The organism is Marivita sp. (assembly GCF_051859345.1).
In the GTDB taxonomy this organism is placed as follows: domain Bacteria; phylum Pseudomonadota; class Alphaproteobacteria; order Rhodobacterales; family Rhodobacteraceae; genus Marivita.
Map to the genome: position 1 here is coordinate 1 of NZ_JBHYFV010000035.1, position 43,521 is coordinate 43,521.

General features: G+C 60.2%; 42 protein-coding genes. 16 read left to right on the top strand and 26 right to left on the bottom strand.

Going from position 1 to position 43,521, the window contains the following annotated elements; translation table 11 throughout:
- From ACTIEN_RS17575 to ACTIEN_RS17595, 5 genes are all read right to left on the bottom strand, one after another.
- On the bottom strand, window positions 1-619 hold a 619-nt coding region (locus ACTIEN_RS17575; RefSeq protein ID WP_439524454.1), incomplete at its 3' end, for an ABC transporter ATP-binding protein.
- Window positions 609-1,604 (bottom strand): ABC transporter substrate-binding protein, encoded by a 996-nt coding sequence (locus ACTIEN_RS17580; RefSeq protein ID WP_439524455.1) that lies wholly within the window; start codon window positions 1,602-1,604, stop codon window positions 609-611. The genes ACTIEN_RS17575 and ACTIEN_RS17580, both read right to left, overlap by 11 nt.
- A gap of 102 nt (window positions 1,605-1,706) precedes the next feature.
- Window positions 1,707-2,615 (bottom strand): lysylphosphatidylglycerol synthase transmembrane domain-containing protein, encoded by a 909-nt coding sequence (locus ACTIEN_RS17585; protein WP_439524456.1) that lies wholly within the window; start codon window positions 2,613-2,615, stop codon window positions 1,707-1,709.
- A gap of 41 nt (window positions 2,616-2,656) precedes the next feature.
- Entirely contained in the window at window positions 2,657-4,294 is a 1,638-nt protein-coding gene (locus ACTIEN_RS17590; RefSeq protein WP_439524457.1) for a sulfatase-like hydrolase/transferase, read from the bottom strand.
- On the bottom strand, window positions 4,291-5,046 hold the full coding sequence (locus tag ACTIEN_RS17595; protein ID WP_439524458.1) for a CDP-alcohol phosphatidyltransferase family protein: 756 nt from the start codon (window positions 5,044-5,046) through the stop codon (window positions 4,291-4,293). Before ACTIEN_RS17595 ends, ACTIEN_RS17590 begins: the two co-directional genes overlap by 4 nt.
- Before the next feature lie 97 nt (window positions 5,047-5,143).
- Between ACTIEN_RS17595 and ACTIEN_RS17600 the strand changes: the two genes are divergently transcribed.
- The 3 genes from ACTIEN_RS17600 (at window position 5,144) to ACTIEN_RS17610 (ending at window position 8,886) form a co-directional block, all read left to right on the top strand.
- Entirely contained in the window at window positions 5,144-5,701 is a 558-nt protein-coding gene (locus ACTIEN_RS17600; RefSeq protein WP_439524459.1) for a cytochrome b, read from the top strand.
- Window positions 5,702-5,842: 141 nt separating this feature from the next.
- The gene (gene mdoH, locus ACTIEN_RS17605; RefSeq protein WP_439524460.1) at window positions 5,843-7,381 is read left to right on the top strand and encodes a glucans biosynthesis glucosyltransferase MdoH; all 1,539 of its coding nucleotides are present in this window, start codon (window positions 5,843-5,845) and stop codon (window positions 7,379-7,381) included.
- The gene (locus ACTIEN_RS17610; RefSeq protein ID WP_439524461.1) at window positions 7,378-8,886 is read left to right on the top strand and encodes a glucan biosynthesis protein G; all 1,509 of its coding nucleotides are present in this window, start codon (window positions 7,378-7,380) and stop codon (window positions 8,884-8,886) included. The genes mdoH and ACTIEN_RS17610 overlap by 4 nt, the downstream gene beginning before the upstream one ends.
- On the opposite strand, the gene ACTIEN_RS17615 is transcribed toward ACTIEN_RS17610, so the two are convergent.
- A complete protein-coding gene (locus ACTIEN_RS17615) occupies window positions 8,883-9,632 on the bottom strand; it encodes an endonuclease/exonuclease/phosphatase family protein (RefSeq protein WP_439524462.1) in 750 nt (249 codons plus the stop codon). The genes ACTIEN_RS17610 and ACTIEN_RS17615 overlap by 4 nt on opposite strands.
- Before the next feature lie 275 nt (window positions 9,633-9,907).
- Between ACTIEN_RS17615 and ACTIEN_RS17620 the strand changes: the two genes are divergently transcribed.
- Complete coding sequence (locus ACTIEN_RS17620; RefSeq protein WP_439524463.1) at window positions 9,908-10,579, top strand: FkbM family methyltransferase; 672 nt, start codon at window positions 9,908-9,910, stop codon at window positions 10,577-10,579.
- Between the two features lie 29 nt (window positions 10,580-10,608).
- Here ACTIEN_RS17620 and ACTIEN_RS17625 read toward each other — a convergent pair whose 3' ends face one another.
- The 11 genes from ACTIEN_RS17625 to ACTIEN_RS17675 all read right to left on the bottom strand — a co-directional run bounded on the left by ACTIEN_RS17625 (window position 10,609) and on the right by ACTIEN_RS17675 (window position 21,470).
- On the bottom strand, window positions 10,609-10,941 hold the full coding sequence (locus ACTIEN_RS17625) for a chaperone modulator CbpM (protein ID WP_439524464.1): 333 nt from the start codon (window positions 10,939-10,941) through the stop codon (window positions 10,609-10,611).
- Window positions 10,938-11,885 carry a DnaJ C-terminal domain-containing protein gene (locus ACTIEN_RS17630; protein ID WP_439524465.1) on the bottom strand — a complete coding sequence of 316 codons (948 nt, stop codon included), beginning with the start codon at window positions 11,883-11,885 and terminating at the stop codon, window positions 10,938-10,940. The genes ACTIEN_RS17625 and ACTIEN_RS17630 overlap by 4 nt, the downstream gene beginning before the upstream one ends.
- 177 nt (window positions 11,886-12,062) lie before the next feature.
- Window positions 12,063-13,220 carry an N-acetylglucosamine-6-phosphate deacetylase gene (gene nagA, locus ACTIEN_RS17635; protein ID WP_439524466.1) on the bottom strand — a complete coding sequence of 386 codons (1,158 nt, stop codon included), beginning with the start codon at window positions 13,218-13,220 and terminating at the stop codon, window positions 12,063-12,065.
- Entirely contained in the window at window positions 13,217-14,248 is a 1,032-nt protein-coding gene (locus ACTIEN_RS17640) for an SIS domain-containing protein (RefSeq protein ID WP_439524467.1), read from the bottom strand. The genes nagA and ACTIEN_RS17640 overlap by 4 nt, the downstream gene beginning before the upstream one ends.
- A gap of 292 nt (window positions 14,249-14,540) precedes the next feature.
- On the bottom strand, window positions 14,541-15,257 hold the full coding sequence (locus ACTIEN_RS17645; protein WP_439524468.1) for a ThuA domain-containing protein: 717 nt from the start codon (window positions 15,255-15,257) through the stop codon (window positions 14,541-14,543).
- The gene (locus ACTIEN_RS17650; protein ID WP_439524469.1) at window positions 15,254-16,123 is read right to left on the bottom strand and encodes an NAD(P)-dependent oxidoreductase; all 870 of its coding nucleotides are present in this window, start codon (window positions 16,121-16,123) and stop codon (window positions 15,254-15,256) included. Before ACTIEN_RS17650 ends, ACTIEN_RS17645 begins: the two co-directional genes overlap by 4 nt.
- A gap of 1 nt (window position 16,124) precedes the next feature.
- Window positions 16,125-17,636: a sugar ABC transporter ATP-binding protein gene (locus ACTIEN_RS17655; protein ID WP_439524470.1), complete on the bottom strand. Its 1,512-nt coding sequence runs from the start codon at window positions 17,634-17,636 to the stop codon at window positions 16,125-16,127.
- Window positions 17,633-18,625 carry an ABC transporter permease gene (locus ACTIEN_RS17660; protein WP_439524471.1) on the bottom strand — a complete coding sequence of 331 codons (993 nt, stop codon included), beginning with the start codon at window positions 18,623-18,625 and terminating at the stop codon, window positions 17,633-17,635. The genes ACTIEN_RS17655 and ACTIEN_RS17660 overlap by 4 nt, the downstream gene beginning before the upstream one ends.
- Before the next feature lie 11 nt (window positions 18,626-18,636).
- Entirely contained in the window at window positions 18,637-19,611 is a 975-nt protein-coding gene (locus ACTIEN_RS17665; protein WP_439524472.1) for an ABC transporter permease, read from the bottom strand.
- 33 nt (window positions 19,612-19,644) lie between these two features.
- A complete protein-coding gene (locus ACTIEN_RS17670; RefSeq protein ID WP_439524473.1) occupies window positions 19,645-20,442 on the bottom strand; it encodes an SDR family oxidoreductase in 798 nt (265 codons plus the stop codon).
- 77 nt (window positions 20,443-20,519) lie between these two features.
- On the bottom strand, window positions 20,520-21,470 hold the full coding sequence (locus tag ACTIEN_RS17675) for a sugar ABC transporter substrate-binding protein (protein ID WP_439524474.1): 951 nt from the start codon (window positions 21,468-21,470) through the stop codon (window positions 20,520-20,522).
- 208 nt (window positions 21,471-21,678) lie between these two features.
- Here ACTIEN_RS17675 and ACTIEN_RS17680 point away from each other — a divergent pair, with 208 nt between their 5' ends.
- The 8 genes from ACTIEN_RS17680 (at window position 21,679) to ACTIEN_RS17715 (ending at window position 31,394) form a co-directional block, all read left to right on the top strand.
- A complete protein-coding gene (locus ACTIEN_RS17680) occupies window positions 21,679-23,505 on the top strand; it encodes an extracellular solute-binding protein (protein ID WP_439524475.1) in 1,827 nt (608 codons plus the stop codon).
- A gap of 10 nt (window positions 23,506-23,515) precedes the next feature.
- Window positions 23,516-24,325, top strand: a complete 810-nt coding sequence (locus ACTIEN_RS17685; RefSeq protein WP_439524476.1) for an SDR family NAD(P)-dependent oxidoreductase — start codon at window positions 23,516-23,518, stop codon at window positions 24,323-24,325.
- 79 nt (window positions 24,326-24,404) lie between these two features.
- The gene (locus ACTIEN_RS17690) at window positions 24,405-25,703 is read left to right on the top strand and encodes a M24 family metallopeptidase (protein WP_439524477.1); all 1,299 of its coding nucleotides are present in this window, start codon (window positions 24,405-24,407) and stop codon (window positions 25,701-25,703) included.
- 89 nt (window positions 25,704-25,792) lie between these two features.
- Window positions 25,793-26,770, top strand: a complete 978-nt coding sequence (locus tag ACTIEN_RS17695) for a thiamine pyrophosphate-dependent dehydrogenase E1 component subunit alpha (RefSeq protein ID WP_439524478.1) — start codon at window positions 25,793-25,795, stop codon at window positions 26,768-26,770.
- Window positions 26,771-26,782: 12 nt separating this feature from the next.
- The gene (locus tag ACTIEN_RS17700; RefSeq protein WP_439524479.1) at window positions 26,783-27,778 is read left to right on the top strand and encodes an alpha-ketoacid dehydrogenase subunit beta; all 996 of its coding nucleotides are present in this window, start codon (window positions 26,783-26,785) and stop codon (window positions 27,776-27,778) included.
- Window positions 27,768-29,060 carry a biotin/lipoyl-containing protein gene (locus ACTIEN_RS17705; RefSeq protein ID WP_439524480.1) on the top strand — a complete coding sequence of 431 codons (1,293 nt, stop codon included), beginning with the start codon at window positions 27,768-27,770 and terminating at the stop codon, window positions 29,058-29,060. Before ACTIEN_RS17700 ends, ACTIEN_RS17705 begins: the two co-directional genes overlap by 11 nt.
- Window positions 29,061-29,077: 17 nt before the next feature.
- Entirely contained in the window at window positions 29,078-30,502 is a 1,425-nt protein-coding gene (locus ACTIEN_RS17710; protein WP_439524481.1) for an NAD-dependent succinate-semialdehyde dehydrogenase, read from the top strand.
- Window positions 30,503-30,512: 10 nt separating this feature from the next.
- Window positions 30,513-31,394, top strand: a complete 882-nt coding sequence (locus ACTIEN_RS17715; RefSeq protein ID WP_439524482.1) for a 2-oxo acid dehydrogenase subunit E2 — start codon at window positions 30,513-30,515, stop codon at window positions 31,392-31,394.
- A 17-nt stretch (window positions 31,395-31,411) separates the two neighbouring features.
- Here ACTIEN_RS17715 and ACTIEN_RS17720 read toward each other — a convergent pair whose 3' ends face one another.
- From ACTIEN_RS17720 to pcaD, 6 genes are read right to left on the bottom strand one after another with little or no spacing between them, the layout of a single operon-like run.
- Window positions 31,412-32,689 carry a flavin-dependent oxidoreductase gene (locus ACTIEN_RS17720; protein ID WP_439524483.1) on the bottom strand — a complete coding sequence of 426 codons (1,278 nt, stop codon included), beginning with the start codon at window positions 32,687-32,689 and terminating at the stop codon, window positions 31,412-31,414.
- Between the two features lie 38 nt (window positions 32,690-32,727).
- Window positions 32,728-33,783 carry a 3-carboxy-cis,cis-muconate cycloisomerase gene (locus ACTIEN_RS17725; RefSeq protein WP_439524484.1) on the bottom strand — a complete coding sequence of 352 codons (1,056 nt, stop codon included), beginning with the start codon at window positions 33,781-33,783 and terminating at the stop codon, window positions 32,728-32,730.
- Window positions 33,780-34,379 (bottom strand): protocatechuate 3,4-dioxygenase subunit alpha, encoded by a 600-nt coding sequence (gene pcaG, locus ACTIEN_RS17730; protein WP_439524485.1) that lies wholly within the window; start codon window positions 34,377-34,379, stop codon window positions 33,780-33,782. The genes ACTIEN_RS17725 and pcaG overlap by 4 nt, the downstream gene beginning before the upstream one ends.
- 3 nt (window positions 34,380-34,382) lie before the next feature.
- Window positions 34,383-35,111 carry a protocatechuate 3,4-dioxygenase subunit beta gene (pcaH, locus tag ACTIEN_RS17735; RefSeq protein WP_439524486.1) on the bottom strand — a complete coding sequence of 243 codons (729 nt, stop codon included), beginning with the start codon at window positions 35,109-35,111 and terminating at the stop codon, window positions 34,383-34,385.
- A complete protein-coding gene (pcaC, locus tag ACTIEN_RS17740) occupies window positions 35,104-35,487 on the bottom strand; it encodes a 4-carboxymuconolactone decarboxylase (protein WP_439524487.1) in 384 nt (127 codons plus the stop codon). The genes pcaH and pcaC overlap by 8 nt, the downstream gene beginning before the upstream one ends.
- Window positions 35,480-36,268: a 3-oxoadipate enol-lactonase gene (gene pcaD / locus ACTIEN_RS17745; RefSeq protein WP_439524488.1), complete on the bottom strand. Its 789-nt coding sequence runs from the start codon at window positions 36,266-36,268 to the stop codon at window positions 35,480-35,482. The genes pcaC and pcaD overlap by 8 nt, the downstream gene beginning before the upstream one ends.
- A gap of 91 nt (window positions 36,269-36,359) precedes the next feature.
- Here pcaD and pcaQ point away from each other — a divergent pair, with 91 nt between their 5' ends.
- Window positions 36,360-37,292: a pca operon transcription factor PcaQ gene (gene pcaQ, locus ACTIEN_RS17750; protein WP_439524489.1), complete on the top strand. Its 933-nt coding sequence runs from the start codon at window positions 36,360-36,362 to the stop codon at window positions 37,290-37,292.
- Here pcaQ and pobA read toward each other — a convergent pair.
- On the bottom strand, window positions 37,289-38,458 hold the full coding sequence (gene pobA / locus ACTIEN_RS17755) for a 4-hydroxybenzoate 3-monooxygenase (RefSeq protein WP_439524490.1): 1,170 nt from the start codon (window positions 38,456-38,458) through the stop codon (window positions 37,289-37,291). The genes pcaQ and pobA overlap by 4 nt on opposite strands.
- A 93-nt stretch (window positions 38,459-38,551) precedes the next feature.
- Here pobA and ACTIEN_RS17760 point away from each other — a divergent pair, with 93 nt between their 5' ends.
- On the top strand, window positions 38,552-39,412 hold the full coding sequence (locus ACTIEN_RS17760) for a helix-turn-helix domain-containing protein (RefSeq protein WP_439524491.1): 861 nt from the start codon (window positions 38,552-38,554) through the stop codon (window positions 39,410-39,412).
- Here the strand turns inward: ACTIEN_RS17760 and ACTIEN_RS17765 are convergent.
- Both ACTIEN_RS17765 and ACTIEN_RS17770 read right to left on the bottom strand, forming a co-directional pair.
- Window positions 39,393-40,922 (bottom strand): acyl-CoA dehydrogenase family protein, encoded by a 1,530-nt coding sequence (locus ACTIEN_RS17765; RefSeq protein WP_439524492.1) that lies wholly within the window; start codon window positions 40,920-40,922, stop codon window positions 39,393-39,395. The two genes, ACTIEN_RS17760 and ACTIEN_RS17765, sit on opposite strands and share 20 nt — an antisense overlap.
- Window positions 40,923-40,925: 3 nt before the next feature.
- The gene (locus tag ACTIEN_RS17770) at window positions 40,926-41,810 is read right to left on the bottom strand and encodes an amidohydrolase family protein (protein WP_439524493.1); all 885 of its coding nucleotides are present in this window, start codon (window positions 41,808-41,810) and stop codon (window positions 40,926-40,928) included.
- 100 nt (window positions 41,811-41,910) lie between these two features.
- Here ACTIEN_RS17770 and ACTIEN_RS17775 point away from each other — a divergent pair, with 100 nt between their 5' ends.
- Entirely contained in the window at window positions 41,911-42,699 is a 789-nt protein-coding gene (locus ACTIEN_RS17775; RefSeq protein WP_439524494.1) for a crotonase/enoyl-CoA hydratase family protein, read from the top strand.
- Window positions 42,700-42,779: 80 nt separating this feature from the next.
- Window positions 42,780-43,521 (top strand): TRAP transporter substrate-binding protein (locus ACTIEN_RS17780; RefSeq protein ID WP_439524495.1); only part of this gene is annotated, 742 nt, incomplete at its 3' end.

The following is a 43,521-nucleotide window of genomic DNA, read 5'->3' on the forward strand; positions in this document are numbered from 1 at the left end:
CGGACAGCATCACCGCTTCGCCCACCGAATGGGTGACCAGCAACGTCGTGGTCCCGCGCGCCTCCCAGAGACGGGGAAGATCCTGCGCCAATTGTTGCCGGGTGAGTTCATCAACCGCACCGAATGGTTCGTCCAAAAGCAACAGCTTTGGCTGGGTCGCAAGTGCGCGTGCAATCGCCGCGCGCTGCCGCATGCCGCCGGACAGTTCTGCGGGCCGCGTGTCAGCAAAGCCATCCAGCCCCACCAACTGTATCAGCTCTTCGATCTCGCGTGGCACCACCGGGCGCCGCGCCAGCCCTAGCGCCAGTTCGATATTGCCACGCACACTCCGCCATGGCAGCAAGGACGGATCCTGAAAGGCAACAGAAAGGCCTGCCTGCCGCAATGTCTCTGCCGGGGGCTGCCCGCCAATCAGGATGTCCCCGGCGCTTGCGTCTTCAAGCCCGGCTATCAGCCTCAGAAGTGTCGATTTCCCACATCCCGAAGGTCCGACCAAGGCGGTCGTCTGCCCGGCGGCAAAGGTCAGGTCGGTTGGCCTTAACGCTTCGATCCGACCGTCGAAGGTCTTGGCCAATCCGGTACAGACAACCTCGGGTGGCGATGTGGAATCAGGCGCCATGGACCTCATCAAGGATAGAGCGGTCCCAAAGGTCCGGCGTGACGGTTCGGCCCAGAAGCGCAAGGGTTTCAATATTGGCGGCAACCGCGTCATCGGTCCACGATCCAAAGCCATTGGCCTCGGTCAACTCGGAGAACATAAGCGGCACCTGACGTTCAGCCTGAAGCTCTTGGGTGGCAAGATCAAGTCCGGCATCGGGATACATTTCAAGCGTCAGCGCGGCAGCCGCCTTGGTGTCTGCGCGGTAGGCTTCCCATCCACGGACTTCGCCGGACATCAGGGCCACGAGATCTGCACGTCGGTTGGCCAGACTGTCATCGGTCGCGATGTAGGTCTGCGAATGAACTGCATAACCGTGGTCTGCCATCAGCATGGTCACGCTTTCCACACCCTGCATTGCCATCGCAATGGGAAGGTCGGTTTCCCAGCAAAGCAGACAATCCACTTCGCCCGACAGGAGCGGCTGGGCCGAATACTGTGTCGGGACAATCTCGATCGCATTGATGTCGACCCCGTTCAAACTGCACAAGGCTTGCAGCACTGGTGTGTTGGCAAGCGCCATCCCGATCCGTTTTCCCACAAGGTCAGCAGGTTCGTTCACCGGATTATCGGGCAATGAGGCCACGACAAACGGGTTCTTTTGCATGGCGACGCCAAGGATTTTGAAAGGTGCCCCCTGCTCTACCGCCGCGGCGGTGTAATCCGCTGCCGAAATGCCGACCAAGGCCGTGCCAGAGACAACCGGCGGTTCGACAGGCGCATTGGGTCCACCCTGCAACAGAGACACGCTTAGTCCGGCATCGGACCAGTAGCCGCGATCCAACGCGATATAGCTTCCTGCGAATTGCGCAGAGTGCAGCCAGGACAGTTGCAGGCTTGCAGCCGCCTGCGCGTGCGCCATGCGTGGCCAAAGACCTGCGGCGCCAAGGCCAGCAGCGGCCGTACCGCCAGAGAGAAGGGTTCGCCGTGAAATCATGGTGTTCATTCGATATACCTCTTTTCGTTCGCTAAGGCTAAGTTTGCATTCCAAGTTGGCAAGTGTTGGCCGGCTCAATCGCGCGCCAGACCGATCAAAGCTTTGTGACGCCTAAATTTTCTCTTCCTGCGCATTCGGGCGCATCACTATGGGAACAAGACCGGGCAAGACGGAGATGAGGAAGATCAGGCCAAAGGCGACACTGGTTGCCAGCCCGTGACTTGCGGACGCCCCGGCCAAGGGAAACAACGCCGCCGCCGCCCCTTCGCGCAGACCCCAGCCACTCATGGAGATCGGGATCAACATGGTGAACAGGATCAGCGGAACAAGTGCGATAATGGCCACCAGCGACAATCCCGCCCCTACCGCCATTGCGCAGAACGCGAAGGCCGAAAGGTTGCAGACGGTCGTTCCGATACTCAGCAGGACCTGTCGCGGCAAGACATGCCTGCCGCAAAGGGCAATTCCAACGGTCTGGCAAAAAGACCTTGCCTTCCGCCCGATCAGTCCCGGCAGCCGTGTCACGATCAGGACAAGGATGGGGAGCGCAAGCGCTGCCGCAATCATCAGGCCAACAGGGATCGCCAGCCATTGCGGCCATTCGAAACCGCCCGGCGCAACAAGCGTGAACAGAAACGCGCTCCCCATCACCGCAAACATCGCGATCTGTCCCGCCAGTCGTTCAAAGACCACTGCCTGCCCCGACGCCAAGAGTCCCGCCTGCCCGCGCGCGCGGACGGCCCGCCCCGCATCCCCGATCATGCCCCCCGGAAGAGACTGGTTCACGATCTGGGCCATGTAGTATTCGCGAATGGCAAAAGCCGGATCTAGCACAATCCCAAGCTGCGCCGCGGTCAATCGCCAGCGCAGGGCCGACAGAACCGTCTGCACAGTCAGCGCGGCGCAGGCGGCGACAAGCCAGACAGCATCGGCGTTCAACAGGATGCGCAGCGCTTCGGGTCCATCGGCCACATTCCAGATGATCACCATCAGGCAGATGGCGACCGCGAATTGTGCCATACGCAACACCGCGGGAGGAAAAGGGATCTTTGGGATCGTCGTCATCCCGCTGTCTCCTCTGTGTCACGACCTGTATACACATCGAGGATCATGTCACGCATCTGGTCCATCGGAGCAACCCGCGTATCAGGTGACGGGACAAGCCCTTCGGACCAACCCCATTCAGAGACCTTTGAAACAAGGTGCTCGGGACCGATAACATGGATCGGCACATCCGGGCGTTCGTCCAGTGCGACAAAGCCCGCAGCCTGATGGTCACCCAAGATGAAAAGGAGCGGAGGATCCTCGGCATGGCGCGCGGCGTAGTCGAACACGCTGCGCAGTGCATAGTCGATGGCCAATCTGTACTGCGCGCGGACCCTGTCGCGATCACGCCAAACCACGTCAGGCGCATCGCCCGACAGCGCCATGGCATCGAAGATCTGACCGTCGCCCATTGCCTCCCAATCGACAAGCTCTGGCACGGGCACCCAGGGCGCGTGCGATGAGCTGAGCGCGATCTGCGCAAACAGGTGCCTGTCGTCGTCATTCGTTCGCAAAAGCCGGTCTGCGGCGGCAAGGGTATATTGATCCGGCATCGTCACCCAGTTGAACGGAAGCCCCCGATAGCCCAAATCCTTTGCCGCGAGAACGGTCTCGAAGCCCATGAAATCCGCCTCGGGCCAGTCCAGGGTGATCTGCGGCATCACCGCAGCGGTCCGGAAACCGGCGCGATCCGCCATGTGAAACAGGGTCGAGCGGCCACTGGCAAGGGCGGCTCCATAGCGGGTCTGATCGCTGATCCAAAGACCATTGGCAAAGGTCGCGTGCGACAGCCAGCTTTGTCCACCACGCGTCGGGGCGGCAAGCAGGCCGGACCGCATGGACAATCCAAGGTCGCCAAGCCGGGCCGCGCTTTGCTCGAGCGTGTTGCGATGGATTTCCGCGTAGAACGGCGTGTCGAGACTGGTCCGACCATAGCTTTCGACAAAGATGACCAGCACATCACGATCAATGGCATCCAGCAGTCCGTCCATCTCTGTGTAAGGATCAGCAATCGCAGCCGCGCGAAACGTCCGCAGGTCGGCAAGAGTGCTGAACACCATGTCAATGCGCTCAACGCCAACTCGCGCGGTGAAAGCCGTGCCAGGGGGCGCGAAAGGCAACGACCAGCGGCCCATCGTCTTTCCGACTTCCGCCACGGCAATGACCGCGACCAAGACAGCAGCCACCGCACTGCCCCTCGCAAGGCTCACGGTGGGAGTGGTCTTGGCCCAGACCCCGGTCGCCCACCAAATCGCAAACGCGCCGATTGTCGTCACCACAAAGGCGCCAACAACGACCCCGGCGGCCAACACGGGGCCCAACGCTCCGCTCATCAGTCGCAGCGACGCGTCGATCAAGGGCAGGTCCGCAACCGGATTGAACCCACGCGTGAGCGCGGTGAACATGCCAAAGTCTGCGGCTTTGAGAACTGCAATCAACGTCAACGCAAAGGTCAGCGCCACCCGGACCCCCAGACGAAGTGAACCGGCCCCAAGTGCAAACAGCCCAAACACAATCACCGGAAGTTCCAGCGGGAACACGAACAGCGCGCCCCAAGTCATCGCTGCGGGGTGGTTTGGCTGAACCAGAAACAGGTGAAGAACCAGGGTGGCAAGAACCAATCGCAGGATCGGCCATATTGCGACGCGCGTCATGTGCGTCTCCGCCGCAGCCAGACCACGTCACGTTCAAACGACCAGATCAGTGCCAGAACGGCAATGACCACACACAGATTGGCCGCCATTGCGGGCAGGAACGGCAGTTGCAGCATGATCAGTGTGGCAAGCTGTAGAACACAAACCGCTTTCCTGCTGAACCGCTCGGGCAGCGGCGCGTTAAGCCATGGGAAAATCAGCCCGGCACCCGCAAACACATATCGCGGCACCCCAAGGATCAGCACCAAAGGTCCGGCACTGCCGCTGACAAACGCCAGTATGGCAAGAACAAGTGCCAGTGCGGAGTCGACCTCCATGTCAAAGCGCGCGCCGAAAGACGAGACGAGGTTTGCGCGCCGCGCCAGCCAGCCGTCCACCCCGTCAAGTGCAAGGGCGGCAGCAGCGACCAGGAAAACGCCCCATGAATTTGCCGCGCCGGAAAAAAGCGTACTGACAAGGACGGCAACCAGGACCATCCGGAATATTGTTACCGCGTTACACAGTCCCAGCACCTGATGCGGATAAAAGCGATGCAGCGACCAACCCGCCAACGCGACACCCAAGGCATACGCGCCCACTCCGATCATCACCGGCAGACCCTGTGATTTTGCAAAGAGAACTGGCCCGACGGCCACGAGAAAGACAAAGCCCGCGATTGCGATGATCCAAAACTGGACAAGCGGACCAGAAACACCAAGCTGCAAAAGCTTGCGTCGCGCCTGTCTGGACTTGTGCGGGTATGAAAAAGCCATGAAGTGAAGTTAGTGCGCCGCGCACCCTGTCAAGAGCGATGTATCTAGCTTGAAACGATAACCAATGCCGCTAACTCGATGCGGATAAGGAAATGCCATGTCAGATTTGATCACTCGTTACAATTCCCCTGCTCGCATCCTTCATTGGGTGATGGCACTCCTCGTTCTCATGATGATCCCTGCGGGCGTGATCATGGTGCAAGAAGGGCTTGACCGATCCTTGCAGAACACGTTGTTTATATTTCACAAAAACGTCGGAACGTTGTTGCTGCTTCTCATCATTGCGCGCATCGCCTATCGGCGTTTGCGGCCACCACCGCCGCTGCCGGACACGGTCCCGGCGTGGCAACACAAGATTGCCGATGCGACCCATATGGCGCTGTATGGTCTTTTGGTCGCGATGCCGCTGCTGGGATACATCCGCGTGAGAGCAGGCGGTTTTCCGATTGAATCGCTTGATGCATTGGGTGTTCCCGCGCTTGTGCCCCGCTCCGACGCGCTGGCCGAAGTGGCCAAGACGCTGCATTTCTACGGTGCGATCGCCATTGGAGTGGTCATCGCGATGCATATCGGTGCTGCACTGTTTCACGGCATCATTCGACGAGACGGCATCTTTTCGCGCATGTGGCCTCCGTTTGGTGGTGGCGCCACCTAGCGTGCTCTTGCCTCCGATTGTGTCTGCCATACCTCAGACGCTGATGTTGCCGACGGATGTCGTCGGCGAAACCGCCCTGACTGATAGGTCCAGACCACGATGTCTCTAGCCGACTCTTTTTTTCGCGCGACGACACGGCCGGTGACAGGCCGGCTGAACCCGCGCGTCTGGTTCGTCGGGATGACGGTTGGATTTGCCTCGATTGTCTTGGTTGCGTTTGCGGGTTCGATCACAGCATGGACGCCGATGGCCGTGATGGCCATTCCGCTTGTCTTTGCCAGCGCGGTCTGGATCGCCGGAGGAGCCGCCACGGCGCTTGTCGGGGTGATGTTTCCAAAGACATCCCATCGCGGGCTTCCCGCGATGCTGGGCGGATGGGATACATCTGCCAAAACGGCGATCCTCGTGACGCTGTGCGGCGAAGAACCCGAACCCGTCGCGCGATACCTCTTGAACCTGCGGACGGCTCTTGATCGTGCGACAACGGCAGACGCGACCCCCATATTTGTCCTTTCCGACACGTCTGGCACAGATGCCATCGCGGCCGAGGAAGCGGCGCTGCAGCCGATGATTGCCGGTTCCGAAATCTCGTATCGCCGCCGGATGGTGAACACGGGTCGTAAACCCGGAAACATTGCCGACTGGCTTCATGAACACGGGGACGGATTCGAGTTCATGCTGGTTCTCGATGCCGACAGTCGCATGAGCGCACTGCGAATATGCGACATGATCCGCACACTGGAGGCGCGACCCAATACCGGCTTGTTGCAGGCGGGCATATCGCTGGCACCGGGCAAGACCCGCTTTGACCGGCATCAGCGTGTCTCATCCCGCTTTCTGTCTCCGAATTTTGTCCGGGGGTTTGCGGTTTGGACCGGACGTACAGGCAATTACTGGGGCCACAACGCGATCATGCGGGTCTCGGCTTTTCGTTCTGCGGCGCGTCTTCCGATGCTGTCAGGACAGGCCCCTCTGGGCGGCGCCATTCTCAGTCACGATTTTGTCGAGGCAGCCTGGATGCGTCGAGCCGGGTGGGCCGTTGAACTTGACCCCTGCCTTGCGGGAAGCGCTGAAATGGCACCGCAGACCCTCGAAGCGTTCCACCGTCGCGACCGGCGCTGGTGCCAAGGCAATTTGCAACACGTCCGCCTGCTCACCGAACGGGGCTTGCATCCGATCAGCCGCTTCCATTTCCTGTCAGGCGTGTTCAGCTATCTCGCGGCGCCGATCTGGCTTGTCCTGATGGCGATGATTGCGTCGGGCGCCGTCACGGTGGCAGGAGGTCTGCCCTTTGCCCTGGTGGCCATCCTGCTTCTCTTGCCCAAGCTTTGCGCCCTGCCCGGTCTTTTGTCCCGCGCCCGGACTCTTGGTCGACGCACGCTGATCTTGCGCGCTGCCATTTCGGAGATCGTCATTTCGGCCCTACTCGCACCGCTTGTGATGATCCGGCAAACCGTGTCGATTGCCTCTGTGTTGCTCGGTCGGGATTGTGGCTGGAAATCTGGCGCATCCTTCAAATTATCGCTGCCTGTCGGCGCGCTTGAAGCGCTTTCCGGAGTGGCGATCCTTGGTCTGGCGCTGATCGTCGGTACAGAGACAACGGTCTATTGGCTTGCGCCTTTGATCCTGCCCCTGGTCAGCGCTCCGGCACTCATCCGATACCTGGATGCGCCGGCATGATCGCGCGACGTCCGTTTCTCGCCGCTCTTGGAGCGACTGTTGCGATCCCTCCGGTCCATGTCTTTGCCAATCCAACCGAACCCGATAGCCTTTTGGCGGCAGCCCGCGAATTGGCGGGTCAACCGTATTCGCCAAACGCAGTTCCCCTGCCCCCGCCATTCGCCAACCTGACTTATGACGCCTATCGCGCGATCCGGCCCATTCCGGGTCGCGCAGCGATGCTGTCAATGGGCAACAACTGGGCCGTCGATCTGCTTCCGCCGGGTCTCTACTTTCCTGATCCGGTGCAGATAGAATTCGCCGGTTCCAACGCTTTGAACACGGTGCCTTTTTCGACCGACCTCTTCAGCTTTGATCAGCGCTATTTCGACAATGTCCCGGACTCCGCGCCGGGCGCGGGGTTTGCCGGTCTGCGCCTGCGCCATCCCCTGAATGCGTCCGACCGCCTGGACGAAGTGATGGTCATGCAAGGGGCCAGCTATTTCCGCGCAATTGGACAGGCCATGGCCTATGGGCTTTCGGCGCGCGCCGTTGCACTCGGCACCGGTGGTCCGAAACCCGAAGAGTTTCCCCGATTCACCCGACTCCGTCTGTATCCGGGCTCTGACGGGTCCATCCGTCTTGAAGCCGTGATCGACAGTCCGTCGCTGGCAGGCCATCTTGATCTCACTTTGACACCGGGGATGGAGACGGCGATGGATGTCAGCGTTACCATTTTCCCGCGTGTGGATATTCCGGATATCGGACTCGCGCCGCTGACATCCATGTATCTCAAGGGTCCGCTGCATGCCTCGGTGTCGGACGACTTTCGCCCGCGTGTTCATGACAGCGATGTGCTGGTTATCGAAAACGGCGCCGGTGAGGTTCTGTGGCGTCCCATTGCAAACCCGGCGAGACTGGAAACTTCGGCCTTTGCCGACACCGCACCAAACAGCTTTGGCCTGTTCCAGACGGCGCGCGCGTTTGAGGATTATCAGGACACAGAGGCGCGCTATCATGACCGACCTTCTGCAATTGTGCGACCTAAAGGCGACTGGGGCTCGGGTGCGGTCACGCTTGTCGAGATACCCACTGGCGATGAATTCATGGACAACATCGTGGCATTCTGGCGACCGGCCGCGCCGCTGGCAGCAGGAAGCGCGCATCGCTATGACTATGCCCTGACCTGGACCGCCTCGGTTCCAGGCACCCGGACCTTCACGGGCAAGATCGAAACGCGCAGCGGGCGCGAACATGACCGTCCCGGCACACGGCGCTATGTGATTGATTTCGCAAGCGACCCCGCTGGTTTGACCCCGGATGTGACCACGACAGGCGATGCCGAAATTTCCGGTGCAAGTCTTTTTGCCCTTCCCGATGGGCGGGGAACGCGGGTGACGTTTCTGCTGACGCCGAATTCCACCGAAAGCGCCGAATTGCGGTTGACCTTGCGAGACGCGGCAGGAGGTGTTTCGCATCCTGTCTGGCTTCACCGCTGGACGCGCGCCCGTGACGGGGGTGTCTAGGCATGACCGCCCAGTGCAATCTCTGCCGCCAGCGGCCTGTGATCTGACGCCATTCGAATGCCAGGCCCATCCAGCACGCGCAGGCTCTGGACCCGTCCGGGCGCTGTTGCAAGCACGCGATCAAGCGGCAAGACCGGCCAACCCACCGGAAATGTCGCCCGCGTGGGGCCTGAAAACTCCATCCCAAGCACGCGACGGGACAGCGCAAGTCCACCCCAAGGGCGCCATTCGTTCAAATCCCCACACAGGATTGTCTGGCGCGGTTCACGCCGGAAAAGATGCTGTCCAAGCGTGCGCAACTGGGCGATGCGCAGCCCCTGTGACAGGGAAAGATGTGTCCCGATCAACCGAAGCTTGCGTCCATCGCGGTCGGCATCGACGATCACGGCCCCGCGGTGGCAGTGCCCCGGCAGGTCAAGAAGAACAATGTCTTCCACCCGCAGCGACGGTGCAAGAAACACGATGACCCCCAGGAATCCGTGGCTTTCCAAACCCCACCGCGTGCCAGCTTCACCATGAACATGAATCAGACCCGTTTCGGTCTCCAGTCCGGCAATATCCAGCAGCCCGCGATGGGGTGGTGTCTCTTCATCTGCTTCCTGAAGGATCAGCGCCTCGTTTCCGGGGGTCCAAACTTCGTCTTTCAGAACGCCAAGCGTGCGCGTAGCATCGACGATCCCGTCATTGCCGCGACCCCGATGGATGTTCCAACTGATACACTTAAAGACGTCGGACCGTACTTCCATAGACGAGGAGTGTCCTGTTTTGTCACCGCAAGCAAGCCGGGGAACCGACACCCGGTTGCAGCAAGACTTGCAAATCCAGTGGTGCCGGTTCAGGCAATGACGCTATTTCGTGTGTCATCGGGCACAGAAGGAGCACACAAAGAACGATGATTCCAGACAAACAGAATACGTCCGGAAAGGTGCCAAAGGCATTGCATTCCAGAACCAAAGAGCGAACGACCGCAATAGGGCGGTCTCTGGATGTCTATTACCGCGATGATGCCCGAACGTGCCGAATGACCCGCCTCAACAGCCAGTTTGTGCCCAATGGCGGATTGGCGTTCGACATCGGCGCGCATGTCGGTGACCGAACGGCAAGCTTTCTTGATCTGGGGGCCACCGTCGTCGCGTTGGAGCCGCAACCGCTGGTGTTTCGCGCGCTGAGGCTCATCCATGGGCGACATCCAAACGCTGTCCTGCGATGTATGGCAGCTGGTGCGACGCGCGGTGAAATCGACATGTATGTGAATTCGAGGAATCCAACCGTCTCCACCGCATCACAAGGGCTTGTCTCTGCCGCACGTTCGGCCAGCTTGTGGCAGGATGAGGTATGGGACGCACAGGTCCGTGTCCCGGTTACAACCCTTGATCAGCTTGTGTCGGACCATGGACATCCCGACTTCGTAAAGATCGACGTTGAGGGTCACGAGCATGACGTTCTTCTGGGTCTCAGCATTCCACTTCCGGCCATGTCCTTTGAGGTCACGACCATACAGCGCGACGTGGCCGACGCCTGTATCGCGCGCCTGACCGAACTGGGGCGTTATGAGTTCAACCTGAGTCTGGGCGAAGATCACCAACTTCGACATCGGACTTGGGTCGGCCCATCTGACATGGCAGCCGAAATTCGACACCTGCCGGAAGCAGCGAATTCGGGCGATGTCTTTGCGCGTCTGGTCATTGGCTGAAATGAAATCGCGGCAGGTCGAACAACGCCTCAATCCGGTTTCTTCAGTGCCGCCTCTATTCTGGTGCGCAGATCCTCGGGCAACGTGTCTATCGCCTGTGCCAAATCAGCAAGATCCTGACGCGCAGCATGCAATTGATCGAGAAGCGAAACCACGATGCCAAGCGCTGTTTCGTTCAGATCAAGGTCCTGTGAGAGATCGCACAACAGTTCCAGCCGCGCGATATCGACACGGCGGAACACATAGCCGTCAGGCGCGCGTTGCGGCTTTACCAGGTCGCCGTCGATAAAACCGACCAACTGCGTGCGGGTGAGCCGTGTGACGGCGACGACAACATCGTCTTCGGAATACCGGTCTGTCATGCCACTGTCCCCTTCAGCAGATCTGCACGCGGATCGAACGCATGGGTCTTGCGCCATTCCGTCATGAAGTCACGCAGGCTATCGTCCGGCGTGGGCGGTAAAACGACCTTCAACTCGACCTTTTGATCACCCTTGGTCTTTTTGCCGGCCCGCTCGATTCCGCGTCCCCGAAGCCGCAGCACAAGGCCCGAACTTGCCCCCGGCGGAACGGTCAATCCGACCGGGCCATCAATCGTCGGCGTGGTTACTTTGCCGCCCAGAACAGCCTCGTCGATGGTGATTGGCAGCGTCAGCAGGATATCGTCACCCTCGCGGCGAAACATGGCATGGGGCTTTACCAGAACCGTGATCAGCGCATCCCCGGATGGGCCACCACCATAGCCGGGGCCACCTTTGCCCCGCAGCCGCAAAGTTTGCCCGTCTTCGGTCCCGCGTGGAATCTTCACCGCCAGGCTGCGACCATCCGGAAGGGTGATCCGGGTTTCAGCACCCCGCGCCGCGTCCAGAAAGGGCACCTCGAGCGTGTAACGCGCATCAGGTCCGGCGGCCTGGAAACCCCGCTCGGCGAAATCATCCCCGCCACGCGCACGACCCCGGTTGCGCAGAATCTCGGCAAAAATATCGGCCGGATCGGCGTTGCCTCCAAAGCCCTGCCTGTGATGGTAAGCATTGTCCGCCGTATCCGCAAAATCGCGATAATACTGCCGTTGCGGGCGCTCTGCGCCAAGTCCGTCAATCTCTCCGGCGTCAAAGCGCGCGCGGGTTTCGGGGTCTTTCAACAGATCATAAGCCGACGCGATCGCCTTGAAGCGCATCTCGGCATCTGCATCGTCGGGGTGCAGATCAGGATGGCTTGTCCGTACCAGTTTGCGATACGCTTTCTTGATCTCGTCCGCATTGGCCGACTTTGTCAGACCGAGGATTTCATACGGATCGTTGGGCATCCCGACTCCTTGCTTTGCATCTGGGCACACCTGCAGCGGCACCACCCCGAAACGGCCCAGATTCTTCTGAAATAACAGAATCGCGCGCCAGACTTCACTGATTCAGGTCAATCCAGCCGAGTCTCTTCCAAAGATCGCATTTGGAACGTCGGATCACCGGATGGAAAGCTGGCCTGCCTAGGCGCTTTCACATGTCAGTATCCTGGTCACGTCTTTGGCAGACCCGATATCCCTGAAGTAGTTTGCCGACCGGGTTGAAGCGCCAAATGACCCAAGCCCGGACGAGTCGCGCAGAAGGGCGGCTGGGGTGGATGTGGCCCGCGGGACGGCGTTCTCCAAGCCTTCGCCCACAGCGCCGATCATCACCGACACCGCGCCGGGCATGGTCAGATCAGCCCCGGCCAAAGTGCCATCCAACAGAGTCAGCCGGTTGTCTTTGCGAAACACCTCGCGCCCGTTAAGCGTAAAATAATTGATCCGAGACCCGGCGGTGGCCATCGCATCGCTGACCAGAAACACCCGGTCGGACTGCGGCTTGGCCGCGAGGGCAATGCGGATTGTGCCGGGATGAACGTGGATCCCGTCTGCGATCAGCCCAGCATAGATATCGCCGCGTTCAAGCGTTGCGCCAACGAGCCCCGGTTCGCGGCTGCCAAGCTGGCTCATCGCGTTGAACAGATGTGTAACACAGCGCGCACCCGCATCGAAAGCCGCATGGCAGGTCGCCCGATCCGCGTCCGTGTGTCCCAGCGACACCACAATACCGGCATGCGCCATCGTCTTGATCTGCTTTATCGTCGTGTTTTCCGGCGCGACAGTGACCATCACATTGGGCAGCCTTTCAGCAGCCTCGAGCATCAGCGCAAGGTCCGTGTCAGTCATTGGCCGGATCAATTGCGGATCGTGGGCACCTTTACGAGCCACGGACAGATGCGGGCCTTCAAGGTGGATGCCGACAATACCCCTGACTTTCTGTGCAATCGCGTCCTCGACCGCAGCAATGGCAGCCCGGCTGCGCGCGGGCGTATCGGTGATCAGGGTTGGCAAAAAGGCACAGGTGCCGGTGGCCGCGTGGGCGTTGGCCATCGTGTTCAACGTGTCGACCGATTGGTCGTCATTGAACATCACGCCACCGCCGCCATTGACCTGAAGATCGACAAATCCCGGAGTGATCACCCCGCCATCAAGGGTTTCCGTGACGCAATCCGTCGGCAAAGCGTCAAGCGGCAGTACGCGGAACCCCACGTCTTTGGACACCAAAAGCGCGCGGCCGTCATGGATCACATGCCCATCATGGATCTGCGCGCCCACATACGCTTTGGCACGTTCACTCATACCGTTTCGGTCACTTTCCTGAGATGGCGCGGCGCATCGGGATTGATCCCGCGCGCCACGGCGATCTGTTCGACCATCGCGTAAAAACTGGCAATCAAGGCAATCGGATCGGTCAACGCATGCCCAGTGCGCGCGGTCGGCAGGGACGAGGCGTGACGCAGCTTGTCGGTTGTTGCAAAGACCATCGCGCCTTTGACGGCCAATTCGTCCGCCACCTTGGCCAAAGCGGTTTCCGCGTCGTCAGCGGACGCAAAAGCGATCACGGGAAATCCGCCATCGACGATCGACACAGGTCCGTGCAGCACCTCGGCTGAAGAATAGGATTCCGCGTGGATTTGACAGGTCTCCTTGAACTTTAGCGCCGCCTCGTTCGATATCGCATAGGCAGGCCCGCGCCCCAGACAGAAAATCGAATTGCGCCCCCCCAAAACCGCTCGGGCGTCGGCCCAATCCATGGAAACCGCATCCCGAAGTTTGGACGGCAGATCGTGAATCGCGGCAAGCAGGGTCTCATCGCCAGCCCATTCGGCGAAAAGCCAGATGCCTGCCACGGCAGAGTTCACAAATGTCTTGGTGGCCGCCACACTCAACTCTGGCCCTGCGTGAAGGTTCAACGTGTGATCCGCGACGTCCGACAAGGGGCTGTCCGGGTTGTTCGTTATCGCAATCGACAAAGCCCCGCCTGCTTGCGCCATACCCGCCATTTCCACGATGTCAGGGCTCTTGCCCGATTGCGACACCGACAGGCAAACGCTGCCCTCCAGATGCAGCTGGCGTTTGTAGATCGAGGCAATCGACGGCCCGACAGAGGCAATCGGCGTTCCCATCAGCAATTCCGACGCATATTTGAGATACGTCGCCACATGATCCGACGATCCTCGTGCGACGCTGACCATGAATGTCGGCGCTTTGGCGCGGATTGCCTCTGCGGCTCGGCGGATATCATCTCCTCCGTCCTGCAACAGCCGGTTCACCGCGACCGGAATTTCAAGCACTTCACGCCGCATCCGGCTCTCAGGCGTTGTCATGTTCAGCGGTCCTGTTCATTGGCAAGAAGGGTAACGACGACGGACAAGAATCGGCCGCTGGAGTCCTCTAAAGCTGCCAATCCGATGCCGGTCCGTAAGCCAGAGCATCACATTGGACTGCAATCCTCAAGGCCTGGGGTAAAACCTGACCTCTGGCCAGCAGTGTCGTTGGTGATCCGGAAATCAACCACCCGGCCAAGCAGCCGTTGCAGACTTTGTGTCGGGGGCGGTTTGTGAAGGGGCGGCGCGCAACTATGCTGCCAAGCCTTGGATACTTGCGCCGCGGATCACGTCAACGTGCGGCCGCTTTGCCTTCAGCGGCCCAGATCGCGCCACGCCGGATCATCTCGGTCACTTGCGGCACCTTGAGATCATCGAGTTCATGCCCGATCGAGCAATAGAACACCCGCCCCTTGTCCCAGCGCCGTGTCCATGTGACCGGGATCACGGTGCCTTCGATCCACCACAGGTGATCGCCGGAAAAGGTGGTTGTCGCCAACACGTTGTTCGACGGATCGGTCAGCATGTAATACTGCTCTGACGTGATGCGGAAGCTGCGGATGCCTTTGACAAGCGGATGATCCGGTTGGCAGATGGTCACATCGTAGTCGATGTAATCCTCGCGCGGCTGAAGGTTGTCAGGCCATCCCGGCGGGTGGGCCACGAACTGTCCCCCGATCAGGAAATGATAGGTCGGCCGGTCCCGGAAGGCATCCCCCATATGACCATGCCATCCCGCAAGACCGCAGCCATTGCCGATGAGCTTGAGCAAACCGTCCTCTTGCAGCTTGGTCATATTGCCGAATTCTTCCTGATGGCCAGAGCGAGCCGAGGACCAGATCGGCGTAATCAGGTCCAGATCGGCAAGGTCTTCGGGGCGTTCCAAAGGTTCAAGTGTGTCATACACGTCGACCTCGAACCCATTGTTTTGCAGAAGGTCTTTGTACCAGTCGGCAAAATGTGTCGGAGTGTGGCCTTCCCAGCCACCAACAAAGAGTGCCGCTTTCATTCACTGTCCTTTCGCATGAAATTGACCATCGCCGCCATGTCGCGGGCGCCATACCCCGCAGTTTCGGCATGTCGCAGCGTTTGCAACGTGACCTCGCCCTGTGGCATCGCAGTGCCCAGCGTTTTCGCCAGCGCGGACGTCACCTCCATGTCTTTGCGCGCCAACGCGACCGTGAAGGTCACATCGTGGTTTGCCTCATCAAGGTAGAGCGGCTTGCGATACGACAACATCGGCGCTGCGGCTGCGCTGTTTTCAATCACCTTGAATGCCGCTTCGGGGGCGATTCCAGCAGCTTCAGAAAGCGTCAACGCCTCGGCCAATGTCTGGTTCAGCCCGTGGATCAGCGAATTGACTGCGAGTTTCATGACCGCCCCGGACCCGGTTTCACCCAGACAGATCGTGGCTTTGCCCAGTGCATCCAGAACCGGACGGATATGCGAAAGCACATCCTCGGTGCATCCTGCCATGATCAAAAGCTGCGCATCCGCCGCCGCTTGAGTTGCGCCGGATACAGGCGCGTCAATCACCAGACATCCTTCGGGGGCCGCGTTAGCCAGCGCGCGGATGTGATCCGGGCTCATGGTCCCCATTTCAACGAAAATGCGCGCGCCCCGACCCTTGAATAGGCCGTCTGCCCCCATGTGAACCACCTCGGACGACGGATCGTCCGCGAGCATGGTCACCACAACGTCGGTTGCGGAAGCAAGCTCTGCAGGAGACCGAGCAACAGCGCAGCCTGTCTTGGCCGACAACGCCGTTGCCTTGTCGGGCGAACGATTCCAAACCGTGACGTCATGCCCGACCGACACAAGGTTTTCCGCCATGTGCGAGCCCATGCGGCCAAGACCGGCAAAGCCAACGCGCATGTCAGGCTACCTTGTCGCCGGTGATCCCGGAAATCGCCTGAATCAAGCTGTCTTCGGTGACTTCCTCGGACGTGAATTCGCGCATCACCTGCCCGGAATACATCGCAACGATCCTGTCAGAGACATGCAGCACTTCTGGCATTTCCGAACTGATCACGATCACCGCAAAACCCTGGGCGGCCAGATCGCGGATGAGATTGTGAATTTCGGACTTTGACCCAACGTCGATCCCACGGGTCGGTTCGTCCACAATCAGAACCTCGGGCCGCATCGACAGCCATTTGCCAATCACGATCTTCTGCTGGTTGCCACCTGACAGGTTGCCCACGGTCTGCTTCCAGCCGGGTGTGCGGATATCCAGCTTGTCCCGGTACTGATCAAAGATCGCGATTTCCGCGCCATCGCTGACAAAGGGACCGGCGGTCAGATCGTCCACCTGTGGCAAGGTCATGTTGTCCCGGCAGTTCATCCCCAGAACAAGCCCCTGCCCTTTGCGATCTTCCGGGACCAGCGAAATGCCGTGACCAATGGCGTCGATCGGAGAGTTGATCCTGACCTCCTGTCCCTTCAGGAAGATCTGGCCGGATGACGGCGCCCGCAAACCAAAGATTGTCTCGGCAATCTCGGTGCGACCGGCGCCGACAAGGCCATAAAAGCCAAGCACTTCACCCTTGCGGACATTGAAATTCACATCCCGGAACAGATTGCCACAGCTCAGCCCACGCACTTCAAGGGCTATTTCACCCATTTCGTGGTGACTTTCGTTGCGCGACAGATCAAGGCTGCGTCCGATCATCAGCTGTGTGACTTCGTCTTCGTTGGTGTCGCGCGTGATCAAGGTTCCGCGGTACTGACCGTCTCTCAGAACGCTGATCCGATCGGTCATTTTGAAGATTTCTTCCATGCGGTGCGAGATATAGATGATCCCTACCCCCTTGGCCTGCAATTCCGAGATCACGTCGAACAGCACGACCTTTTCCGCATCCGTCAGCGATGCTGTCGGTTCATCAAAGATCACCGCACGCGGATCAACCGTCAGCGCGCGGGCAATCTCGACCATCTGCTGATTGGCAATCGACAGGTCTCCGACACGGGTCTTGGCATCAAAGCCGACGTTCAGCGTCTTGAGGATTGCATTGGTGTCCGCATACAGCTTGCCCCAATCGACCCGGGAAAATGATTTCAACGGCAGCTCTCCGAGGAAGATGTTCTCTGCAACCGTCAGTTCGTCAGCAAGGCTCAGTTCCTGATGAATAAAAACCACGCCTTTCGCCTTTGCGTGCATCGGCGACGTCATGATCGTTGGTTCCTCGGCAATGAAGATCTGACCCTCATCAGGCTGGTGGATACCACCGAGGACCTTCATCAAGGTCGATTTGCCAGCGCCGTTTTCGCCCATCAGAGCATGGACTTCTCCGGGCAGGACGCCGAAGGACACACCATCCAGAGCGCGCACGCCGGGAAAGGTCTTGACGATGCCTTCAAGACGCAGAACCGGGGTTTTATCGGTCATGTCTTCAACTCCTCTTTTCCCTTGCGGTTCAACTGGCGATCCAGAAACAGAACGGCGATCAGGATCAGACCGATGACAAGGTTGACCGTTTCTGTATCGGCACCAATATAGCCAAGCCCTTTGCGCAGAAGCTGGATCGCAATCACACCACCCAATGTAGAAATGATAGAACCGTAGCCCCCGGTCAGCTTTGTCCCCCCCAGAACGACAGCGGTGATCGCCCAGAGTTCGTAGAGCATCCCGTCATTCGGATTGACCGAACCGGATTCCGAATAGAACACCACCGCAGACAGCGAGGCCAGAAACCCGATCAGCATGAAATTCCACAGGAAATGTGGGCCCACTCTGATACCCGCATTCACCGCAGCTTCGCGGTTGTTGCCGATGGCATAGGCGTTGCGGCCATGCACGGTCTTGGTCATCAACAGCCACAACACCAGGGCTGCGCCCAACAGGAACCATGTCGCGGTGTGCAGCCCCAGAAACTGCGCCTCGGCGAAATCGACCAGTGTCCAATTCAGGTGGCTGGTGGGTTGTTCCCCGTTATACATGAAGACCAGACCGCGATAGCCCAGCATCGCTCCCAGCGTGACGATAAAGGCATCTACGCCGGTTTTCCAAACGATCAGTCCGTTGATGGCACCCAAAATTGTTCCCGTCAGGAGCGCAAAGACCCACGCCAACGGGATCGCCCAATCACCCATGGCCTGCATGAAAGGCCATGTCATGCTGTCCAGCAGAACGATTGCTGAAAGCGCATAGGTGGCACCGACAGACAGATCGATATTGCCGTTGATCATGACGATTGTCATGCCAAGCGCAATGATCCCGATCGGCGCTGATTGCTTGAGCAACAACAGCATGTTGTCGAAATCCATGAAGGCGCTGTCAGACACCGACAGATACGACCCGGCAATTGAGAAAAAGATCAGCTCGACCACGATAAACGCCCAGATCGCGCCTTGCTTGAGTAGGGTTTCCTTGTTCATCACTCAGCTCCTCAAGCAATCTGTGACCAGAGACGGCCCCGTTTGGCCGCGATATCCAGCCACACCGCCAGGATGATGATCACCCAGGTAACGACGTATTGGACGTAGAACGCGAGGCCCACGAGAAGTAGTCCATTCTGGATAAAACCAAGGATCAGCACGCCGATCACGGTCTTGAAGATCGTGCCCGACCCGCCCAGCAGCGATGCTCCCCCAAGGATGACAGCGGCCAACACTTCGAGTTCGAGCCCCTGCCCAACGGTGTTCTGGCTGCCCAGACTGCGGCTGGCCTGCAAGAGACCGGCACAGGCCACGCAGAAGGACGAAATCAGGTAGGTCAGGAACACGACCCGCGCCCGCGGGATGCCCGAAAAGGTTGCGGCCTTGCCGTTGCCACCCACCGCATAGACCTTTCGGCCAAAAGGTGTCTTGGCCAGAACAAGACTCAGGACAATCGCCAGGCCTGCAAAGATCAGGATTGGCACCGGCACACCTGCGACGCTGCCTTGCCCGAAGACCGAGAACCAAGTCCCGCTCTTGTCGGCGATGTCCATGTTCTGACCACCCGACCACGTCAGTGTCAGGCCGTGGATGGCCGAGAGCATCCCAAGCGTGACGATCAGCGAATTGAGTTTGAGATATCCGACCAGAAAGCCGATGAACGCCCCCAGAGCGAGGGTCAGACCGAACATTGCAGGAATGGCCAGCGTCGGCCCCAGCTTGTCGTGCAGATCGAGGACAACAATGGTGGAGAAGGACATCATGGACCCGACGGACAGATCAAGATTTCCGCCGATCACCACAAAGGTGACCCCAAGTGCCATCACACCCAAAATGGCCGACGACCGGATCACCCCAGAAATATTGTCAATTGCGATAAAGCGCTGATTTGCCAGCGCGAAACCGATCATAAACAACGCAAAGGCAACCAGAATGCCTTGTCGGGCAAGGAATCCTCCGATGCCCTGTTTCGTCAGTTCTGCCATTTTTCCCTCCCAAAGGTGCTGGCTCTTGCGCCATCACACCAAAGTCATTCCCCCGTCGATCATCACAATCTGACCGGTCATGTAATCGCTGGCTCTTGAGGCCAGGAACGTCGTGGTCCCGGTAATATCTTCAGGGCGGGCGACGCGCCCTCGCAAAATCTCGGAAGAGAACTCTTCCATTGCCTGCCCCGGACGCTCTGCCGCGCCAATGTCCATCAGATCCTGATCGACCTGTTCCCACATCTCGGTGGCAACCACACCTGGGGCAAATCCTGTGACTGTTATATCATGTTTGGCCAAGTCCCGCGCGCCCGATTGCGTCAGCGAAACGACGGCCCATTTGCTGGCGCAATACGGGGCCACGTTGTCAAAGCCTTGCCTGCTGGCGATGCTCGCCGTGTTGATGATCTTGCCACCGCCACCTTGCACGATCATCTGACGGGCGGCTTCCTGCATACCGATCATGCAACCCAGTCCATTGATACCCATGATAAAATTCCAGTTTTCCTCAGTCACATCAAGGAAATTCATCGGCTTGTTGACACCGGCATTGTTAAACTTGACGTCCAGCCTGCCGAACGATTCAACCGCATGGGCGATCATCGCTTTGACCTGCTCGCGGTCGGTCACATCGACTGCGGCATGGGCCACCGAACATCCGATATCGGCCGCACGGGCCACGTTTGCATCGGCCACCTCGGCCACTTTGTTGGAATTGATATCAGCGAAACAGACATTCGCGCCTTCGGCTACCAGCGCTTCGCCAATCGCGCGGCCAATGCCCTGCGCCGCTCCGGTCACAATACACGACCGTCCCGAGACTCCTGTCATCCCGCCCACCTATTTTGCTTTGAAGAGGTCCAAAACACGCGAGGCGGACGGACCGCCCCGCGCATTCAGGGAGGAGATCAGAAGACGGGTTTGGTGAACTCGTCCATGTTATCCTGTGTGATCTTCGGAGTGTCGAAATAGTTCAGGAACGGCACGTCCTCGCCATTCAGAACATCAATCGCGGTCTTCAAGGCGGCTTCGGCGTCATCAACCGGAGACTGGTAGATCGAGCCCCAGTAATCGCCAGCAGCCATCGCTTCGTAACCAACGGAGAAGTTGGTCGCACCGACAAAGATGATGCCTTCGCGTCCCGCTGCCTTGGCCGCGTTCAAAGCGCCAACGCCCATGTTGTCATCGCCGGCATAGACGCCGTCGATGTCGTCATACTTGACCAGGAACGCTTCCATGACCTGCTGCGACTTTTCGCGGTTCCAGTCACCCGGCTGCGTTTCGACCAGTGTCACGTTCGGGCACACTTCGGGCAGACGCTCGTCGAAACCTTGCTGGCGCTCGATTGCCGTGGTGTAGCCCGGCTGACCCGAGATTTGCACAACACGCGCTTCGTTTTCGATACCCATGTCCTTGAACTTGTCGCACATGATCTCGGCAGAGCGCGACCCCTGGGTGATGTTGTCCGGGCCCGAGAAGCTGGCCACGAAATCAAAGCCCTGCTCGGCAATGTTCGAATTGGTGACGATTACCGGGATACCAGCGCTGTGCGCTTTGCGAACGGCAGGGATCACAGCTTCGCCATTTGTCGGCCAGATGATGATGGCATCGACTTCCTGCTGGATCAGGTCTTCCATCTGCGCGATCTGGCGCGCCACGTCACCGCCCGCATCCAGAACAACCGCCTCAACACTGTCGTCGGCGCCAGTCGCTTCGATAAAGGCTTTTTCGTAGGTCGTCTGATAGCTGTCCACGCCGACGTTGTTCTGCGTGATGCCGATGGTCATCACATCTTGCGCCATCGCGGTGCCCGCCATTGCGGTGGATGCAAACAGCGCTGCGGTAAGGGTCTTTTTCATATTCTGGTCCTCCCAAGGGGTATTGTTCTGGTGATTGCAGCTGTCCTCCCAGCCCGGCTCCGTGCCGATGCAATCTGCTCCTATCCAGCGATATTTTCTGGGGCGGCGACCCCCTGTTTTTGTCCATTTCGAACTTTTTTTAATCCATTTTGGATTTATCGGCGATGGCCCGATACCGTCAGTTTGAACATTTTAAGGAGGCGCTGTCATGAACGACTCGCAGGAACGTCCAACCCCGACCCCCGAAATCGAGATGATGAACGCAGCCATTCCCAATGATATCCAATCTGGACAACGCGCCGTACAGCGCCCGACCGCGCAGCGCGTTTTCGCAACGGGTCCAGAGCTGGAACGGGTTGTCACGTTTCTCAAATCCCTGACAGTCGAGCTGGACACGTCGATTGATCCGAATACCCCCAATCCGCATCTCAACATGATCCTGCACGTTCTTCAAAGCCATTCCGAAGGGCGGTTGGTGTCGCCGTCCTCGATGGTGGCGTCTGCCGGAGTTCCCTATGCGACCGCGACGCGCAAGCTTGCCGAACTCAAGGACAGGGGTCTGCTCGAACAGCGTCCCCGCACGAAAAGCGGAAAAAGCTTTTCGCTGCATCCCAGCCCCGCCCTTCTGGATCAGTTCAGCCAGTTGGCGGATCGCATCGAACGCCTGGCAAGGACGTCGTTCGGCGGCACGCACGACAGGGATGTGGACGAAAATTACTACTTTGGCGGCTCCTACCAGGCGACCCGCACGACGATTGCCCCACCCAGTGCCCTGCCCCAGCCGCTCAAGCTGTCGGGTGGACTGCGCATCCTGGTGCATGGCGATCCTACCTTTATGGTGATGGACAATCTCAAGCGCCAGTTCGAACAACTGGTCGGCACCAATATTCATCAGCGCGCCTTTTCCATCGACCGGTTGCGCGAGGAAGCCCTGCGCAACAGCGAACGCAGCAAAAGCCGCTATGACCTGATCGCCGTCGATCTGCCGTGGCTGGGTGAATTCGTGAAGAAAGGCGTGATCCGCCCGTTGTCGGATGTCATGGACATCTCGCGGCTTGACCCCGCGGATTTCCACACCGCAGGATGGCGCGCCGCGCATTGGGACGAATGCCCTTATGGCGTCCCAAGCCAGACCACACCTGAACTGATGTTCTACCGCAAAGACTGGTTCGCTGCCGAAGGACTGGAGCCACCGGTCAGCACTGAAGCGGTCATCGACGCAGCCCGGTATTTCCACGATCCGCTGCGCGGCCGCTACGGAGTTGCCTGGAACGCCGCGCGCGGGACGGCTCTGGGGCACACGTTCATGATGACCTGTGCAGCCTTTGGACAACCCATTGTCGATCTGCCGCAGATTGCCGGTGGTTACGATGCGGATCATCTGGGACACCGTGAGTTTCGCCCCTTGCTGAACTCTGATCGCGCACTGGCGGCAGCGGATTACCTGATGCAATTGCTGGAATTCTCGCCGCCCGACATCCTGTCGATGTCCTGGTACGAGCGGGTTCGACCCTATGCCACCGGAAAGGTCGCAATGGCGTATGGGTACACGTTGCTTGCTCCGTATTTCGAACTGGATGAAAGCTGTTCGGCACATGGGAATACTGGTTACCTGCCCCATCCGCACGGCCCGGAAGGTGCGCCAATCGCGCCCGTGGGCGGATATGTGTTCTGTATTCCGTCCAACCTCGCGGTAGAGCGCATAAATGACGCTGTAGAGGCGCTCATTGCCTTTACGTCCCCCGGCGCGCAAAAGCTTTACGCCCAAAGCGGCAGCCGCACAGCGCCGCGCTATTCAGTTGGGGCCGACCCTGAAGTGCGCCGCCTGTCGCCGATCTTCGAGTTGGTCGACCAGATGTCCTGGCGCGATGAACTGCAATTCTGGCCACGCCCACCGATTCCACAAATCTCGGACATCATCCGCATCTGCGGCCACGAACTTCACGACATGCTGCGTGGGATCGTCTCCCCGCGCGAGGCGCTCGACCGGGCTCAGGCGCGCGCCGAAGACATCATGAGACACCAGGTCACTTAGGGAGGAAACCATGGACCCCAATCGCCTCAAAGGTAAGAACATCCTGATCACCGGAGCCGCGCGCGGCATGGGTGCCGCCAACGCCGAAAGTTTTGCCGCGCAGGGTGCCAATGTGTGCATCGGCGATCTGGACGAAGCCGAAGCGCAAACCGTCGCCGACACGATCAACGCCGCCGGAAACGGCACCGCCATCGCGGTCAGGATGGACGTGACCAAGCGCGAAGACAACGCCGCTGCCGTCGCTGCCACGGTCGAGGCGTTCGGGTCGATCAATGTTGGTCTCTTCAATGCAGGTCTGAACAAGCCCCGGTTCTTCATGGATATCGACGAAGACAACTGGGACATGATCATGAACGTCAACACCAAGGCGATGTGGCTGGGCATGCAGGAAACCGCCCGCCAGATGATCGCGCAGGGTCCGATGGAGGGGCATCCTTACAAGCTCATCAATGTCGGCTCCATCGCATCGCGCAAGCCGCTGGTGGACGTGACGGTCTATTGCACGTCAAAATATGGCTGTCTCGCGCTGACACATTGCGGTGCCATCGGTCTGGCCGAGCACAACATCACCGTCAACGGCTATGCGCCGGGTGTTGTCGTGACCCCTCTCTGGGAACAGCTTGACAAGGATCTGGTCGATATCGGCTTCAAGGACCGCGAAGGTCAGGCTTACGAAGACATCGTCCGCGATGCGTTGCAGATCAAGCGCGTGTCCTACCCCGAAGATATCACCGGCACCGCGTCGTTCCTTGCCAGCGACGACAGCGATTACATGACTGGCCAGATGATCCACATCGATGGCGGCTGGTGCATCCAGTAGGGTGCGTGCTCGCACGCACCTCTCCTTCGAATTCTGAACAATCGGTGCGTGCGAGCACGCACCCTACGGAGTTTTTCCTATGTCTCGCGCACTCATGCCCAATCTTCTCACCCCGCAGGATCTTGAACCCAACTGGGAATGGCGGGAACGCCTGCCCGCCTGGGGCCACACCTCGGTCGATTTCGAACGCCGTATCGACCACGACCGCCTGCGCCGCTACCGCCTGGCCCGGACTCGGCAATCCTTGCAGAACTCTCAGGCCGGGTCGCTGCTGCTGTTCGATGTGAACAACATCCGTTATGTCACCGCCACCAAGATCGGCGAATGGGAGCGGGACAAGATGTGCCGCTTCTGCCTGCTGACAGGCGACGATTCCCCTTATGTCTGGGACTTCGGCTCGGCCGCCGTCCATCACAAGCGCCATTCCGACTGGCTGGAGCCGGATCACTGCCTGGCGGGAGTCGTCGGCATGCGCGGCACGATCCCGCCCGAATTCGGCCTCATGCAGAAATATGCCAAGATGATCGCCCAGCTGATCAAGGATGCAGGCATGGCCGACATGCCGGTGGGTGTGGATTACGCCGAAACCGCCATGTTCCACGCGCTGAAGGCCGAGGGCATCAACGTCGTCGACGGTCAGCAGATCATGCTGGCAGCACGCGAGATCAAGAACTGGGACGAGATCCAGTTGCTCACGCAGGCCGCCGCGATGGTCGATGGCGTCTACCACATGATCTATGAAGAACTGAAGCCCGGCGTGCGCGAGAACGATATCGTCGCGATGTCCAACAAGCTGCTTTACGAGATGGGATCGGACGACGTGGAGGCAATCAACGCCATTTCCGGCGAACGCTGCAACCCGCATCCGCACAACTTTACCGACCGGCTGATCCGCCCCGGCGATCAGGCGTTCTTTGACATCCTGCAAAGCTACCAAGGCTACCGGACCTGCTACTACCGCACGTTCAACGTGGGCCGTGCGACGCCGTCGCAGAACGATGCCTATGTCAAGGCGCGCGAATGGATCGACGCGTCCATCGCGATGATCAAACCGGGTGTGACCACCGACAAGGTGGCCGAAGTCTGGCCAACCGCGCAATCGCTTGGGTTCGACAACGAGGATCAGGCCTTCGGTCTGCAATTCGGCCACGGTCTGGGCCTCGCGCTGCACGAACGCCCGATCATCAGCCGCGCGGTCAGCCTCGATCACCCGATGGAGATCCAGACCGGTATGGTCTTCGCGCTGGAAACCTACTGCCCGGCGTCGGATGGCTATTCCGCCGCGCGGATCGAGGAAGAGGTCGTGGTGACGGAAACCGGTTGTGAAGTGATCAGCCTCTTCCCCGCCGAAGAGTTGCCAATCGCCAACCGCTATTGAGCATCCCCGCCGGGGGAGCCTCCGGCGGGAGTTTATTGGGCAAGATGAAGCAGGGGCCGCGCGCCCTTGCCCCCTTTGGGAGGGAACCAATGGCCAAGGCCAAGACAAACACCGAAGACTATCTGCGCATGTATCGCCAGATGATGCGCATCCGCACGTTTGAGGACAACGCGAACCAGCTTTACCTGTCGGCCAAGATGCCGGGCCTCACCCATATGTATTCCGGTGAAGAGGCTGTGGCGGTGGGCATTTGCGAAGCGCTGACCGATGACGACCGCATCACCTCGACCCACCGGGGTCATGGTCACTGCGTCGCCAAGGGGGCGAACTTCAAAGAGATGTTCTGCGAATTGCTGGGCAAGGAAGAAGGCTATTGCCGCGGCAAAGGTGGGTCGATGCACATTGCCGATCAGAGCCACGGCAATCTTGGGGCCAACGCCATCGTCGGCGGGTCCATGGGCATCGCCACCGGGTCTGCGTTGCGGGCCAAGCTGCTGGGTCAGGATGACGTAACCGTTTGTTTCTTCGGCGATGGGGCCACGGCGCAGGGGTTGCTGTACGAGGTCATGAACATGGCCGCGCTCTGGAACCTGCCGGTGATCTACGCCTGCGAGAACAACGGATATTCCGAATACACCAAGACCGAGGAAATCGCCGCCGGTTCGATCACTGCCCGCGCCGAGGCGTTCGGGATCGAGGCGTTCAAGGTCGATGGCCAGGACGTGCTGGCGGTCAACGAGTTGACGCAAAAGCTGGTCGCGCGCTGCCGCAAAGGAGAAGGCCCGTTCTTCATCGAACTGGAAACCTACCGTTACCACGGCCATCACGTCGGCGACATCAACCGCGAATATTACCGCACCAAGGACGAAGAGAAGGATTGGAAGGAAAACCGCGATCCGATCATCCGCTTCCGGGCCCACCTCGTGAGCGAGGGCATCGCGACCGAAGACGAGATCGAGGCGATGAATGCCGAGATCGAGAAGGATGCTTCCGAGGCTGTCGCCTATGCCGAGGCTGCCAAATATCCCGATGTGTCCGAAGTGGACATGCATGTGTACGCGGACTGAGGAGAGACCGACATGAGAGAGATCACCCTGTCCCAGGCCGTGAACGAGGCCATCGCCGAAGAAATGCGCCGCGATCCGACCGTGTTTCTGCTGGGCGAAGATGTGGCCGAGGCTGGAACACCCTTCAAGGTGCTGTCCGGTCTGGTCGAGGAATTCGGCACCGAGCGCGTCATCGACACCCCCATCGCCGAACCCGGCTTCATGGGCATCGCCGTGGGCGCTGCCATGACCGGCGCGCGGCCCATCGTCGATCTGATGTTCGGTGACTTCATCTTCCTGATCATGGACCAGCTTTGTAATCAGGCGGCCAAGATCCATTACATGTCCGGTGGCAAGTTGAACGTGCCGCTGGTGTTGCGCACCAATATGGGCGCAACCCGCCGGTCTGCCGCGCAGCATTCACAGTCCTTGCAGGCGCTTGTGTCCCATATTCCAGGGCTCAAGGTTGCGATGCCGTCTTCGGCCTATGAGGCGAAAGGACTGATGAAGACCGCGATCCGCGACAACAACCCTGTCGTGATTTTCGAAGACAAGCTGATGTATCAGGACAAGGCCCCGGTGCCGGAAGAGGAATACCTGATCCCCTTCGGCGAGGCCAATGTGAAGCGCGAGGGCAGCGACATCACCCTGATCGCCACGTCTTCGATGGTGCAGGTGGCCGAGAAAGCGGCCGAGCAGTTGGCGAAAGACGGCATCGAAGCCGAGGTGATCGACCCGCGCACGATTGTGCCGCTGGACGAGGCCACGCTGATCAAAAGCGTCAAGAAAACCAGCCGCGCCATCGTGATCGACGAAGGACACCAGAGCTATGGCATCACGTCGGAAATCGCGTCACGGCTGAACGAAAAGGCGTTCTATCACCTCGACACACCGGTGGTGCGCATGGGCGCGATGGACGTGCCGATCCCGTTCAGCCCGGCGCTGGAAGACATCACCGTTCCGACACCCGACCGGGTGGCCGAGATGGCGCGCAAGCTGTGTTCCGGGGAGATGATTCATGCCGCATGATGTGACAATGCCTCAACTGGGCATGGCGCAGGATGCGGGCAAGATCGTGTCGTGGCTCAAGGCCCCCGGCGACGCGGTGACCAAGGGCGACGCCCTGTTCGAGGTCGAGACCGACAAGGCCACAATGGAGGTCGAGGCGCAGGCCAGCGGCTTTTTGACCGGTGTGTCAGCGACCGAGGGCGAAGACGTCGCCGTTGGTGCCGTGATCGCGCGCATCTCGGACAGTGCCGATGACGAGGGGCCGGCGCCCGAGGCACCTGCCCCCGCCGCGCAGGAGGACACATCCGACGCGCTGCCCGAAGGCAAATCCGTAACCATGCCGCAACTGGGTATGGCGCAGGACAGTGGTCTGCTGGTCAACTGGCAGAAATCCCCCGGCGATGCGGTCAAGGCGGACGATGTGTTGTTCGAGGTCGAAACCGACAAGAGCACGATGGAGGTCGAAGCCGGAACGGACGGCTACCTGGCCGCTACCCTGGCCGAGGCTGGGGAAAACGTGCCCGTGGGTCAGGCGGTAGCCATCATCAGTGCCGACAAACCTGACGCCCCGGTCTCGCGCTCGGTCGCGTCTGGCGGAGTTGAGGAAGCACCCGTTTCCGCAACTGAAACGGTCGAAGAAAAACTTACCGAGCCCAAAGCAACGCCGTCAAAACCTGCGGTTCAGTCAACAGACGGGCGCATCCTCGCATCGCCGAAACTGCGCAGGCTTGCGCTTGAACAGGGGTTGGACCTGTCTCGCCTTGTCGAGGCCGGACATCCACAACCCTTCCACGTCAGCGATCTCGATGTGCTCAAGGCGTTGCCGCAAAAGTCAGCACGACCAGCCGCAGCAGCCGCCACAGCTTCGCGTCACCTGGTGGCCAAGATCGCAGGCGATGCCCTGCCCGGTTTTGCCAAATGGTCCGCTGAGGCACATGGGATGACCGATCCTGACGCTCTGCTTGCCGGGTTGGCTGGAGCTGCGTTGCCAGACGCAACTTGCGTCGCGGTCGAGCGCTTCGGCGCATCGAAAAGCTATGCCGTCGGGGGCACCAACAGCCTGTCCGATGTGACGGAAACCGAAGACCCACCCGACCTGATCCTGCGCGACCTGCGCGGCACCACGATCCGCAGCGCGGATATGGGCGGGGAGACTGCCCCGGTTCTCACGATCACGACGCGGCGCAAGGGGCTGAGGATCACACTCGACTGTGCTGCCGACCAGTTGGACGCGCAGACCGCGATCCAGCTTCTGACCGATTTCGCAGACCGGGTGGAGCAACCGCTCCGCCACCTGCTCTGACTTTCCGGGGGACCGACATGGACTATACCGATCTTTACATCGACGGCGGCTGGCACAAGACGGCCGATCGCTTTGACGTCATCAACCCCGCCACCGAAGAGGTGATCGCCTCGGTCGCCTCGGCCGACATCGCGGATGCGGACAAGGCGCTGGACGCCGCCGAGAAAGCGATGGCCGATTGGGCTGCACGCACGCCGCGCCAACGCTCCGAAGTGCTGCGCAAGGCGTGGGAGTTGATGACCGCGCGGCTCGATCATTTCGCCCATCTCATCACGCTTGAGAACGGCAAGGCCGGAACCGACGCCAAGGGCGAAGCCACCTATGCCGCCGAGTTTTTCCGCTGGTTCGCAGAAGAAGCGGTGCGCGCGGACGGGATGATCACCCACGCCCCGGCCTCCGGCGCGCGCATAGTGGTCCAGCACAAACCGGCCGGTCTGGCTGTGCTGGTGACGCCCTGGAACTACCCCGCCGCGATGGGTACACGGAAAATCGCGCCTGCGCTGGCCGCAGGCTGTGGCGTCATCATCAAACCCGCGTCGGAAACGCCGCTGACCATGCTCGCGCTGATGCCGCTGCTGGAAGAGGCCGGTGTGCCTGCCGGATTGGTAAACGTGCTTCCGTCGCGCAAGACCGGCGCGCTTGTGGATCACATGCTGCATGATCCACGCGTGCGTGTGGTCAGCTTTACCGGGTCCACAGGAGTGGGACGCAAGCTGTTGAAATCCGCCGCCGATCAGGTTCTGAAGCCCGCGATGGAACTGGGTGGCAACGCGCCGGTGGTGGTGCTGGAAGACGCCGATATGGACACTGCCATCGAAGGCACCATGCTCGCCAAGATGCGCAATCTGGGCGAGGCGTGTACAGCTGCCAACCGCATCTATGTGCATCAAGACATTGCCGGGGAATTCACGAAACGCCTGACCGAGCGGATGTCCGCACTGAAAGTCGGCGATGGCACCGACCCAAGCGTCGATGTCGGCCCGCTGGTCAATGCCGACACGCGCGACAAGGTGGCGGCTTTCGTCGCCGACGCTGTCGTCAAGGGCGCAAAGATCGAATGCGGCGGCACAATGCCCGAGGGCAAGGGGTTCTACTACCCGCCTACGGTCCTGTCGAACGTGTCCGAGGACGCCGATTGCGTGCAGGACGAAATCTTCGGCCCGGTCGCCGCGATCCAGACCTTCAGCGATCAGGAAGAGGTCATCCAACGCGCGAACAACACCGAATACGGCCTTGTCGCCTATGTATTTTCCTCTGATTTCAAACGCGCCCTTCAGGTTTGCGAAAGGCTCGATTACGGCATGGTCGGTCTGAACCGTGGCCTTGTCAGCGACCCGGCCGCGCCCTTCGGAGGCACCAAACAATCGGGTCTTGGCCGCGAAGGTGGGCATGAAGGCATGCTCGAATTCATGGAAACGCAATACATCTCGGCACGTTGGTAAAGGAGCAGATATGGCAGACTTCGTAGCAAGCCCCGCCACAAGACGCCTTGCGCGGGAAAAAGGCGTCGAGATTGAAGCACTCGCCAAGAAGCTTGGGCGCAAGACCATCGGTCCCGAGGATCTTGATGGCGGTGCAGCGCCCACACCGGCGACGGCAGGTGACACCTCTTATTGGAATGTCGATCACAGCCAATATGGCCCCGTGACCGAAGAACCGATGAGCCGGTTTGCCCAGGTCGCCGCCCGCAATTTGGCAGCGGCACAGGCCTTGATCCCAGCCGTAACGCATCACGACCGTGCCGATGTGAGCGCCATCGAAGCGTTCCGCCAAAGCCTCAAGACCGAAGCCCAGTCGCGCGGCGTCAAGCTGACCGCGCTGGCGTTTCATGTGGCCGCGCTGGCGCGGTGTCTCAAGGCATTTCCCCGCTTTAACGCGTCGCTTTCGGCAGATGGTGACACGCTTTACCTGAAAAACTATATCCATATCGGCGTTGCCGTCGACACACCGCATGGTCTTATGGTCCCGGTCATTCGCAACGCGGACCGCAAGGGGTTGTGGCAAATCGGGACGGAGATTGCAGACCTTGCCGCACGGGCGCAGACCCGCAAGATCAAACCGGATGAAATGGGTGGCGCGTCCATGACGATCACCAATCTGGGCGGCATCGGCGGTACGGCGTTCACCCCCATCGTCAACCCGCCCGAAGTGGCGATCCTCGGCATCACGCGCACCGAAACCATCACGGTCTGGGACGCCGACACGCCACGACCGGTGCCGATGGTGCCGCTCGACCTGTCCTACGATCACCGGGTGATCAACGGGGCCGATGCGGCGCGGTTCCTGTCGCACTATGCGCGGTTGATCGGGGATCCGCGCAACATGCTGATCTGATCACCCTTGCGTGTCGTTCAGGCATGTAATTTTGCATCGGCCGGAATTGTCGGAGCCGCCGCGTTGAGCGTTTCAATCGCAAAACCGGCGGCCGCCTTGTATTTCGCCATGAATTCCCGCCGCTCTTCCGCCGGGATCACGTCTTCAATTTCGTCGAACACACCGCCGCACCGGTCATTGAGCAGGTTCAACAACCCAAACGGCCCCGCCCCGCGATTGCGCAGAACAAGGTCCGACACCGGGCCACACAGCTGCGCGTCATAGGCCGCCAGCGCCGCCTCGGTCACACCATGTTCAAGCATCCTGGCCCCGATCACCCGCGCATCGACAATCGCCTGACTGGCCCCGTTCGATCCGGTCGGGTACATCGCATGCGCGGCATCGCCCATTAGCGCCACCGCGCCATCGACCCAGCTTGGCACCGGATCGCGGTCGATCATCGGGTTTACATAGGCACAATCAGCGTCGCGCAGCATTGCAGGGACATCCAGCCAGTCATAGCGGAAGCCCTCGAAATGATGGATGAAATCGTCGATCTCGACCGGTTTGAACCAGCCATCCTGCTGCCATGCGCCTGCATCGTCCATCGTGACCTCGGCGATCCAGTTGACAAGCGCGGTGCCGGTCTCGTCCGGTTTGGAGATCGGATAAATCACCATGCGATGCCGATGCGTGCCCAGCCCCACAAAGGACGACGCGGTGCGCAACGGCTTGGCCCGCACCGTGCCGCGCCACATGACCGCGCCGCCCCAATGGATCGGCGGCTGATCAGGATACATCTGCGCGCGGATCTCGGAATGGATGCCGTCGGCTGCCACCAGCAATGCGCCTTTCTCAGGCCTGCTTTCGCCCGCAACCTGCACATTGGCCAGCACACCCGCGCTGTCTTTGGCATAGCCCGTAACCTTTGCCCCAAGCTGCACCGAGTCGCCCCCCGCCCGCTCGATCAACGTGTCATATAGCAGCATATGAAGCTGCCCACGATGCACAGCGTATTGCGGCCAGTTATAGCCCGCACCCAGCCCGCGTGGTTCGGCATAAACCTCGCGCCCGTTCAGGCCGACCAGCGCCCATTCCTCGGCAGGAAGACCCACCTTGTCCAAGGCGTCGGCGGTGATCCCCAGATCGAACAATTCGCGCACGGCGTTGGGTTGCAGGTTGATGCCCACGCCCAGAGGCTTCATTTCGCGCGCGGATTCGAACACCGTGAACGGCACCCCGATCTGATGCAGGGTCAGACCCAGTGACAATCCCGCGATACCGCCTCCGGCGATGATGACCCTGTTTTCGCTCATGAGATATGTCCTGCTGGTTTGGGCCTGCTAGGAGCCGGTCAGGTTTCGCTTCCGCCGATATCGACGGTCTGCCCCACAAGGTCAATCGCACCATCCAGCGCGCGCCCGGTGGCCTGTACCATCTGTGGCAACAGCATCCACTCCAGCGCCCAGGCAGCACCCGACCGTTCCTGTTCGTGGATCAGCGCGTGATGCATGCCAGAAAGCTGCACCGCGTTGAAACGGGCCAGCGTGACCAGCAATTCTGCCTGCACCGGGTTCTGCTTGTGCGGCATGGCCGACGATCCGCCGCCCCCGGCCAGCGTAATCTCGTCTATGCCTTGCTGCGCCATCAGGCAGATATCCTGCCCCATCTTGCCCAGAGTCCCGGTGATCAGCGACAGGGTCGAGGCCGCCTCGGCCAAGCCATCGCGCATCGCGTGCCAAGCGCGCGGCGAGGTGCCAAGCCCAAGCTCTTGTGCAACGGCGGTGCAAAACGTATCCGTCCCGTCCCCGAGTGCCGTCCGGTTCCCCGCCGCTCCGCCGATCTGCACCAGAGCCACACGGGGCCGCAGTTGCGCCAGCCGGTCGCGGTGGGTTTCCAGCGGCAAACGCCATGCCTGCACCCGGTCGACCACGGTGATCGGAACCGCCGCCTGCATCCGGGTGCGCCCCATCAACGGGCGGTTTCCAAAGCGTGCTTCCAGATCACTCAGCGCGTCACCCAAATCGACCAGCCGCTGGTCGATCACATCAAGGCTCTGGACCAGCGACAGCACCGTCGCCGTGTCGATCACATCTTGCGACGTGGCCCCTTTATGGATCGCCGATTCCCCGGTCAGGTCTTTCAGCAACCGCACCAAGGCAGGTACACAGACCCCGTCCTGCGCCGTGCCCTCGCGCAGCTCTGCCGGGGCCAGCGACACAGCCTCTATAGCCGATGCCGCCCGCGTACCGTCTGCCTCGGACCACAGCCTCGCCAGATGTCCATGACGCGACCATGCCGCCTCGAAGGCGATCATATGCGCAAGCTGCGCGTCGGCGGACCAAAGCGCCGAGATCTCTTCGTCAGCAAAAAGCCCCGACAGCCACGGATGATCGAACGCGCTCGTCACAGGTCGAGAAACACCGTTTCGCCCTCGCCCTGAAGCCGGATGTCGAACCGATAGGTGCCATCTCCGGTTTTCTTGGCCATCAGCGTATCGACCCGCGGACGCTGTTCGATGCGGGCAAGAAGCGGATCAGCGCTGTTGTCCTCGTCGTCGAAATAGATCCGCGTGTTGAGACCAATGTTGATCCCGCGCGCGACGATCCAGACCGAGATATGCGGCGCGAAGACTTGCCCGTTCCGGCCCTTGACCGCGCCGGGTTTGACCGTGCGCAGGGTGTATTCGCCGCTGTCCTTGTCAGCGGCAAAGCGGCAGAAGCCCGACACCTTGGGATCGGCCCCATCCTGCCCCGGATAGACACCCGCCGCATCGGCCTGCCAGCTTTCCAGCATCGCGTCGCGCATGGCCCAGCCGGTGCCGTCATAGATCGACCCGACGATGGTAATGACCTCACCCTTGGCGCCGTCTTCGATGGGGCTGAGGCCCAAATCCTCGGGATAGACACCCTCGACCCCGGCAAATGTCGGGATGCAGCCGATATGGACATAGGGACCGGCGGTCTGGCTGGGTGTTTCCACCATGATATCAAGGTGTTGCGTCATGGCTTACATCCCTTCCGGCTTGTTCTCGAACATCGTCTGGCGGCGCCCGCGCAGCACGATGTCGAACTTGTAGGCAAGGTAATCCATGCCGCGCGAATTCTGCATGTCGAGCGGGGCCACCAGCCGGTCCAGCTGGCTGCGGTCGCGTACAGTGGCGGCGATGGGGCACAGATCGATCAGCGGATCACCCTGGAAATACATCTGGCTGATGAGCCGCTGGCCAAAGGCATGGCCGAAGATCGAGAAGTGAATATGCATCGGACGCCAGTCATTGGCACGGTTCGGCCACGGGTACGCCCCCGGACGGATCGTCATGAACTCGTAATAGCCGTTCTCATCCGTGATCGTGCGCCCGCAGCCGCCGAAATTGGGATCGAGCGGCGCGAAATATGTGTCCTTGATGTGGCGATAGCGCCCACCCGCATTGGCCTGCCAGACCTCGACCAGCGTGTGCGGCACGGCGCGACCGGTCTCATCCAGAACCCGGCCATGCACGCGGATACGTTCACCCACCGCCAATGCCTTGCCTTGCGTGTAGTTGCTGATCAGGTTGTTATCCAGCGCGCCCAGCATGTTGTGGCCGAAGCGCGGCCCGGTTTCTTCGCTCGGGGTCGATTCCATCGACAGAAGAGGCAAAGAAGGCGACCGCGTGAGCGATGTCTTGTAATCCGGGTAATACGGGTCCGGATGCACCTCGCGGCGGCGCGGCATCAGGGCAGCGGTGTCAGTCATCGGAGGCCTCCATTTCGGCAAAGGTCTGTTTGGCAAGTTTGATGGCGTGGTTCGCCTTTGGCACACCGGCATAGATCGCGACATGCTGGAACGCTTCGATCACGTCCTGTTTGCTGGCCCCGGTACGCGCAGTGGCACGAATATGCATTGGGATTTCCTCGAAATTGCCGGTCGCGGCCAAAAGCGCCAGAGTCAGCATCGACCGTTCCCGACGGCTGATCGCGTCCGACGACCAGACACTGCCCCACGCGCCTTCAGTGATAAGCGTCTGGAACGGCAGATCGAACTCGGTCTTGGCCGCTTCGGCACGGTCGACATGGGCATCACCCAAGACCTCGCGCCGGGTTTTCATGCCTTGGTCGAACCGGTCAGACATGGGCTGTCTCCTTGAGGAAATCGGTGATCAGAGCACCCACCTGTTCCGGCGCTTCGATACACGGCAGATGGCCCGCATCTTGGATCACATGAAACGCCGCGTTGCAAAGGTCTGCGGTGGCCCGCACCATCTCGGGTATGGTTGCTCCGTCCTCGGATCCGGCCATTGCCATCACTGGCAGCGTCAGCGCGCGCGTGGATCGGGTGAAATCGGCCTCTGCGATGGCCGCGCAGCAGCCGATATACCCCTCGATCGGCGTGCGGGTCAGCATGTGGCGCCACGGGGCAAGTCTTGCCGGATCATTGCGCATCTCGGGCGCGAACCAGCGGTCCAGAATGGCGTCGGCCATCGACCCGATGCCGCCTGTGCGCAGCGCGTCAATCCGATCCTGCCACATCTCGGGCGACCCGATCTTGGCAGCCGTGTCCATCAGAACCAGCGCGCGCATCACCTCGGGGCGGCGCGCAGCCAGCCCCTGCCCGATCAGACCACCGATGGACAGGCCGACAAACGTGATGTCCCGCAAGCCAAATGCGTCGATGATCGCTTCGGCATCTGTCACCAGAGCGTCCATGTCATACGGTGCGTCGGGACAATCGGACAGCCCATGCCCGCGCTTGTCAAAGCGCACGATCCGCAGCCCCTCGGGCAGATGCGGCAGCAGCAAATCCCAGACCCGCAGGTCGGTGCCCAGCGAATTGGCGAACATCACCACCGGGCCATCCTCTGGCCCCTCAAGCTGCACATGCAGGGTAACGCCGTTCGACGTGACGGTTCTCATAATGGCAAATCTCCCCTGACCTCTCTTTCGCATTTCTTTCCGGGTCTGGAAATTATAATCTTGCACCATTCGCTTAACCCATGGGTTATACATGATCGACGCACGCATCCGCTTCCGCCACCTTCGGTGCTTTCTGGAAACCGCGCGGCTTGGGTCCTTGTCAGCCGCGGCGGACGCTCTGAACGTGTCGCAGCCCGCCGTGTCGAAGACCATCCGCGAGCTGGAAGAGGTGCTGGGCAAGGCGCTGTTTGATCGCACGCGCCGCCGCCTGTCGCTGACTACAGTGGGCCGCGTGTTCCAGCAGCACGCAGGTGCCGCGATGGCCGAACTGTCGCGCGCGCAATCACTGGTCATGGACACGCCCTCGCAGATCACGCGCCTGTCGGTCGGGGTTCTGCCCACCGCCGCCACATCGCTCATGCCCCGCGCTGCCTTGGCGTTTCGCGATGCGTTCCCGAACTGCCTGCTTCGTGTCAGCACCGGGCCGAACTGGCTCTTGATGTCGCAGTTGCGCGAAAGCAGTCTTGATCTGGTGGTCGGGCGCATGGGCACGGCAGAGGTCATGCAGCACCTGTCGTTTCACCACCTCTATTCCGAAGACATCGTTGCGGTGGTGCGTCCCGATCACCCCCTGACAACAGAGGCACAGCCTCTCGATGCGCTGGTCGGTCATCCTCTGCTGTTGCCGCCCCCCGGTGCGGTGATCGCGCCGCTGGTGCGGGCGCTGCTGTCACGGCATGGCATCGCTGCCCAAAGTGCTGCGTTCGAGTCGGTCTCGCTCGCCTTTGGGCGGCGGGTGGTGCAGTCCTCGGATGCGGTCTGGTTCATCTCGCGCGGGGTGGTCGAAGACGAGTTGGACGCGGGTACGTTGATTGCCCTACCCCTTGGCAATGACCTGCGTGGCGGCCCAATCGGCATATCCATGCGGACGGATGGCGTGCTCACGGACGAACAAACCGGCCTGATCCGCGCACTCGAGGACGCAAGGACAAAGCTGCGCCCCTCGGGCCAAACCTCTGCCTAGTACGGCAAACCGATGTAGTTCTCGGCCAGATCGCGCCGCGCGGTTTCCGATTGGGAAAGATGTTGCAAAGTGGATTTGCGCATCTGCGCGGCAAAGCTGTCTTCGCCGTCGAACTGGTGCAGCATGGTCGTCATCTGCCAGCTAAACCGCATCGCCTTCCAAATCCGCAGCAGCGCGCGTTCGGAATAGGTGTCGATGCCTGCGGTATCACCCTTTTTCACCGCGTCGATCAGCGCCTGATAGAGGTAGTGCACATCCGACACGGCCAGGTTCAGCCCCTTGGCCCCGGTCGGCGGCACGATATGCGCGGCATCGCCCACAAGGAACAAGCGCCCCCAGCGCAGCGGTTCGCTGACAAAGGACCGCAACGGTGCAATGGATTTCTCGATCGACTGTCCGGTTTGCATGGTCGCTGCAACCTCGGACGGCAGGCACGATTTCAACGTGGTCCAGAAGCGCTCATCGCTCCACTCTTCGACGGTGTCGGTCAACGGCACCTGCACATAATAGCGGCTGAGCGTTTCGCTCCGCATCGACGCCAACGCAAACCCGTTCGACGAATTGGCATAGATCAGCTCTTCATGCGCGGGGCGCGTGCGCGACAGCACGCCCAGCCAACCGAAGGGATAGACCCGCTCGAACTCGCGACGCTTGTCTGTGGGAATTGTCTTGCGGCTGACTCCGTGAAAACCGTCACACCCTGCGACATAGGCACAATCCAGCCGCCTGCGCGCACCGTCCACCGTGTATTCGACATAAGGCGCATCGCTGTCGGCGTCATGGATGACCACGTCCTCGATACAGTGGATGATGGTGGCACCAATGGCGTCTTGCGCATGGTATAGGTCCGATGTGACCTCGGTCTGGCCATAGACCATCACCGTTGTCCCGGTCAGTTCCTTGAAATTGATCCGCACCATCAGGTCGTCATCGCTCAGATAACAGCCTTCATGGCGGAGGCCTTCCTTGTCCATTCGGTCCGCGACGCCAGCTTCATGCAGCATCTGCACGGTTCCTGCCTCAAGCACACCGGCACGGATACGCGACAGAACGTGATCCCGCGACGCACGTTCCAGAACAACCGTTGCCACACCCGCTTTGTTGAGCAACTGCGACAGCAAAAGGCCGGACGGCCCTCCGCCGATGATCGCGACTTCCGTTTTCATGGCAGCCTTCCTTCCACATTAATCAAGCATAGGTATTGGAATGTCCGTTTGAAGGTAATGGCAGCACTGCGCGGTTTATGGTAACTTTCGAACATGCGCACACAAGACATCATTCCGGCATTCGGGCTTTATGGGGAACAGGATCAGTTCCCGGACGTCCTTCATTTCGAAGACTTTTCGGTGCGTGCCCCCGTCCATGACTGGCGGATTGCACCGCATCGCCACAGCCAGATGTCACAGCTTTTCTTGATTGCATCCGGATGGATTGACGCCACGATCGATGGCGCGCATCACCACGCCAACCAAGGATTTTTTATATATATTCCAGAACATTGCGTGCATGAATTCGTGTTCAAGCCCAACTCGAACGGTGGTATATTTTCATTTCCGCTGAGCGTTGTGACATCGATTTCACCCAACACCACCCAGATCCTGTCGGCGCTTTCACAACCGTTTGTCGGAAGGATCTGCCAACGGCTTGAACGTCTGACCACATTGCTTCGCGACTCAACGGTCGGCCAATCACCGTTTCGCGCACAGCAAGTGGTGGGCATGGCACATTCCGTGCTTGCCCGACTGGCCGAAACGCATCTTGCCAAGGTCGAAACGGATCAGAAACCGAAACACCCGCGGTTGTTTGCTTTGGATGATCTGATCTCCCGGCACCTGAGAGACGGATGGTCCGCATCGGATTTCGCCAACGCCTTGCACATCAGCACCGGCCATCTCAGCCGCCTGTGCCGCGCCGCGACCGGATTTGGGGCTGCGGCCTATATTGAACAGCGCATCATGGAAGAAGCCTGCCGCTTGTTGGCCTTCACGCAATTGCCCGTTTCCGAGGTTGGATACAGGCTCGGCTATTTCGACCCGTCGTATTTTTCAAAGCGGTTTCGTGCTGCGCGGGGTCAGACGCCGACGGAGTACCGATCGCTGTTCACGAACCAAGCACACTGACCGCAAGACACTTGATCCGTTGGGGATCTGGATGAAGGGACGCAACCGCACGGCACTTGCACCAGCACGCCTTGAACAAGAGGTGGGCAGTGAATTGCACAAAGGCATGTGCGTCGATCTCTGCACGATCACCGGTTCGCATCCGGTTGCGCCATGCGACCCAGTCGGCCATCTCTGACGAAAGATCATCGGTTGCACCAACCAGATCGGCGATCAGGTCTGCAAACTGGTCCGCACCCTGCCCCTTCAACCCGCGGGTCGACAGGCTGCGTTCATGGAGTCCATTGGCCCCTTCGTAAATCGAGGTGATCCGCGCGTCCCGCCAGACCTGACCAACATGATATTCGTTGAGATACCCATACCCACCCAGGATCTGAATCCCGAGATCCGCTGCGCGAATGCCCGCTTCGGAACAGAACACCTTGCAGAGCGGTGTCAGAAAGGCGACCAGTTCCGGGTGTTCCGCCTTTTCCATCTCGACACACGCAACATGGCACATGGCCCGTGCCCCGATGGCCAGCGACGCCTGTTCGTCCAGCATCCGCTGCACATCGGCATGATCCGACAGAAGCGCCGGGCTGCCATCGCTGCGCCGCCCCTGCACCCGCTCATTCGCATAGGCACCAGCGATCTGCGCAGCCCGCGCGGCATGGGCAACGCCTTGCAACGCCACATCCAGCCGGGCGTGGTTCATGACCGTGAACATTGCCTTCAGCCCGTCACCTTCGGCACCGACCAGCTCTGCCGTGGCCCCGTCGAAGGACATCTGGCAGGTCGGGGACGCGTGTAACCCAAGCTTTTCCTCGATCCGGGTGACACTGACTCCGGGGGCGGCGGGGCACAGAAACAGGGATAGCCCTTTTACGCCCTCGTCCATCGCACCACTTCGGGCAAGGACAAGGTGCAGCACATCTTCCGACATGTCCTGATCACCGCCGGAAATGAAAATCTTTTCCCCGTCGATGCGCCAATGAGCCCCCGACCGCCGCGCACGACACCGAATACGCGACAAGTCCGAACCGGCCCCCGCCTCGGTCAGACACATGGTCGACAGAACCTCTCCGCCAGCAAGACGCGGAATCCACGTTTGCTGCTGCTCGGCTGTTCCAAAATGCAGCAGCGTATCTATGGCCCCCGGGACCAGGTTGCACACCATCTGCATGGCGTGGTTTGCTCCGGAAAACACCTCGGACACAGCAGCGCCAATCAGGGCGGATTGCGCCATACCACCAAAGCGTTCAGGCGCGCTCAGACCTTGCCATCCCCCGTCGGCCAGTTGCCTGTATGCGGCCCCGAACCCATCCGGCATCCGCACCCGCCCGTTTTCAAACCGCGCGCCCTGGGCATCCCCAACTGTATTCAGCGGGGCAAGCACAGCTTCGGCGAACTGTGCAAAATGGCCTAGCACGTCTTCAGCAAGAACATCGTCCCACCCGGCAACCGACCCGGCATCGGCGACATGACGCAACGAGAAAAGGATATCGTCAACCGGCGCGACAAATGCGGACATGGATCAGCTCACACCCAGAAGCCGCATCGCGTTTTCCTTGAGGATCAGGGGCCGCACCTCGTCCTTGAAGGGCGCATCGGCAAAATCCTTGAGCCAGCGATCCGGCGTGATGGCCGGCCAATCGGACCCGAACAGCATCTTCTTCTTGAGGATCGAGTTGGCGTATTTGATGAAGATCTCGGGGAAGTATTTCGGCGACCAGCCCGACATGTCGAAATAGACGTTCGGCTTGTGCTGCGCGACCGCCAGCCCCTCTTCGGTCCAGGGAAAGCTTGGATGCGCCAGGATGATCGGCATATCCGGAAAATCGACCGCGACATCATCCAGATACATCGGGTTGGAATACTTCAGACGCATCCCCATCCCGCCACGCATCCCGGACCCGACGCCGGTTTGCCCGGTGTGAAACAGCGTAATCACACCCTCTTCGGCGCAGGCTTCGAGCACGGTGTAACAGGCCTCGCGGTCATTGGGGAAAAACCCCTGCATGGTCGGGTGAAACTTGAACCCCCGCACGCCATAGTCCCGCACCAGCCGCCGAACCTCGCGCGCACCGGCCTTACCCTTGTGTGGATCGACCGACGCAAACGGGATCAGGATGTCATCGTTTTCAGCACAAAGCTGGGCAACCTCTTCGTTGGAATAGCGCCGAAACCCGGTTTCGCGTTCGGCATCGACCGGAAAGATCACCGCCGCGATATTACGCGCGCGGTAGTAGTTCGCGGTGTCCTGCACCGTTGGCAACATGCCTTCCGCACCAGCGGGATTCTTGAAATACGCGGCCATTCCGGTCTGGAATTCGTTATAGCCGTCATCCCGGCAATCCTGACACGGCTCTTCGGCATGTGTATGAAAATCAATGGCTTGCACCTTGGAAAAATCGACCATTTCTGCCCTCCCACAGCCTGAAATCAGCATATTTAGAAAACGCTATACAGCAAAACCGTTTACATATACAACAAAACTAAATCGGACTTGGGAGGGTCACATGCACGATGGCACGGCACAGTCGAACGCGGTCACACGCGTTGAGATTGAGGGTGACATCGCCACGCTGATTTTCGACCGCCCGGAAAAGCGCAACGCGATGAACGACGCCCTTGTAGATGCGCTCGACGCGTTTTTCTCGACTCCGCCCAAAGGCATCAACGCGGTGATCCTGCGCGGCGAAGGTGGGCATTTCTGCTCCGGGCTGGACCTTGCCGAACATGAACAGCGTGAACCGGTCGAAGGTGTGTACCATTCGCGCAACTGGCACCGCGTGTCCGAACTGATCGAATTCGGCGGCCTGCCCGTTATCTCCGTTCTGACCGGGGCTGTGATCGGCGGCGGGCTTGAAATCGCGGCCTCGACCCATGTGCGCATCGCTGAACCCAGCGCGCGTTTTCAACTGCCCGAAGGACGGCGCGGGATCTTCGTCGGCGGCGGTGCAACGGTGCGTGTGGGGCGCATCATCGGGGCGGATCGCATGCGGGAGATGATGTTGACCGGGCGCAATTACGGTGCCCAAGAGGGCGTTTCGCTGGGACTGGCCCATTACGCCGTTGGGGACGGCGAAGGCCTGCCGCTTGCCCATGAACTGGCGCGCAAGATAGCGGACAATGCGCCCTTCTCGAATTACCTGATGATCAACGCGATTTCGCGCATCGGGGACATGTCGCGCACGGACGGGATGTTCACCGAAAGCCTGGCCGCAGCGATGTGTCAAACCTCTGACGGGGCCAAGGAGGGGCTTCGGGCATTTCTTGAAAAGAGGGAACCGAACTTCAGGAAATAAAAGTCGCATAATCACAAGCAAGGCAGTCAGACTTTTTCTGAAGACGCACTGAAGACCAAACAAATCTGGGAGGATTTACCATGAAAAGAAGAAGTTTCGTAAAACGCGCACTGCTGGGGGCCGCCACGGCTTTTGCGGTGTCGAGTGCAGCTTATGCGCAGGATGTCACACTGCGCCTGCACCAGTTCCTGCCGCCGCCTGCTCCGGTTCCGGCGATGATCCTGAAACCCTGGGCCACTCAGGTGGAAGAGGCGTCCGGCGGACGTATCAAGATCGAACATTTCGACGCGATGTCGCTGGGTGGTCGCCCACCCGAACTGATGGACCAGGCGCGCGATGGCGTGGTCGATCTGTCCATGACCGTTGTCGGATACAACCCAGGCCGCTTCCCGCGGACCGAGGTGTTCGAACTGCCGTTCATGATGACCAATCCGGTCGCGACAGCCAAGGCGTACTGGGAAATGGTCGAAACCGATTTCCAGAACAACGAGTACAAAGACGTCAAGGTTCTGGGCGCCTGGGTCCATGGCCCGGGTCTGATCCATTCGACCGACGGCGTGTCGAGCCTTGAGGACATGAAAGGTCTGACCTTGCGTGGCCCAACCCGGATCATCAACGATCTTCTGTCCGAACTGGGTGCCGAGCCCGTCGGCATGCCGCTTCCGGCGATTCCCGAAGCGCTGTCCAAAGGCGTCGTCAAGGCGACCGTCATCCCCTGGGAGGTGACAACCGCGATCCGGCTGTCGGAACTGGTGGATAACCATACCGAATTCGCCGGGAATGAATCGCTTTATACGGCGGCCATCGTGCTGGTGATGAACA

What these genes read in the sequence shown, in the direction of transcription:
- ACTIEN_RS17665 (WP_439524472.1), bottom strand. Translation starts at nt 19,611, where the DNA reads ATGGCAGAACTGACGAAACAGGGCATCGGAGGATTCCTTGCCCGACAA.
- pcaC (WP_439524487.1), bottom strand. Translation starts at nt 35,487, where the DNA reads ATGTCTGACCGGTTCGACCAAGGCATGAAAACCCGGCGCGAGGTCTTG.
- ACTIEN_RS17775 (WP_439524494.1), top strand. Translation starts at nt 41,911, where the DNA reads ATGCACGATGGCACGGCACAGTCGAACGCGGTCACACGCGTTGAGATT.
- ACTIEN_RS17720 (WP_439524483.1), bottom strand. Translation starts at nt 32,689, where the DNA reads ATGAGCGAAAACAGGGTCATCATCGCCGGAGGCGGTATCGCGGGATTG.
- ACTIEN_RS17595 (WP_439524458.1), bottom strand. Translation starts at nt 5,046, where the DNA reads ATGGCTTTTTCATACCCGCACAAGTCCAGACAGGCGCGACGCAAGCTT.
- ACTIEN_RS17770 (WP_439524493.1), bottom strand. Translation starts at nt 41,810, where the DNA reads ATGGTCGATTTTTCCAAGGTGCAAGCCATTGATTTTCATACACATGCC.
- ACTIEN_RS17590 (WP_439524457.1), bottom strand. Translation starts at nt 4,294, where the DNA reads ATGACGCGCGTCGCAATATGGCCGATCCTGCGATTGGTTCTTGCCACC.
- ACTIEN_RS17705 (WP_439524480.1), top strand. Translation starts at nt 27,768, where the DNA reads ATGCCGCATGATGTGACAATGCCTCAACTGGGCATGGCGCAGGATGCG.
- ACTIEN_RS17625 (WP_439524464.1), bottom strand. Translation starts at nt 10,941, where the DNA reads ATGACAGACCGGTATTCCGAAGACGATGTTGTCGTCGCCGTCACACGG.
- ACTIEN_RS17690 (WP_439524477.1), top strand. Translation starts at nt 24,405, where the DNA reads ATGTCTCGCGCACTCATGCCCAATCTTCTCACCCCGCAGGATCTTGAA.
- ACTIEN_RS17640 (WP_439524467.1), bottom strand. Translation starts at nt 14,248, where the DNA reads ATGACAACGCCTGAGAGCCGGATGCGGCGTGAAGTGCTTGAAATTCCG.
- ACTIEN_RS17765 (WP_439524492.1), bottom strand. Translation starts at nt 40,922, where the DNA reads ATGTCCGCATTTGTCGCGCCGGTTGACGATATCCTTTTCTCGTTGCGT.
- ACTIEN_RS17610 (WP_439524461.1), top strand. Translation starts at nt 7,378, where the DNA reads ATGATCGCGCGACGTCCGTTTCTCGCCGCTCTTGGAGCGACTGTTGCG.
- ACTIEN_RS17645 (WP_439524468.1), bottom strand. Translation starts at nt 15,257, where the DNA reads ATGAAAGCGGCACTCTTTGTTGGTGGCTGGGAAGGCCACACTCCGACA.
- ACTIEN_RS17670 (WP_439524473.1), bottom strand. Translation starts at nt 20,442, where the DNA reads ATGACAGGAGTCTCGGGACGGTCGTGTATTGTGACCGGAGCGGCGCAG.
- ACTIEN_RS17680 (WP_439524475.1), top strand. Translation starts at nt 21,679, where the DNA reads ATGAACGACTCGCAGGAACGTCCAACCCCGACCCCCGAAATCGAGATG.
- ACTIEN_RS17695 (WP_439524478.1), top strand. Translation starts at nt 25,793, where the DNA reads ATGGCCAAGGCCAAGACAAACACCGAAGACTATCTGCGCATGTATCGC.
- ACTIEN_RS17660 (WP_439524471.1), bottom strand. Translation starts at nt 18,625, where the DNA reads ATGAACAAGGAAACCCTACTCAAGCAAGGCGCGATCTGGGCGTTTATC.
- ACTIEN_RS17655 (WP_439524470.1), bottom strand. Translation starts at nt 17,636, where the DNA reads ATGACCGATAAAACCCCGGTTCTGCGTCTTGAAGGCATCGTCAAGACC.
- pcaD (WP_439524488.1), bottom strand. Translation starts at nt 36,268, where the DNA reads ATGAGAACCGTCACGTCGAACGGCGTTACCCTGCATGTGCAGCTTGAG.
- ACTIEN_RS17715 (WP_439524482.1), top strand. Translation starts at nt 30,513, where the DNA reads ATGGCAGACTTCGTAGCAAGCCCCGCCACAAGACGCCTTGCGCGGGAA.
- ACTIEN_RS17620 (WP_439524463.1), top strand. Translation starts at nt 9,908, where the DNA reads ATGACCCGCCTCAACAGCCAGTTTGTGCCCAATGGCGGATTGGCGTTC.
- ACTIEN_RS17700 (WP_439524479.1), top strand. Translation starts at nt 26,783, where the DNA reads ATGAGAGAGATCACCCTGTCCCAGGCCGTGAACGAGGCCATCGCCGAA.
- ACTIEN_RS17685 (WP_439524476.1), top strand. Translation starts at nt 23,516, where the DNA reads ATGGACCCCAATCGCCTCAAAGGTAAGAACATCCTGATCACCGGAGCC.
- ACTIEN_RS17650 (WP_439524469.1), bottom strand. Translation starts at nt 16,123, where the DNA reads ATGCGCGTTGGCTTTGCCGGTCTTGGCCGCATGGGCTCGCACATGGCG.
- ACTIEN_RS17615 (WP_439524462.1), bottom strand. Translation starts at nt 9,632, where the DNA reads ATGGAAGTACGGTCCGACGTCTTTAAGTGTATCAGTTGGAACATCCAT.
- ACTIEN_RS17580 (WP_439524455.1), bottom strand. Translation starts at nt 1,604, where the DNA reads ATGAACACCATGATTTCACGGCGAACCCTTCTCTCTGGCGGTACGGCC.
- ACTIEN_RS17630 (WP_439524465.1), bottom strand. Translation starts at nt 11,885, where the DNA reads ATGCCCAACGATCCGTATGAAATCCTCGGTCTGACAAAGTCGGCCAAT.
- pcaQ (WP_439524489.1), top strand. Translation starts at nt 36,360, where the DNA reads ATGATCGACGCACGCATCCGCTTCCGCCACCTTCGGTGCTTTCTGGAA.
- nagA (WP_439524466.1), bottom strand. Translation starts at nt 13,220, where the DNA reads ATGAGTGAACGTGCCAAAGCGTATGTGGGCGCGCAGATCCATGATGGG.
- pcaH (WP_439524486.1), bottom strand. Translation starts at nt 35,111, where the DNA reads ATGACTGACACCGCTGCCCTGATGCCGCGCCGCCGCGAGGTGCATCCG.
- ACTIEN_RS17760 (WP_439524491.1), top strand. Translation starts at nt 38,552, where the DNA reads ATGCGCACACAAGACATCATTCCGGCATTCGGGCTTTATGGGGAACAG.
- ACTIEN_RS17710 (WP_439524481.1), top strand. Translation starts at nt 29,078, where the DNA reads ATGGACTATACCGATCTTTACATCGACGGCGGCTGGCACAAGACGGCC.
- ACTIEN_RS17600 (WP_439524459.1), top strand. Translation starts at nt 5,144, where the DNA reads ATGTCAGATTTGATCACTCGTTACAATTCCCCTGCTCGCATCCTTCAT.
- pcaG (WP_439524485.1), bottom strand. Translation starts at nt 34,379, where the DNA reads ATGACGCAACACCTTGATATCATGGTGGAAACACCCAGCCAGACCGCC.
- pobA (WP_439524490.1), bottom strand. Translation starts at nt 38,458, where the DNA reads ATGAAAACGGAAGTCGCGATCATCGGCGGAGGGCCGTCCGGCCTTTTG.
- ACTIEN_RS17675 (WP_439524474.1), bottom strand. Translation starts at nt 21,470, where the DNA reads ATGAAAAAGACCCTTACCGCAGCGCTGTTTGCATCCACCGCAATGGCG.
- ACTIEN_RS17585 (WP_439524456.1), bottom strand. Translation starts at nt 2,615, where the DNA reads ATGGCACAATTCGCGGTCGCCATCTGCCTGATGGTGATCATCTGGAAT.